The sequence below is a fragment of the Cryobacterium cryoconiti genome, assembly GCF_004403065.1.
In the GTDB taxonomy this organism is placed as follows: Bacteria; Actinomycetota; Actinomycetes; order Actinomycetales; family Microbacteriaceae; genus Cryobacterium; species Cryobacterium cryoconiti.
Genome location: NZ_SOHA01000021.1, coordinates 1 through 54,199 on the forward strand (window position 1 = coordinate 1; position 54,199 = coordinate 54,199).

General features: G+C 64.6%; 68 protein-coding genes and 2 pseudogenes. 68 read left to right on the forward strand and 2 right to left on the reverse strand.

Annotation, left to right across the window (positions count from 1 at the left end; translation table 11 throughout):
• Positions 1-279: 279 nt before the first annotated feature.
• The 55 genes and pseudogenes from E3T49_RS07815 to E3T49_RS08080 all read left to right on the forward strand — a co-directional run bounded on the left by E3T49_RS07815 (position 280) and on the right by E3T49_RS08080 (position 40,616).
• On the forward strand, positions 280-1,029 hold the full coding sequence (locus E3T49_RS07815; RefSeq protein WP_134424403.1) for a hypothetical protein: 750 nt from the start codon (positions 280-282) through the stop codon (positions 1,027-1,029).
• A 216-nt stretch (positions 1,030-1,245) separates the two neighbouring features.
• Entirely contained in the window at positions 1,246-2,916 is a 1,671-nt protein-coding gene (locus E3T49_RS07820) for a GspE/PulE family protein (protein ID WP_134424404.1), read from the forward strand.
• 32 nt (positions 2,917-2,948) lie between these two features.
• Positions 2,949-4,454, forward strand: a complete 1,506-nt coding sequence (locus E3T49_RS07825; protein WP_134424405.1) for a type IV pilus twitching motility protein PilT — start codon at positions 2,949-2,951, stop codon at positions 4,452-4,454.
• Complete coding sequence (locus E3T49_RS07830; protein ID WP_166785496.1) at positions 4,454-5,683, forward strand: type II secretion system F family protein; 1,230 nt, start codon at positions 4,454-4,456, stop codon at positions 5,681-5,683. Before E3T49_RS07825 ends, E3T49_RS07830 begins: the two co-directional genes overlap by 1 nt.
• 160 nt (positions 5,684-5,843) lie before the next feature.
• Positions 5,844-6,317, forward strand: a complete 474-nt coding sequence (locus E3T49_RS16530) for a type II secretion system protein (protein WP_241972707.1) — start codon at positions 5,844-5,846, stop codon at positions 6,315-6,317.
• A 167-nt stretch (positions 6,318-6,484) separates the two neighbouring features.
• Positions 6,485-7,783, forward strand: a complete 1,299-nt coding sequence (locus E3T49_RS07840; RefSeq protein ID WP_134424406.1) for a type IV pilus modification PilV family protein — start codon at positions 6,485-6,487, stop codon at positions 7,781-7,783.
• A 23-nt stretch (positions 7,784-7,806) separates the two neighbouring features.
• Positions 7,807-7,878: pseudogene (locus E3T49_RS16820) on the forward strand (prepilin-type N-terminal cleavage/methylation domain-containing protein); the annotation flags it as partial.
• A 27-nt stretch (positions 7,879-7,905) separates the two neighbouring features.
• The gene (locus E3T49_RS07845) at positions 7,906-8,472 is read left to right on the forward strand and encodes a hypothetical protein (RefSeq protein WP_241972708.1); all 567 of its coding nucleotides are present in this window, start codon (positions 7,906-7,908) and stop codon (positions 8,470-8,472) included.
• Positions 8,472-10,250: a hypothetical protein gene (locus E3T49_RS07850; protein WP_134424441.1), complete on the forward strand. Its 1,779-nt coding sequence runs from the start codon at positions 8,472-8,474 to the stop codon at positions 10,248-10,250. The genes E3T49_RS07845 and E3T49_RS07850 overlap by 1 nt, the downstream gene beginning before the upstream one ends.
• The gene (locus tag E3T49_RS07855) at positions 10,247-11,128 is read left to right on the forward strand and encodes a prepilin peptidase (RefSeq protein ID WP_241972709.1); all 882 of its coding nucleotides are present in this window, start codon (positions 10,247-10,249) and stop codon (positions 11,126-11,128) included. Before E3T49_RS07850 ends, E3T49_RS07855 begins: the two co-directional genes overlap by 4 nt.
• Positions 11,129-11,159: 31 nt before the next feature.
• Entirely contained in the window at positions 11,160-12,209 is a 1,050-nt protein-coding gene (pilM, locus tag E3T49_RS07860; RefSeq protein ID WP_134424408.1) for a type IV pilus assembly protein PilM, read from the forward strand.
• On the forward strand, positions 12,206-12,868 hold the full coding sequence (locus tag E3T49_RS07865) for a hypothetical protein (protein WP_134424409.1): 663 nt from the start codon (positions 12,206-12,208) through the stop codon (positions 12,866-12,868). The genes pilM and E3T49_RS07865 overlap by 4 nt, the downstream gene beginning before the upstream one ends.
• A 2-nt stretch (positions 12,869-12,870) precedes the next feature.
• On the forward strand, positions 12,871-13,593 hold the full coding sequence (locus E3T49_RS07870) for a hypothetical protein (RefSeq protein ID WP_134424410.1): 723 nt from the start codon (positions 12,871-12,873) through the stop codon (positions 13,591-13,593).
• 118 nt (positions 13,594-13,711) lie between these two features.
• Positions 13,712-14,698 (forward strand): tripartite tricarboxylate transporter TctB family protein, encoded by a 987-nt coding sequence (locus E3T49_RS07875; protein WP_134424411.1) that lies wholly within the window; start codon positions 13,712-13,714, stop codon positions 14,696-14,698.
• Between the two features lie 81 nt (positions 14,699-14,779).
• Entirely contained in the window at positions 14,780-15,268 is a 489-nt protein-coding gene (locus E3T49_RS07880; protein ID WP_134424412.1) for a DUF6121 family protein, read from the forward strand.
• Positions 15,269-15,329: 61 nt separating this feature from the next.
• Complete coding sequence (locus tag E3T49_RS07885; RefSeq protein ID WP_134424413.1) at positions 15,330-15,983, forward strand: spermidine/putrescine ABC transporter substrate-binding protein; 654 nt, start codon at positions 15,330-15,332, stop codon at positions 15,981-15,983.
• A gap of 321 nt (positions 15,984-16,304) precedes the next feature.
• Positions 16,305-16,679, forward strand: coding sequence for a 30S ribosomal protein S12 (gene rpsL, locus E3T49_RS07890; RefSeq protein ID WP_055811472.1), 375 nt, complete (start codon positions 16,305-16,307; stop codon positions 16,677-16,679).
• A complete protein-coding gene (rpsG, locus tag E3T49_RS07895; RefSeq protein ID WP_066597688.1) occupies positions 16,679-17,149 on the forward strand; it encodes a 30S ribosomal protein S7 in 471 nt (156 codons plus the stop codon). Before rpsL ends, rpsG begins: the two co-directional genes overlap by 1 nt.
• A 132-nt stretch (positions 17,150-17,281) precedes the next feature.
• Complete coding sequence (fusA, locus tag E3T49_RS07900; protein ID WP_134424414.1) at positions 17,282-19,396, forward strand: elongation factor G; 2,115 nt, start codon at positions 17,282-17,284, stop codon at positions 19,394-19,396.
• Positions 19,397-19,539: 143 nt separating this feature from the next.
• On the forward strand, positions 19,540-20,733 hold the full coding sequence (tuf, locus tag E3T49_RS07905) for an elongation factor Tu (RefSeq protein WP_104171753.1): 1,194 nt from the start codon (positions 19,540-19,542) through the stop codon (positions 20,731-20,733).
• A gap of 163 nt (positions 20,734-20,896) precedes the next feature.
• A complete protein-coding gene (locus E3T49_RS07910) occupies positions 20,897-21,106 on the forward strand; it encodes an antitoxin (RefSeq protein WP_134424415.1) in 210 nt (69 codons plus the stop codon).
• A 199-nt stretch (positions 21,107-21,305) separates the two neighbouring features.
• Entirely contained in the window at positions 21,306-21,575 is a 270-nt protein-coding gene (locus E3T49_RS07915; protein ID WP_134424416.1) for a hypothetical protein, read from the forward strand.
• A 309-nt stretch (positions 21,576-21,884) separates the two neighbouring features.
• A complete protein-coding gene (locus tag E3T49_RS16415) occupies positions 21,885-22,262 on the forward strand; it encodes a hypothetical protein (protein WP_134424417.1) in 378 nt (125 codons plus the stop codon).
• Positions 22,263-22,786: 524 nt separating this feature from the next.
• The gene (gene rpsJ, locus E3T49_RS07925; RefSeq protein ID WP_035834607.1) at positions 22,787-23,095 is read left to right on the forward strand and encodes a 30S ribosomal protein S10; all 309 of its coding nucleotides are present in this window, start codon (positions 22,787-22,789) and stop codon (positions 23,093-23,095) included.
• 8 nt (positions 23,096-23,103) lie between these two features.
• Positions 23,104-23,763 (forward strand): 50S ribosomal protein L3, encoded by a 660-nt coding sequence (gene rplC, locus E3T49_RS07930; protein ID WP_134363320.1) that lies wholly within the window; start codon positions 23,104-23,106, stop codon positions 23,761-23,763.
• A 4-nt stretch (positions 23,764-23,767) separates the two neighbouring features.
• The gene (rplD, locus tag E3T49_RS07935; RefSeq protein WP_104100969.1) at positions 23,768-24,418 is read left to right on the forward strand and encodes a 50S ribosomal protein L4; all 651 of its coding nucleotides are present in this window, start codon (positions 23,768-23,770) and stop codon (positions 24,416-24,418) included.
• Entirely contained in the window at positions 24,418-24,720 is a 303-nt protein-coding gene (rplW, locus tag E3T49_RS07940) for a 50S ribosomal protein L23 (RefSeq protein ID WP_104100968.1), read from the forward strand. The genes rplD and rplW overlap by 1 nt, the downstream gene beginning before the upstream one ends.
• Before the next feature lie 25 nt (positions 24,721-24,745).
• Positions 24,746-25,585: a 50S ribosomal protein L2 gene (gene rplB / locus E3T49_RS07945; protein ID WP_104100967.1), complete on the forward strand. Its 840-nt coding sequence runs from the start codon at positions 24,746-24,748 to the stop codon at positions 25,583-25,585.
• Between the two features lie 9 nt (positions 25,586-25,594).
• A complete protein-coding gene (gene rpsS / locus E3T49_RS07950) occupies positions 25,595-25,876 on the forward strand; it encodes a 30S ribosomal protein S19 (RefSeq protein ID WP_104100966.1) in 282 nt (93 codons plus the stop codon).
• A 26-nt stretch (positions 25,877-25,902) separates the two neighbouring features.
• Entirely contained in the window at positions 25,903-26,268 is a 366-nt protein-coding gene (gene rplV / locus E3T49_RS07955; RefSeq protein WP_134424418.1) for a 50S ribosomal protein L22, read from the forward strand.
• Complete coding sequence (rpsC, locus tag E3T49_RS07960; protein WP_134363322.1) at positions 26,268-27,029, forward strand: 30S ribosomal protein S3; 762 nt, start codon at positions 26,268-26,270, stop codon at positions 27,027-27,029. The genes rplV and rpsC overlap by 1 nt, the downstream gene beginning before the upstream one ends.
• Before the next feature lie 2 nt (positions 27,030-27,031).
• Positions 27,032-27,451: a 50S ribosomal protein L16 gene (gene rplP / locus E3T49_RS07965; RefSeq protein ID WP_104100963.1), complete on the forward strand. Its 420-nt coding sequence runs from the start codon at positions 27,032-27,034 to the stop codon at positions 27,449-27,451.
• Positions 27,451-27,768, forward strand: coding sequence for a 50S ribosomal protein L29 (gene rpmC / locus E3T49_RS16740; RefSeq protein ID WP_134363323.1), 318 nt, complete (start codon positions 27,451-27,453; stop codon positions 27,766-27,768). Before rplP ends, rpmC begins: the two co-directional genes overlap by 1 nt.
• A 2-nt stretch (positions 27,769-27,770) precedes the next feature.
• Positions 27,771-28,070, forward strand: coding sequence for a 30S ribosomal protein S17 (gene rpsQ / locus E3T49_RS07975; protein WP_134424419.1), 300 nt, complete (start codon positions 27,771-27,773; stop codon positions 28,068-28,070).
• 33 nt (positions 28,071-28,103) lie between these two features.
• A complete protein-coding gene (gene rplN / locus E3T49_RS07980; RefSeq protein ID WP_134365618.1) occupies positions 28,104-28,472 on the forward strand; it encodes a 50S ribosomal protein L14 in 369 nt (122 codons plus the stop codon).
• A gap of 3 nt (positions 28,473-28,475) precedes the next feature.
• The gene (rplX, locus tag E3T49_RS07985) at positions 28,476-28,835 is read left to right on the forward strand and encodes a 50S ribosomal protein L24 (RefSeq protein WP_134424420.1); all 360 of its coding nucleotides are present in this window, start codon (positions 28,476-28,478) and stop codon (positions 28,833-28,835) included.
• On the forward strand, positions 28,835-29,437 hold the full coding sequence (rplE, locus tag E3T49_RS07990; protein ID WP_134363326.1) for a 50S ribosomal protein L5: 603 nt from the start codon (positions 28,835-28,837) through the stop codon (positions 29,435-29,437). The genes rplX and rplE overlap by 1 nt, the downstream gene beginning before the upstream one ends.
• 118 nt (positions 29,438-29,555) lie before the next feature.
• Positions 29,556-29,954: a 30S ribosomal protein S8 gene (gene rpsH, locus E3T49_RS07995; protein ID WP_134363327.1), complete on the forward strand. Its 399-nt coding sequence runs from the start codon at positions 29,556-29,558 to the stop codon at positions 29,952-29,954.
• Positions 29,955-29,960: 6 nt separating this feature from the next.
• On the forward strand, positions 29,961-30,497 hold the full coding sequence (rplF, locus tag E3T49_RS08000; protein ID WP_134424421.1) for a 50S ribosomal protein L6: 537 nt from the start codon (positions 29,961-29,963) through the stop codon (positions 30,495-30,497).
• A gap of 2 nt (positions 30,498-30,499) precedes the next feature.
• Entirely contained in the window at positions 30,500-30,871 is a 372-nt protein-coding gene (rplR, locus tag E3T49_RS08005; RefSeq protein ID WP_134363329.1) for a 50S ribosomal protein L18, read from the forward strand.
• Positions 30,872-30,906: 35 nt separating this feature from the next.
• Positions 30,907-31,578, forward strand: a complete 672-nt coding sequence (gene rpsE, locus E3T49_RS08010) for a 30S ribosomal protein S5 (RefSeq protein ID WP_104101028.1) — start codon at positions 30,907-30,909, stop codon at positions 31,576-31,578.
• Positions 31,578-31,760, forward strand: coding sequence for a 50S ribosomal protein L30 (gene rpmD / locus E3T49_RS08015; protein ID WP_174235710.1), 183 nt, complete (start codon positions 31,578-31,580; stop codon positions 31,758-31,760). The genes rpsE and rpmD overlap by 1 nt, the downstream gene beginning before the upstream one ends.
• The gene (gene rplO, locus E3T49_RS08020; protein ID WP_134369270.1) at positions 31,760-32,317 is read left to right on the forward strand and encodes a 50S ribosomal protein L15; all 558 of its coding nucleotides are present in this window, start codon (positions 31,760-31,762) and stop codon (positions 32,315-32,317) included. Before rpmD ends, rplO begins: the two co-directional genes overlap by 1 nt.
• Positions 32,318-32,415: 98 nt before the next feature.
• Entirely contained in the window at positions 32,416-33,738 is a 1,323-nt protein-coding gene (gene secY / locus E3T49_RS08025) for a preprotein translocase subunit SecY (protein WP_134424422.1), read from the forward strand.
• Positions 33,735-34,349, forward strand: coding sequence for an adenylate kinase (locus tag E3T49_RS08030; protein WP_134424423.1), 615 nt, complete (start codon positions 33,735-33,737; stop codon positions 34,347-34,349). Before secY ends, E3T49_RS08030 begins: the two co-directional genes overlap by 4 nt.
• 57 nt (positions 34,350-34,406) lie before the next feature.
• The gene (map, locus tag E3T49_RS08035) at positions 34,407-35,237 is read left to right on the forward strand and encodes a type I methionyl aminopeptidase (protein WP_134424424.1); all 831 of its coding nucleotides are present in this window, start codon (positions 34,407-34,409) and stop codon (positions 35,235-35,237) included.
• A 124-nt stretch (positions 35,238-35,361) separates the two neighbouring features.
• Positions 35,362-35,691 carry a PTS sugar transporter subunit IIB gene (locus E3T49_RS08040; RefSeq protein WP_134424425.1) on the forward strand — a complete coding sequence of 110 codons (330 nt, stop codon included), beginning with the start codon at positions 35,362-35,364 and terminating at the stop codon, positions 35,689-35,691.
• Between the two features lie 4 nt (positions 35,692-35,695).
• Positions 35,696-36,151, forward strand: a complete 456-nt coding sequence (locus E3T49_RS08045; protein WP_134424426.1) for a PTS mannitol transporter subunit IIA — start codon at positions 35,696-35,698, stop codon at positions 36,149-36,151.
• Positions 36,152-36,280: 129 nt separating this feature from the next.
• Positions 36,281-36,502, forward strand: a complete 222-nt coding sequence (gene infA / locus E3T49_RS08050; RefSeq protein WP_022883252.1) for a translation initiation factor IF-1 — start codon at positions 36,281-36,283, stop codon at positions 36,500-36,502.
• A 66-nt stretch (positions 36,503-36,568) separates the two neighbouring features.
• Complete coding sequence (gene rpmJ, locus E3T49_RS08055; RefSeq protein WP_035834639.1) at positions 36,569-36,682, forward strand: 50S ribosomal protein L36; 114 nt, start codon at positions 36,569-36,571, stop codon at positions 36,680-36,682.
• A 220-nt stretch (positions 36,683-36,902) separates the two neighbouring features.
• The gene (rpsM, locus tag E3T49_RS08060) at positions 36,903-37,277 is read left to right on the forward strand and encodes a 30S ribosomal protein S13 (protein WP_104100946.1); all 375 of its coding nucleotides are present in this window, start codon (positions 36,903-36,905) and stop codon (positions 37,275-37,277) included.
• Positions 37,278-37,322: 45 nt separating this feature from the next.
• Complete coding sequence (gene rpsK / locus E3T49_RS08065) at positions 37,323-37,721, forward strand: 30S ribosomal protein S11 (RefSeq protein ID WP_055821293.1); 399 nt, start codon at positions 37,323-37,325, stop codon at positions 37,719-37,721.
• Positions 37,722-37,905: 184 nt separating this feature from the next.
• Positions 37,906-38,898, forward strand: coding sequence for a DNA-directed RNA polymerase subunit alpha (locus E3T49_RS08070; RefSeq protein WP_134363339.1), 993 nt, complete (start codon positions 37,906-37,908; stop codon positions 38,896-38,898).
• Positions 38,899-38,944: 46 nt separating this feature from the next.
• The gene (gene rplQ, locus E3T49_RS08075; protein WP_134424427.1) at positions 38,945-39,442 is read left to right on the forward strand and encodes a 50S ribosomal protein L17; all 498 of its coding nucleotides are present in this window, start codon (positions 38,945-38,947) and stop codon (positions 39,440-39,442) included.
• A 130-nt stretch (positions 39,443-39,572) separates the two neighbouring features.
• On the forward strand, positions 39,573-40,616 hold the full coding sequence (locus E3T49_RS08080; protein WP_134424428.1) for a GNAT family N-acetyltransferase: 1,044 nt from the start codon (positions 39,573-39,575) through the stop codon (positions 40,614-40,616).
• 42 nt (positions 40,617-40,658) lie between these two features.
• Here the strand turns inward: E3T49_RS08080 and E3T49_RS08085 are convergent, their stop codons facing one another.
• A complete protein-coding gene (locus E3T49_RS08085; protein WP_134424429.1) occupies positions 40,659-42,563 on the reverse strand; it encodes an acyltransferase family protein in 1,905 nt (634 codons plus the stop codon).
• 190 nt (positions 42,564-42,753) lie between these two features.
• Between E3T49_RS08085 and E3T49_RS08090 the strand changes: the two genes are divergently transcribed.
• The 4 genes from E3T49_RS08090 to glmM all read left to right on the forward strand — a co-directional run bounded on the left by E3T49_RS08090 (position 42,754) and on the right by glmM (position 46,127).
• Positions 42,754-43,587, forward strand: coding sequence for a tRNA pseudouridine synthase A (locus E3T49_RS08090; protein WP_134424443.1), 834 nt, complete (start codon positions 42,754-42,756; stop codon positions 43,585-43,587).
• Positions 43,588-43,762: 175 nt separating this feature from the next.
• Positions 43,763-44,209, forward strand: a complete 447-nt coding sequence (gene rplM, locus E3T49_RS08095) for a 50S ribosomal protein L13 (RefSeq protein ID WP_134363342.1) — start codon at positions 43,763-43,765, stop codon at positions 44,207-44,209.
• 49 nt (positions 44,210-44,258) lie between these two features.
• Entirely contained in the window at positions 44,259-44,744 is a 486-nt protein-coding gene (gene rpsI, locus E3T49_RS08100; RefSeq protein ID WP_134424430.1) for a 30S ribosomal protein S9, read from the forward strand.
• Between the two features lie 21 nt (positions 44,745-44,765).
• Positions 44,766-46,127: a phosphoglucosamine mutase gene (gene glmM, locus E3T49_RS08105; protein WP_134424431.1), complete on the forward strand. Its 1,362-nt coding sequence runs from the start codon at positions 44,766-44,768 to the stop codon at positions 46,125-46,127.
• 77 nt (positions 46,128-46,204) lie between these two features.
• Here the strand turns inward: glmM and coaA are convergent, their stop codons facing one another.
• Positions 46,205-47,161, reverse strand: a complete 957-nt coding sequence (coaA, locus tag E3T49_RS08110) for a type I pantothenate kinase (protein WP_134424432.1) — start codon at positions 47,159-47,161, stop codon at positions 46,205-46,207.
• Between the two features lie 33 nt (positions 47,162-47,194).
• On the opposite strand from coaA, the gene glmS reads away from it, so the two are divergent.
• From glmS to E3T49_RS08155, 9 genes and pseudogenes are all read left to right on the forward strand, one after another.
• On the forward strand, positions 47,195-49,045 hold the full coding sequence (glmS, locus tag E3T49_RS08115; protein ID WP_134424433.1) for a glutamine--fructose-6-phosphate transaminase (isomerizing): 1,851 nt from the start codon (positions 47,195-47,197) through the stop codon (positions 49,043-49,045).
• A 39-nt stretch (positions 49,046-49,084) separates the two neighbouring features.
• Positions 49,085-49,441, forward strand: a complete 357-nt coding sequence (locus tag E3T49_RS08120) for a holo-ACP synthase (RefSeq protein WP_134424434.1) — start codon at positions 49,085-49,087, stop codon at positions 49,439-49,441.
• Complete coding sequence (gene alr, locus E3T49_RS08125) at positions 49,438-50,592, forward strand: alanine racemase (protein WP_134424435.1); 1,155 nt, start codon at positions 49,438-49,440, stop codon at positions 50,590-50,592. The genes E3T49_RS08120 and alr overlap by 4 nt, the downstream gene beginning before the upstream one ends.
• The gene (tsaE, locus tag E3T49_RS08130) at positions 50,589-51,101 is read left to right on the forward strand and encodes a tRNA (adenosine(37)-N6)-threonylcarbamoyltransferase complex ATPase subunit type 1 TsaE (RefSeq protein WP_420898534.1); all 513 of its coding nucleotides are present in this window, start codon (positions 50,589-50,591) and stop codon (positions 51,099-51,101) included. Before alr ends, tsaE begins: the two co-directional genes overlap by 4 nt.
• A gap of 9 nt (positions 51,102-51,110) precedes the next feature.
• Positions 51,111-51,743, forward strand: coding sequence for a tRNA (adenosine(37)-N6)-threonylcarbamoyltransferase complex dimerization subunit type 1 TsaB (tsaB, locus tag E3T49_RS08135; RefSeq protein WP_134424436.1), 633 nt, complete (start codon positions 51,111-51,113; stop codon positions 51,741-51,743).
• Positions 51,743-52,255 carry a ribosomal protein S18-alanine N-acetyltransferase gene (rimI, locus tag E3T49_RS08140; RefSeq protein WP_134424437.1) on the forward strand — a complete coding sequence of 171 codons (513 nt, stop codon included), beginning with the start codon at positions 51,743-51,745 and terminating at the stop codon, positions 52,253-52,255. Before tsaB ends, rimI begins: the two co-directional genes overlap by 1 nt.
• Complete coding sequence (gene tsaD, locus E3T49_RS08145; protein ID WP_134424438.1) at positions 52,252-53,346, forward strand: tRNA (adenosine(37)-N6)-threonylcarbamoyltransferase complex transferase subunit TsaD; 1,095 nt, start codon at positions 52,252-52,254, stop codon at positions 53,344-53,346. Before rimI ends, tsaD begins: the two co-directional genes overlap by 4 nt.
• Positions 53,347-53,482: 136 nt before the next feature.
• The gene (locus E3T49_RS08150; protein WP_166785498.1) at positions 53,483-53,902 is read left to right on the forward strand and encodes a DUF4190 domain-containing protein; all 420 of its coding nucleotides are present in this window, start codon (positions 53,483-53,485) and stop codon (positions 53,900-53,902) included.
• Positions 53,903-53,995: 93 nt separating this feature from the next.
• Positions 53,996-54,199: pseudogene (locus tag E3T49_RS08155) on the forward strand (hypothetical protein); the annotation flags it as partial.

Genomic DNA, 54,199 nt, shown 5'->3' on the forward strand with positions numbered 1-54,199 from the left:
CAGAGATCGTACGCGCAGTCGAGAGTCTGTCATATATTTATAGACAGATACTCGAAGTCGTGTTCTAAGTAGTCACGGGTCGGCTCGCCGGGTCTCGACGGGCTCGACCACCGGGTTGTCTCGCCGGGTCTCGACGGGCTCGACCACCGAGGGTGACATGCCGGGTCTCGACAAGCTCGACCACCGTTGCGGGAATCAGCGCGTCAACCCTTCTGCCGTCACGGTTGTCTTGATCCACACCCCGGATATGGTGTGGTCACTACCGCGGAGGATGCGCCGATGAGTTCCGACACGAGCGAGAATCCAACCGGGTCACCTACGGCTCGGCGACGTCTCTACATCGGTCTTGCCGTCCTCGGTGCGGTGCTGTCCATCGTTCTCATCGTGGTGCTCGCCGTGCAAGTGGTCGGCGGGCCTCCGGTCGCAGGTCCGCCCACCAGCACGGCCAGTGCCAGCGCCCCGCCCGCAACGTCGGGACCCGCCACTCCGAAGCCTTCAAACCCTGCGACGCGCACTCCCGACACCCTCACCCCCACCTCGACGCCACCGGGCCAGAACGCGGCGCCGGGGGTGCCGCAGCCGTCCTCCTGCGACGAGCTCTACAGCCCGGCCATGGTCGAGGCGCTCAGCGGCCTCGCGCTCAATCCCGAATGGTCCCAGGACCCGGAGGCCGGCGTGTCCCACGGCACGGACGACACCGAACTGCGGGCAGTGATCGATTCAGCAGATCACCTGACCTGTGTGTGGGGGAGCCCCTACGGCGGCTCCGACACGGGAATCATCACCACTCTCGCGTGGGTGACTCCGGAGCAGAGCTCCGCGGTGGAGGAACGGCTCGTCGCCACCGGCCTCGAGTGCTTCGCGCAATCGGGCGGTGTGCGGTGCGTCATCCAGACGAACACGCTCGACGGTGCCTTCGGTGAATCCCATTTCCTGCGCGACGGCATCTGGCTCGCCACCGAGTACACGAATGCGGGTCCGCTGGGTTACACCCAGGACATGGTCAACAACTTGTGGGCCACGGTTTAGCGTCGGCCCAATCGTGGCGGCAGACGGATGTCGAGTGCCCGCGAGGAGGCTCCGGCGAGCGATTTCCGTGCCTCGGGTCTGCGTGCGGGGCCGCTAGGATCGAACTGAACAGGCTGCATCCGTACCACCCCCCCCTGATTGCGGGTCTGGCCGTACTTCCCGGCCAGAGTTACCGTTATCTGTCACCTCATATCTGAGCCTGTTCGAGAGGATCGCGTGGCCAGCCTCACCGAGATCCTGATTCTGCACGGGCTGTTGCCGATCGAGCAGCTGGACAAGCTCATGGCCGGTGACCCCGCTGACGAGAGTGCCGTTCGTGCCCTGGTCGACTCGGGCGTCATCACCGAGGTGCAGTTCGCCCGGGCTCGTGCTGAGCAGGCCGGTCTCCCCTTCCTCGAACTGATGGAATACCCGGTCGACCGCCTCGCCGTCGCCCTGGTCACGGCCGCGATGTGCCGTCGCCACCAGGTGCTCCCCATCACGATCGAGAGCGGCCGTCTCGTGCTCGCCATGGTCGATCCCGGCAACGTCTTCGCGATCGACGATGTGCGCGAAGCGGCACGGATGCGCGTCATCCCCGTCGTCGCCGAGCGCGCCGATCTGCTGGCCGCCATCGCCCGCTACCACCGTGCCGACGACGAGCTCACCAACCTCACCACCACCATGCAGGAGGAGCAGGCCCCGGTCGAGGCCTCCGCCTTCGGAGTGTCGGACTCGATCGAGGACGACGCCCCGATCGTGCGGTTCGTGAACCTGCTGGTGAGTCAGGCCATCCAGGACAAGGCCTCGGACATCCACATCGAGCCCGGGGAGCACAGCCTGCGGGTGCGCTACCGCATCGACGGAGTGCTGCACGAGATGCAGCGGGCGCCGAAGGGCATCCAGAACGGTGTGATCTCCCGGCTCAAGATCATGAGCGATATCGACATCGCCGAGCGGCGCAAACCGCAGGACGGCCGCATGTCGGTCAGTCACGGTGGCCGCCAGATCGACCTGCGCGTCGCCACGCTGCCCACGGTCTGGGGCGAGAAGATCGTCATGCGAATCCTCGACAACTCGAGCACGACCATGAGCCTGCACGATCTGAACCTGCTCGACTACAACTACGAGGCCTACAAGAAGTCGTACTCGAAGCCCTACGGCATGATCCTGGTCACCGGGCCCACGGGTTCGGGCAAGTCGACCACGCTCTACACGACCCTGCATTCCGTCGCCCGGCCCGAGATCAACGTGATCACCGTCGAAGACCCGGTCGAGTACCGCATGAAAGACATCAACCAGGTGCAGGTGAACGTCAAGGCCGGCCTCACTTTCGCGAGCGCGCTTCGCTCGATTCTGCGAAGCGACCCGGATGTCGTGCTGCTGGGTGAGATCCGCGACCATGAGACCGCGCAGATCGCCATTGAGGCCTCGTTGACCGGCCACCTCGTGCTGTCGACCCTGCACACCAACGACGCGCCGAGCGCGATCACCCGCCTCACGGAGATGGGCATCGAGCCCTTCCTGGTCGGCTCCGCGCTGGACTGCGTGGTGGCGCAGCGCCTCGCGCGTCGCCTCTGCGACCGCTGCAAGGCCCCGGCAGACCACACGGCCGAGCACCTGACGAGCCTGAAGTTCGGCTTCGACCCGCTGCTGCCGCTGCCCGTGCTCTACCAGCCGGTCGGCTGCCAGCACTGCTCGAAGACCGGGTACCGCGGGCGCATCGCCGTGCACGAGGTCATGTCCGTGACCGAGAACATCGAACGTCTCGCCGTTGCCCGCGCCTCGAGTGCGGACATCGGCCGGGCGGCGCGGGCCGAGGGAATGATCACCCTCCGGGAAGACGGCTGGGAGAAGGTCCGCATGGGCCTCACGTCGATCGAAGAGATTTTGCGAGTCGTTGCATAGCGTTCGCGTGTGCCAAAGGGGAAAGACTTCATATGGACAAGCCGATTTACGAAATTCCAGCGATCCAGCCGGGGGAGACGGTCTCCTGGTGGGACCCGACGCCCATCGGCGAGCCTGACGCCGGCGATGCGGCCACTCTGGCGGTGGCTGTAGCCGTCGCCGACCCGGTGGTCTCGAACGACACCGAGGCGCTGCATATTGTTGACGTGGCCACCACGGAGCTTCCGGTAGCCTCCATCGGCTCGGCCGAGCCATTCGACGATGAGCTGATCTACCGGCATGGAGCTCGCCAGGTCCCCTCCGGCCGACGTGCCGCTCTCGAGGCTGACCGTGCGGAGACCCCGGCGCCGGTCAAGGTGAAGGCCCCACCGCACATCGGCCCCGACGGCCGGCAGGCCGACCCTGACCTGATCGAGGCGCTCACCCTCGTGCTCGAGTTGGATGCCTCAGACCTGCACATCACGGTCGGTGCTCCGCCGACCATCCGAATGGATGGCAGCCTGCGCCCGATCGAGGGGCTGGAGAAGTGGATGCCCGAGAAGGTGCACGCTGCCCTCTTCAGCATCATTTCCCCGCTCGACCAGCAGCGCTTCGAGATCGACCGCGAGCTGGACTTCGCTTTCACGGCGGCCGGTGCCCGGTTCCGGGTGAACTTCTATCACCAGCGCAACTCGATCGGTGCGGCGTTCCGTCTCATCCCGCGCGAGATCAAGCCGCTGAAGGCTCTGGGTGTGCCCGAGTCGGTCGGTCGCTTCTCGCTGATGCCCCGCGGCCTCGTGCTTGTGACCGGCCCGACGGGTTCCGGCAAGTCCACGACTCTGGCGGCCATGGTCGACCTCGCCAACAGCACGCGTGCCGACCACATCGTCACCGTCGAGGACCCGATCGAATTCCTGCACAGGCACAAGAAGTCCCTCGTCAATCAGCGCGAAGTCGGCCATGACACCCTGAGCTTCGCCGCTGCCCTCAAGCACGTGCTGCGCCAGGACCCGGACATCATCCTGATCGGCGAGCTGCGCGACCTGGAGACGATCTCGGTGGCGTTGACCGCCGCCGAGACGGGCCATCTGGTCTTCGCCACCCTGCACACGCAGGATGCCGCTCAGACCATCGACCGCATGATCGACGTCTTCCCGCCGCACCAGCAGGGTCAGATCCGCACCCAGCTCGCGGCGACGCTGCGCGGCGTGGTCTGCCAGACCCTGGTCAAAAAGGCCAACGGCGGCGGGCGTGTCGTCGCCACCGAGATCCTGGTCACGACGCCCGCCATCGCGAACCTCATCCGCGAGGGCAAGACCCACCAGATCACGTCGATGATGCAGTCAGGTGCAGCAGAGGGCATGCACACCATGGACCAGCACCTTGCCGACCTCGTCGACAGCGGCCAGATCACCCGTCAGGCGGCCATCGATAAGGCCCATGACGCCGACAGCATCGGCCAGCTCATCAAGCGGGCGGACACCTCGGCCGATGTGGCAGCACGGAACATGGGTGGTGGCATCGACTACGGCGACACCTACTCCTCCCCTCAGCGCTGATGGCCACCGCACAGGCCTGGGCATACGTCGGCCGTGATAACAACGGCAAGACCGTCAAGGGCAAGCTGGATGCAGCGAGCGAGGGCGCAGTAGCGTCTCGCCTTGGCACCATGGGTATCTCCCCGATCTCGATCAAGGAATCCGCTGAGGGTACCGGCCTTAATCGTGAAATCTCGATCCCTGGGTTCAGCAAGGGAGTCGGCCTCAAGGACCTCGCCATCATGAGTCGGCAAATGGCGACCATGATCGGATCAGGGCTGTCCCTGCTGCGAACGCTGAACATCCTGGCCGAGCAGACCGAGAACAAGCCGCTGGCGAAGATCCTGAAGCAGGTTCGGGATGACGTCGAACGCGGTGTCTCCATCTCGGAATCGTTCGCCAAGCACAGCGAGTCCTTCCCGCCGATCATGATCAATATGGTTCGCGCGGGTGAGACCGGCGGATTCCTGGACGGCGCCCTTGAATCGATCGCGGCGAACTTCGAGAAAGAGGTTAAGCTGCGCGGCACCATCAAGTCGGCGATGACCTACCCCGTGATCGTTCTGCTGATGTCGCTCGTGTCGGTTTTGATCATGCTGATATTCATCGTTCCGATCTTCGAGGACATGTTCAAGGGTCTCGGCGGCGCACTGCCCGCCCCGACAATGTTCCTCGTGAACGTGTCGAATTCGATGATCTACGTTGTGCCCGTCCTGGCCGTGGGGGGCTTTGCATTCAGTGTCTGGTGGCGCAAGAACAAGAACACCGATCGGGTTCGGATGCGGGTCGACCCGTTGAAACTCAGGCTCCCCGTCTTCGGCAATCTGCTTAAGAAAATTGCCGTTGCGCGCTTCAGCCGCAATTTCGCCAACATGATCGGCGCTGGAGTGCCTATCCTCCAGGCACTGAAAATCGTCGGTGAAACCTCGGGCAACTGGGTGATCGAGAATGCGTTGACGAAGGTCGCCGAATCTGTACGGCAAGGGCAGTCGATTTCCGGTCCGCTCCTCTTGCAGCCGGTTTTCCCTCCCATGGTCACGCAAATGATCGCAGTGGGGGAGGACGCAGGCTCGCTTGAGACGATGCTCAACAAGATCGCCGACTTCTACGACCAGGAGGTCGAATCATCCACGGAGCAGCTGACTGCCGCCATCGAGCCGCTCCTGATCGCATTCCTCGGTGTCGTGATCGGAGGCATGGTGATTGCCCTGTACATGCCGATTTTCAGCATTGCGAGCGTCATCAAATAGCGCGCCACTGGCACCCGCCAGGCAGTGCCCCCACTACTGGGGGCAGCAGCAAAGCAAAATACCCCTCTTTCTTGGGTCGTAACTGGAAATAACCTGCAAATATTATGGGAGTCCGAGCGGGCCCGACCGCCTTCACTGACAACTATTGAATGGAAATAACGTGCTCTCTCGCAGCCTCGCAGCCCTCAACCGCCGCCGCAACAACCCGGACGCAAACGAAAAGGGCTTCACCCTGATCGAGCTCCTCGTCGTCGTCATCATCATCGGCATCCTCGCCGCGATCGCCATCCCGGTGTACCTGGGTGTGCAGGACAACGCCAAAGACAGCTCGGCTCAGTCCGATGTCGTGAACCTGAAGATCGCAGTTGTCAGCATGCAGACCAACACGGGCACGCTTCCGGCGGCTGCTGATGTGGTTGCTGCTAGCGTGCTCACTTCGGCGGCGACCACTGCTGGCGCATCGAAGGGCGCGAACACCGTCGGGCTGACCTACAAGCCTGGTACCGGAAGTGCCTTCTGCGTTGCCGCCAAGAGCAACAGCTCGGGTTCGTCTGTCTTCTATGCAACCGAGTCCGGTGGAGCAGTCAAGTCGACTTCGGCCGCAGCGGTTACTGCTGGCTGCACGGCTCCCTAGTACTGCACCGCGAACGTTCCCAAGGGTGGGGTGCCGCAAATGTGGCACCCCACAAACGTTCAGTCCTTCAGAAAGACCCTAGGCCCAGGGAGGTTGTTGTGCGGTGCATTGGTCGTCGGTCTCTTCGTCCCTGTGAACACGATTTCGGGCTCACGATCATCGAAATCATGGTCGCGATGATGGTCTTTGCCATGATCGCCGTCTCGGTGGCCTACGCGCTCACTCTGTCCCTGTCCATGGGAAGTGACAACCGGTCCCGTGAGGCGGCGGCCAACCTGGCTGCGCAGGAGATCGACCTCAACCGTGCAGTCGAAGATGTCTTCACTCTCGTTGACGCTGACAAGACCACCACGATGAACGGCACCACCTTTTACCTCCATCGCGAGACGAACTGGGTGACCAGCACCAGCGCTGACGCTACGTGTGGCTCGGGCGGGGGGCAGCTCAAGTTCAAGCGCGTCAACGTTTCAGTGACGTGGGACGGAATGAGGGCCTCGACGCTTCCGGTTCGTGCCGACACCGTCATCGCCCCGGGAACCCGAATCAACGACCCCATGTTAGGCACGATCCTCGTCTCGGTCCTCAGCGCCTCTGGAGCCGGCAACGCCGGTGTAACGGTCACAGCTACCCCGGCATCGCCCGCTGCGGGTGCTGTTGCTCTGACGGAGACCCCTGATCCTACGGATGCTCAGGGCTGCAGCTACATTCTCAAGGTTGCCCCGGGTAACTACAACGTGTCGGTGTCGCGGGCGAATTCTGCGGATGTGAACCAGAAGCCGACTCCCGTGACCTTCGTCGGTGTCGGAGCAGGATCGGCGGCATCCGTGGCCTTCCAGTACGACCTTTCCGGGGCATTCACCGTCAACTACGCTTCGAACGCTGCCGCCGGAACAACCCAGATCCCGACAAATCTGGATACGACCTTCAAGAGCACGTATCCGCTCTACACACCTGCGGCGTCGAACAACGCACTCTCCAAGGTGTTCCCGCTGCATCCCTTCACATCCGGCTATGAAATCTTCAGCGGCAAGTACGTGGCGCCCAGCGCCAGCTCACCAGGTTGTCTTTCCCCGAACCCCGCGGAGTGGACCCTCCCCGGTGTCGGCGGTGCGGTGGGACAGGCCGTACCTGCCGCTGCCACAGTCGCTGGCGGAACCGTAGCGACGGGCGTGCCAATGGGGGTCCTTACTGTCAGCGGACTGAACGGCCAGTACCTCAAGGCAGTGTCGCAAGCCCACGCTCCGGGAACTGGGCCAGCTGGCTGCGCAGGAACCATGACGTATACCTTCGGAAAACTGACGTCCAACGCTGCTTCAATCGCCCTGCCCTACGGAGCATGGCAGCTGTTCAGCGGCGGCTCGGCCACGCAGACGACCCCCGTCCTTGTCGGGCTCACAACTTCGGCGCCTTCATCGGCCGTTGCTGGCCTGGTCACCCTTGATCCCCGCGTTGTGGTGGCACCGTGATGGGCGTCATTCGACGGAGATTGATGTGCGATGATCGAGGCATAAGCCTCTCTGAGCTGCTTGTGGCGATGCTTCTCCTCGGAATCGTGGGTGTAATCGTCTCGGGGCTGTACGCGAGCACTATGCGCACCGTCACCCAGACGCGAATGCTGAGCACGAATGCCCGTGAGTCGTCCAACGGCATGAACGAGGTGTCGCGCGTCATTCGGGCGGCGACGGAGAACCCCGTTTCCGGGGCGGCGAACCAGCCGGCGCTCGAACAGGCTTTGAATGAGTCCGTGACTCTCTACGCCTATATCAACCTCACGTCATCGGCAGAGCTTCCGGTGAAGATTCGACTCTCTCTCGACTCGAGCCGCCGGTTGATCGAGACGCAGTGGCCGGCGGTTGAGTTTCCGGCTGGTTCCGGGTTCTTCACGTTCTCGCCCACGTCCAGTTCAACAAAGATCATGGCCGGGACGATAGCCCCACAAACAGGAACCAGGCCCTACCTGTTCACATACGTGCTGAAAGACGGCACGGAGCTAACGACACCCAGCACTGGATTGACCGCCGCTCAGCGGGAGACGGTTGCCGCGATCACGGTCACGATGACACTTCAGGGAAGCGCGACGGATACTCGCTCGGCAGTGACGCTTCGAAATACGGTCGGCATGCCCAACCTCCCCGTTTTCAGGACAGGACCGTGATGATCGAGTTCGGTGGATTGTTGCGCCGTCGTGCAAGGCCCAACTCCGAGGAGGGGGTTGCTCTCCCGATGGTGATCGGGACCGGGATGATTATGTTGCTCTTGGTGACGACTGCATTGTCGACGTCTGTGAGCGGTCTGGTCAAAGCGAGTGGCGACCAGAATTGGAATGCTGCAGGGTCTGCCGCGTATGCCGGGGTCGAAGAATATGAAAGTCGTCTTGCGAACGACAACGCATACATGATTTACGGGAATGGAGCTGCGCCGTTCAGCAGCACCAGCACTCTGAGCCTGCCGACAGGCACGCTCACCAACCCCGCTTTTGGAATCGGTCAGAGCGGCAGTTGGGCTAGTGTGCCGGGAAGCGATGGGCGCGCGTCGTACCGCTATGAGGTTGACACATCGAACTACTCAAGTTCGGGCATTCTACGCATCCGGTCTACGGGCCGGGTAGGCAATGCGACCCGGACAGTCGTCGCGAATTTAAAGCAGCAGGGCTTCATTGACTTCCTCTATTTCACGGACTACGAAATTGCAGATCCCGATCAAAACGGCGATGACGTCGCCACCTGCGAAAAGTACGCTTGGGAGGGGCGCCCTCTCCCCAACCCGCCCTACAGCCAGTGCAGCGATATTGCCTTCGGCAACGGTGACGTGATCAATGGGCCCATGCACTCGAACGACACTATTCGAGCCTGCGACGCCACCTTCAACGGGATCGTGACCACCTCGAACAATCCGGCATCTGGCCTTCGCTATCTCAAGCGAGACTCGAATGGTTATTCCTGTTCCGGGCAGGTATTCACGAAGGGCAACCCTACCTACAGCCCGAAGGTCGGCATGCCGCAGACCAACTCCGAAATGAAAAATGAAACACGGTCGGATCTCCCGATCAGCGTCGTCGCCGTTCCCGGATGCCTGTATACCGGACCGACCAGCATCACTCTTACAAACAACGGCAAGATGACCGTGAGGTCCCCGTGGTCTATCAAGACCAACGTGTCGGGCGACCCGGCCACGTCCGGAACGACACCGGCCGTTTGTGGAACGCCCGGAAACGTCACGAACGGGCTGGGCTCTTCCTCAGGCGCGACCATTCCGGTTCTGGACCGCAACCTGATCTTCGTGCAGAACGTACCGACGACTGCAGGCGACCCCAATCGGCGCCCTACCAGCGGTTCGGGCAGTTTGCCTGATGGGTATTCAAGTTCGACCTGTGGCGCCGGAAACGGAATCGGGTTCCCGACGACCAATGAATATGTCGCATCCATCGCTTCGTCCTATGGGTGCCGTAACGGCGATATTTTCGTGAAAGGTGCTCTCAGTGGTGCTATGACACTCGCTGCAGAGAATTACGTGTACGTGACGGGGGATATCACCTATACGACTCCCTTGGACGATGTGCTCGGCCTGGTCGGACAGAATGCGGTCTGGGTGTGGAACCCGGTGAGATACTCGTCCGGCTCTTACTCGTCTCTCCTTTCCAACAACCGCACGATCAACGCGGCAATCCTCTCCGTGGCACACACCTTCCAGGTACAGAACTACGACAGGGGTGGAGGACAGGGCACGTTGACGGTCAACGGAGCGATCTCGCAGAAGTTCCGAGGGATCGTTCGAAGCGGGAGCAACGGCTACACGAAGGCCTATTCCTACGATGCACGCTTCCGATACATCGCACCCCCGAAATTCCTCTCGCCCGTATCGACAACGTACGGTGTAAACGTAATTGTTGACGTAAAGCCGGCCTTCACCGCTGCCGGAGCGTCGATCCCGTGATCATTGCTTTGCCCGATGCACTCATCGTCCTCGTCTCCACGCTCAGCGGAGTCCTCGGTCTCCTCGTCGGTTCGTTCCTGAACGTCGTCATCTACCGAGTTCCGAACGGCCAGTCCATTGTGTCTCCGCCGAGTGCCTGCCCCCGCTGCGCTGCGCCGATTAAACCATTCGACAACGTGCCGGTTCTCTCCTGGATCATGCTGCGGGGTAAGTGCCGAAGCTGTAAGTCGGCGATCTCGGCACGTTATCCGCTCGTCGAACTAGGCACCGCACTTTTCTTTGGAGCCGTCGCATGGTGGACGTTCTCGGTGCGGGCCTCAATCGGTTCAACCCCCGGTGCGGACTCGACCTCGACGAAGTCCGTGATCGTCGGGGTTCTTGTCCTTATTGCGTTCTTATATCTGGCAGCGGTAACTGTTGCCCTGGCGCTGATCGACCTCGACACTCATCGGCTACCGAACGCGATCGTGCTGCCCGCATACGTAGTCGGGTTGGCACTCCTGGGGGCAGCCTGCCTGATTAGCGGCGACCTGGGTGTACTGATTCGGACAGTCGCAGGACTTGCCGCCCTTTGGGCTGCGTACTTCGCGATGGCGCTGGCATATCCGGGCGGCATGGGTCTTGGCGACGTCAAGCTGGCTGGTGTACTCGGACTCTTCCTGGGTTTTCTGGGGTGGGGTCATCTGGCCGTCGGGGCATTCGCTGCCTTCTTGCTCGGTGGAGCGTATGCCGTCGGCCTGATGATCGCTAAACGGGCCAGTCGAAAAACCGGCATCCCATTTGGCCCATGGATGTTGACCGGAGCGTGGGTCGGGATCTTCTTTGGAGCAATGGTGTGGGACGGTTACCTGACACTACTTGGGGTGGCGCAACAGTGATGCAGATCAAGAACAGCGAAGGAGCGGTTACGTGGCAACGAGCGTCGTAGGAGTCGACATGGGCAGCTCGATGTTGCGCGGAGTCGAGGTCGCGGATCCAGGCTCAGCGAAGCCAACACTGCTGCGATATCACCAGGTGCCACTTCCAGCCGGGGCGGTGAGCAGCGGGGAGGTTCTCGAACCCAACACCGTCGCCGCAGCGCTTAAGCAGCTATGGACGACCGGCGGATTCAAGTCTAAAAACGTCGTCCTTGGGATGGGAAACCAGCGCGTACTTGCTCGTGACCTCAGTGTGCCGAAGATGTCACTCGCCCGCATCCGGGAATCCCTTCCCTTCGAGGTCCAGGAGATGCTCCCCATTCCCGTAGCCGACGCGATCCTTGACTTCTACCCGATTACGGAGATCGAAGGAGACAACGGGCCGATGGTCCGCGGGCTGCTCATCGCGGCAGTCAAGGCAGCCGTGCTCGCCAACGTGAACACCACCCAGCTCGCTGGGCTGACCACCGTGGACGTCGATCTGATTCCCTTCGCCCTGAGTCGGGCTCTGCTCTCCCGGCCGGGGGTTGAAGGGACCGTAGCCGTCGTCGATATCGGAGGCAGCACCACGAGTGTGGTCATCGCCATCGACGGGGTCCCCCAATTCGTGCGCATCATCGCCACTGGCGGAGACGACATCACCCAGGCCCTCCGCGCTGATGTTCCTCCGGGCCTGGAGCAGCCGGAGGATCTCAAGCGCCGGCTCGGGCTGGCGACCGGCCCCGTTGCCGCCGCAGACAAACAGGCAGTGGAACTCATCTACAAGATTGCGAGCGAGCAGTTGACCAGCCTCCGCAACACCATTAGCTATTTCGTCAATACGCGGCCTATCGATTCGGTACACAGAATCGTGCTGAGCGGTGGCGGTGCTCAACTGCGTGGGCTGCGCGAGGCGCTGGCTGAGCTGACTCGGATCAATGTCGAGATCGGGGATCCCTTCACGACCCTCGCATTGGGTCGGGGCGTCACCGCCGATGATCTGCGCCGAGACGGGTCTGCATTCACGGTGGCGCTAGGGCTCGCCCTGGGGCGTGCGGCATGAGCCGCGCAGCAAAGCACGACGCGCTAGTCGTTGGTGGTAGCCCGTGGGTGGACCTCCTTCCGCCCGAGGTGCACCACCAGCGACGCGCGAAGGCTGTGCGTCGCCGTCTGGGGCTGGGCGTCGTAGGGGTGCTCGCAATCGTGATTGTGAGCACTGGCGCCTCGATCGTTCTTGGGATTCAGGCGCAGGCACTGCTGGCAAGCGAGCAGGCCTTGACCCCGGCGCTCCTGGCCGAGCAGACAAAATATGTCGAGGTCCGCACGGTCCAGAACGAGGTGGACCTGATTCAGGCAGCACAGCAAGTGGGCGTATCCACCGAGATTGACTGGAAGAAATACCTTGAGGGTGTGCAAGCAATCCTCCCGGCCAGTGTGACGATCGAAACGGTCGCCGTCGACTCGGCGACGCCGCTCGCCCTCTACGGGCAGCCGACGGCACCTCTGCAGGGGGCACGAGTAGCCACTGTGAGCTTCACCGCGAAAAGTTCCGTTCTTCCCGACGTGCCCGCCTGGCTAGAATCCCTGGCAACCCTGCCCGGATTCGCGGATGCCCTGCCCGGGTCCGTGGCGCGTGCCGACGACGGTGTTTACACAGTCGCAATCACTATGCATGTCAACGACGCTGCTTATGCTCAGCGCTTCGTCACGGAGGGAAAGTAGCCATGGACAAGAACAGAATGTGGATGATCGGCTCTGTGCTTGTCATGGTGCTTGTTCTGGTTCTTGGGGTGCTGCTCGGAATCATGCCGCAGCTGTCTGCCACTGCGGCGGCAGATGAGCAGCGAGCGAGCGTTGCTGAGTCGAATGCTGGTCAAGCATTGATTCTTGCTCAGCTCAAGAAGGACTTCGAGGGAATTGAGAGCCTCAAGAGCGAACTCATCCCACTGGATGCCTCCGTTCCAAGTGGAACGAATATGCCCGCATTCGTCACGCAGCTCGATGCGCTGGCCGCTGCGTCCCAGGTGACCCTGACTGGTATCACCGTCTCCGATGCGGTTCCCTATGCACCTGTTGTGGCTCCGATACCGGCTCCAGTTGCGGTTGCCGAGGGGGCTGACTCGACATCAACTCCGACTCCGACTCCGACCGTCGCCGCCATCGAGCCGGGTGCCGGCGTTCCTCCCGTCACAAACGATCAGATAAACGCCAGCAATTTCGCTTCCCTGGCCATCACGGTGTCGGTGACTGGAAGCTATGCAGATGCCCTCAATTTCGTCAGCGGGCTCCAAAGCGGAGAGCGACTCTTCCTCGTTTCCGGTTTGACCACGACGGTGAAAGAGGGGGACGAAGAGAACGCGACTCCTGGAGGGGTCACCGCCACCATCTCCGGCCTCGTCTACGTGCTCGTTCCGCCTGCCGCCGCGTCGGCAGCGGCAGCCGGGTAACGTCGGGCCCCGCCGCGCCGATTCCCGCCCTGCGCCGCGAGGCTCCCCGTCCGGGGGCCCGCGGATTGCTAAGGTTGCCCGAGAGAACTGCGGCCGCCAGGCCCGTAAGGAGTGCAGCATGAGCGACAACACGCCCAACGACGGCAACATCAACCCCGAAACGGATGCCGCGGCAACCACCCCCGGACGCCACGAGACCGGCCCGGTCGACTACGACTCCGCAGCCGAGCCCGACGCAGCCGAGACCCGCACGTACCAGGCCGCCCCGGTCGAGCCCGTCGGCGAGCCGATCTCCTATGACGCCCCCGAGGCATCCGCGCCCGCGCCGGTCACCCACGACCCCTCCCGTGCGTCCGCCACGCCCGCCTACGTCCCCGCCGCCTCGGTGAACAACACCGCCGAGACCCAGCGCCTCGAGCCGGTCGCGACCCCGGCCGCAGAGACCCACGCCACCGAGGCCCACGCCACCGAGGCCCGCGCCACGGAGAACCACGCCCCGGAGACCCCGGCCTACGCCCCCACGAACACCAGCGTGCAGCCCCCCATCTACATCCAGGCGCCCACCGCACCGCGTTACAAGAGCAACCGCGGCCCCGGTGTCGTGATCGCGCTGCTCTCCACCGTGATCTTCGCCGCCGTCTACGCCGTGGTCGCGTTCGTCCTGTCCGGCATCGGCAGCCTGTCCATCGCCGACACGGCCGCGAAGTTCACCGACTTCATCGTGCTGCCCATCTTCTACGTGCCGGTCATCTTCTTCTTCGTCGCCTTCGCCCTTCTGGTGCTGATCGTGAACCGCGGTGGCTGGTGGGCCTACGTGCTCTTCGGCTTCCTCGTTGCGGTGGCCGTCTACTTCTCCTACATCGGCGCGGCGCTCCTCAGCGTGCAGGCGTGGAACTTCACGCCCGACCAGGCCGCACGCTTCATCAGCCAGCAGTGGCTGAACCCGGGCGCCATCGCCGCCGCGGTCGTCGCCCGCGAGGTCCCGATCTGGGCCGGTGCCTGGATCGCCCGCAACGGCCGTGCCATCACCGCTCGCAACGAGACCGCCAAGGCCGAGTACGACCGCGTCCTCGCCGCAGGGCCGCAGGGCATCCGCAGCAACTAGCCGGTCGGGCCGGGCGCACACCGCGCCCGGCACAGCACGGCTCGAAGGCCGAGCAGGCATGCACGGCAGGCAGGGGGAGCGATGCGCGAATACCAGAAGTACGCGACGGTCGTCGCCGTCTTCGCGGTAGTGCTTTACGCCGCGCTCCTCGTCGCCGCCTTCGGAATGATCAGCCTGCTGGCCGACACGGATGTCATCAGCGACCCCGACGCCGGACCTCTCGTGGGTCCCGGCATGACCATCGCCGCCGCGGTGCTCGTCTTCATCCTGATGCTGCTGCTCGGGCTGCGCACCCGGCCGGAGAACCAGCGCGTCGCCGTGGGCTACGCCCTCGCCACCGGGTTCGGTGCGTTGGCCGCCTTCGTGCTCACCGGGGCCGTGCTCTACGCGCTCGGCGCGGGCCTCCCGGGCGACAGCGGGGGGTTCGCGGTCTCGATCCTGCTGGGCCCGTTCGCGGTAACCGTGGGCATCCTCGGCTTCATCATCACCCTGCTCTACTCTCTGGTCCTCGCCTCACGGATGCCCGAACGCGGCCGCCCGAAATGGCCGTGGGAACAGGGCGACGACTGAGCCATCGCCGCCGCGAAACTCACCGACCGCGGGGCACCCCGATCGGGTACCCTTAACTTCCATGGATGGTTCCATCGAGTCGCGGGTCAGCCAGCAGGTTGACGACTGGCTCGCGTGGCTGCCGCGTTGGCGCCCCGGCACGCATCGCGGCCGCACCCGCCTGTGCCGCATCTGCTTCGGCTCGCCGGTCATCGTCGCCGCCGGCCTGGCCACGGATGTCCCGCACGCAGTGCAGCACGCCCTCGCCATGCGCATGAAACATCTGATCGATGCCGAGGTCGACGCCTACACCGAGACGAATCTTCCGCTGCTCAGGCGGGAGATTCAGCTGAACGAGCAGCGTAAGGCCGCGGCGAGCTACCATCCGGCCGAGGGACTCGACCCGGCTTACACCGGCCTCGACCTCGATCCGCCGGCCACACCCGACGCCCCCTACCTGTTCACCTTCGCCGAACTCGCCCGGCCCGAGGCATCGGCGCCCCCGCCTGCCGCGCCGCCGCCGCTGACCGCCGACGAAAAAGCCGCCATCCGTGCCGAGGTGAAACTCGCCGACCGCCATGCCGCCCTGGTCGGCAACCGGGTCTGCCTGGAACTGTCACGCCACAGTGAACGGATGCGCGCCGCCGTCGCCGAATTCGTCGAGCCCTGGGTGCTGGCCCTCCTCGCCGACCTCGACACCGCGCTCGATTCCCCGCTCTGGCCTCGGGGCATCTGAACAACAGCTGAACGAAGCGCCGAGCCCTCGTCATCCATTTGACCCGGCGGTCACCCCCGGGATATCCTTTCGAGGTGTGCGCTTTGTCGTGCGCTTGAGTTATGCCATCGCGATCTTGTCGTGCCGCACCTTAGGCGCCCTGATGCGGCACTCACACAGGGTTTGCTCTCCGAGCAGCCCCCACGGCATACCTGCCTCAGCCCGCGGAATTCATTCCGTGTGTCGGTGGGTCCAGATGAACTCGATCGGGCCGGGAACGGAACGATTCGAATGCTAACCATCAATGAGCTGTCACCGTGCAGCAATAACAAGGAGTAATTAGTGCCCACCATTCAGCAGTTGGTACGAAAGGGCCGCAGCCCCAAGGTCACCAAGACCAAGGCGCCCGCCCTGAAGTCCAACCCCCAGCAGCGCGGCGTGTGCACTCGTGTTTACACGACCACGCCGAAGAAGCCGAACTCGGCCCTCCGCAAGGTTGCCCGCGTCAAGCTCTCGAACGGCACCGAGGTCACCGCCTACATCCCCGGCGAGGGTCACAACCTGCAGGAGCACTCGATGGTGCTTGTCCGCGGTGGTCGCGTGAAGGACCTCCCCGGTGTTCGATACAAGATCGTTCGCGGCGCACTGGACACCCAGGCCGTCAAGAACCGCAAGCAGGCTCGTAGCCGCTACGGCGCCAAGATGGAGAAGAAGTAATGCCTCGTAAAGGCCCAGCGCCCAAGCGTCCCGTTATCGCTGACCCGGTATACGGCGCCCCCATCGTCTCCCAGCTTGTCAACAAGATCCTCCTCGACGGCAAAAAGGGCCTCGCCGAGCGCATCGTTTACGATGCACTCGAAGGCGTCGTTGCCAAGAACGGTGCGGATGCCGTTGTCACGCTGAAGAAGGCACTCGACAACGTGCGCCCGACCCTCGAGGTGCGTTCGCGCCGCGTCGGTGGTTCCACCTACCAGGTGCCCGTCGAAGTCAAGCCGCACCGCGCCAACACTCTGGCGCTGCGCTGGTTGACCAGCTACGCCAAGGCTCGTCGCGAGAAGACGATGACCGAGCGTCTCACCAACGAAATCCTCGACGCATCCAACGGCCTCGGTGCCGCTGTGAAGCGCCGCGAGGACACGCACAAGATGGCCGAGGCGAACAAGGCCTTCGCACACTACCGCTGGTAGTCGCGTTCCGGAGTCCGGCTCCGGTGATCGAGCGTGTCGAGATCAAATCTCGACACGCACACTCACCGGGGCCCGGACACCGGATGCCCTGTTTCGCCCCAATCACCATAAGCAAACTTCCGGAGGACCCCTGTGGCACTTGACGTGCTCACCGACCTGAGTAAGGTCCGCAACATCGGCATCATGGCTCACATTGATGCTGGCAAGACCACCGTCACTGAGCGCATCCTGTACTACACGGGTGTCAATCACAAGATCGGCGAGACGCACGACGGCGCCTCGACCATGGACTGGATGGCGCAGGAGCAGGAACGTGGCATCACCATCACGTCTGCCGCGACGACCTGTTTCTGGGCCGAAAACCAGATCAACATCATCGACACCCCCGGTCACGTCGACTTCACCGTTGAGGTGGAGCGTTCGCTCCGCGTCCTCGACGGCGCTGTCGCAGTGTTCGACGGCAAGGAGGGCGTTGAGCCCCAGTCCGAGACCGTCTGGCGCCAGGCCGACAAGTACGACGTGCCCCGCATCTGCTTCGTCAACAAGATGGACAAGCTCGGCGCCGACTTCTTCTACACCGTCGACACCATCGTCAAGCGCCTCGGCGCGAAGCCGCTCGTCATCCAGCTGCCCATCGGCGCCGAGAACACCTTCGAAGGTGTTGTCGACCTCGTCGAAATGCGTGCACTGACCTGGCGCGGCGACTCCAAGGGTGACGTCGAGATGGGCTCCAAGTACGCCATCGAAGAGATCCCCGCCGACCTCGTCGAGCAGGCTGCGGAATACCGCAAGCTGCTTCTCGAGACCGTCGCAGAGACCGACGACGACCTCATGGAGAAGTACTTCTCCGGCGAAGAGCTCACCGTTTCCGAGATCAAGCACGCGATCCGCAAGCTCACGGTCTCCAGCGAGATCTACCCGGTCCTCTGCGGTTCCGCGTTCAAGAACCGCGGCGTCCAGCCGATGCTTGATGCAGTCGTCGACTACCTCCCCACCCCGCTCGACGTGCCGGCCATCGAGGCCCACGACGCTCGCGATGAGGAAAAGGTCATCATGCGTCACCCCGACGCGACGGAGCCGTTCACGGCCCTCGCGTTCAAGGTTGCCGTGCACCCGTTCTTCGGTCGTCTGACCTACGTTCGCGTGTACTCCGGTCACCTTGACTCCGGTGCTCAGGTCATCAACTCGACCAAGGGCAAGAAAGAGCGCATCGGCAAGATCTTCCAGATGCACGCCAACAAGGAGAACCCGGTGGCCTTCGTGACCGCCGGTCACATCTACGCGGTCATCGGCCTCAAGGACACCACCACAGGCGACACCCTGTGCGACCCGAACGCGCAGGTCGTGCTCGAGTCGATGACGTTCCCTGACCCGGTCATCGAGGTTGCGATCGAGCCGAAGACCAAGCAGGACCAGGAAAAGCTGGGTCTCGCGATCCAGAAGCTGGCCGAAGAAGACCCGACCTTCCGCACCGAGCAGAACCAGGAAACTGGTCAGACGGTCATCAAGGGAATGGGCGAACTGCACCTGGACATCCTGGTCGACCGGATGAGGCGTGAATTCAACGTCGAAGCCAACGTCGGCAAGCCCCAGGTCGCATACCGCGAGACCATCCGAAGGGCGGTCGAGCGTCACGACTACACGCACAAGAAGCAGACCGGTGGATCCGGGCAGTTCGCGAAGATTCAGATCGCGATCGAGCCGCTCGAGATCACTGCCGACAAGAGCTACGAGTTCGTCAACAAGGTCACGGGTGGCCGCATCCCCCGGGAGTACATCCCCTCGGTGGACGCAGGAATCCAGGATGCGCTGCACGTCGGCGTCCTGGCCGGCTACCCGATGGTGGGCGTCAAGGCAAGCCTGCTTGACGGCGCCGCGCACGACGTCGACTCCTCGGAGATGGCGTTCAAGATCGCCGGTTCGATGGGCTTCAAGGAAGCCGTTCGTAAGGCTGACCCCGTTCTGCTCGAGCCGCTGATGGCCGTCGAGGTTCGTACGCCCGAGGAATACATGGGCGACGTCATCGGCGACCTGAACTCGCGTCGTGGACAGATCCAGACCATGGAGGACGCTCAGGGCGTGAAGGTAATTCGCGCCAACGTGCCGCTGTCGGAGATGTTCGGATACATCGGTGACCTGAGGTCGAAGACCTCGGGCCGCGCGGTGTACTCGATGACCTTCGAGAGCTATGCGGAGGTCCCCCGGGCTGTGGCCGAAGAGATCATCCAGAAGAACAAGGGCGAGTAGCCTTAGTCTTTCCGGTCTCTCCGGGCCTTCGGGCCCAAATCGCTTCGGCCTCCCGGCCCTAGTAGCATAAGTACACAAATCCAGCAGTTCCACCGGCCGCAAACCAGCGGTCGATGGAGCCATGAGTCCTAGGAGGACCCACAGTGGCCAAGGCCAAGTTCGAGCGGACCAAGCCGCACGTAAACATCGGAACGATCGGTCACGTTGACCACGGAAAGACCACGCTGACTGCAGCGATCTCCAAGGTCCTTGCCGACACGTACCCGTCCAAGACGAACGTTCAGCGCGACTTCGCGTCGATCGACTCTGCTCCGGAAGAACGCCAGCGCGGTATCACGATCAACATCTCGCACGTTGAGTACGAGACCGAAAAGCGTCACTATGCGCACGTTGACGCACCGGGCCACGCTGACTACATCAAGAACATGATCACCGGTGCTGCTCAGATGGACGGCGCGATCCTCGTGGTTGCCGCCACTGACGGCCCGATGGCTCAGACCCGCGAGCACGTTCTGCTGGCGAAGCAGGTCGGCGTGCCGTCCCTGCTCGTCGCACTGAACAAGTCCGACATGGTTGACGACGAAGAGATCCTTGAGCTCGTTGAGCTCGAGGTTCGCGAACTCCTCTCCGCCCAGGGCTTCGACGGCGACAACGCTCCCGTCGTTCGCGTTTCCGCACTCAAGGCGCTTGAAGGCGACGAGAAGTGGGTCGGCAACATCCTTGAGCTCATGAAGGCTGTCGACGACTACTTCCCGGAGCCCGTCCGCGACAAGGACAAGCCCTTCCTGATGCCGATCGAGGACGTCTTCACGATCACCGGTCGTGGAACCGTCGTCACCGGCCGCGCCGAGCGTGGAACCCTCAAGATCAACTCCGAGGTCGAGGTTGTCGGCATCCGCCCGACCATCAAGACCACGGTCACTGGTATCGAGATGTTCCACAAGCAGCTCGACGAGGCATGGGCCGGCGAGAACTGTGGTCTTCTTCTTCGTGGCACCAAGCGCGAAGACGTCGAGCGCGGCCAGGTTGTCGTCAAGCCGGGTTCGGTCACGCCGCACACCGACTTCGAAGGCACCGCGTACATCCTGTCCAAGGATGAGGGTGGGCGTCACAACCCGTTCTACGCGAACTACCGCCCGCAGTTCTACTTCCGCACCACGGACGTCACCGGCGTCATCACGTTGCCTGAGGGCACCGAGATGGTCATGCCCGGCGACACCACCGACATGAACGTCGCGCTGATCCAGCCGATCGCCATGGAAGAGGGCCTCGGCTTCGCCATTCGTGAAGGTGGCCGCACCGTCGGCGCCGGAACGGTGACCAAGATCATCAAGTAGTTCCCTTCGCCCGCACAGTCACCACGGTGATCGAGCAGGTCGAGATCAAGGGGTCGGTCCTTCGGGACCGGCCCCTTTTTTCGTGCCTTCTTCGCACCCTCTTTCCACCACTACGCTGATGTGGAACGCGCTGCGCCACGCAGCCCGACAAGGAGGCAGAGCCATGGCACTGGACGACATCACGAAGAAGGCCCGGAATTTCCTGGATGACAACAAGGTCAAGGAAGCCCTGACCAGCCAGCAGGCCGAGGACATCAGCGACAAGCTGCTCGCCTCAGCCGCCGATGCGGCCAACAAGGTCACCGGCGGCAAGCACGAGGACAAGATCGAGGGTGCCCGCAAGGCCGCCGACGACAAGATCGGCAACGATTAGCGTCTGCCCCCACAGCGACCCGCGATAGTCACCTTTCCGGTCGAGAGTGCCTGCTCTTGCGGTCACTCTCGACCGGAACGGCAACAGTCGAGTGCGTTTATGTGGCCGGCTGCCCCCTCCCCGTGTTCTCGGTCGGGCCGCTGCCCACAGATTCGATCCTGCCGGGTGGGTTGGCGTCCCTCGTCGCAGCTCTGAGGGGATGAGACACAACGAGATCACCCACAAGTCGGGGCTCGTCCTGGTGCGGGACGTCGTAGCAATTGCTCAGGACGACAGGCCGCTGAGACGCGACGAGTCAGCGGGCGCCCGGGAGCGCATTCGCCGCGGCGCCTATGTGGACGAGGCGCTGTGGGCGGCCATGACTCCCGCCGAACGGTACCGCGCACGAATCATGGCCGTGGTGCGCACCCGGCGACGGATGCCGGTGGTTGCCTACGATTCGGCGGCCGCGCTGTGGGGCTATCCATGAGCCAGCGCCTGGCCGGGGGTGGTCCACCTGATCGTCGACCCGGCCTCGAGTGCGCGCAGCAAGAATGGAGTCAGGATTCACCGGGAAGGCCTCGAATCGGCGGATGTCGTCGAACTCGGGGGTTTGCTGGTCACGAGTCCCCAGCGCACCCTGGTTGATCTGGGCCGCGCCCTGCACCTTCGGGATAGTGTCTCTGCAATCGATTACGCCCTCAACCCTGTTCGGAGCACTGTCGAGAACCGTGTCACCAAGGATGAGCTGTTCGAGGTTCACGACCGCGTGGTGTCGCCGCGGGGTGGAAGGCAGGCCATGAAGGCGATCGAATTCGGGAATGGACTCGCTGCCAACGCGGGGGAGTCTGAAAGCCGCGTCGTGATCTTCGAGCTCGGATTTCCCGACCCGATTCTGCAGCGTCGGCATGTCAATCCCCGCGGTGGGTTCTACTACACCGACACCGAATGGCCGGACTACCGCACAATCGGGGAACTCGACGGCCGCGGCAAGTACCTCAAAGAGGAGTATCTCGGATCCATGACACCGGGGGAGGCTGTGTACGCAGAGAAGATCCGCGAGGATCATCTCCGCGCCGAAGGAAACAGCTTCGCTCGATGGGGGATCGACGACATTCGAGAACCTCGACGTCTGCAGCGGATCCTGACTCAGGCCGGCCTCCCTATCGTGCGCTGAGTGTTCCCGTTCCGGTCGAGAGTGACCGCAGCAGCGGGCACTCTCGACCGGAACGGGAACTGTGGGGGAGATTCCGAGCCGGCGACGCGCCCGGGGTGCAGAGCAGGGGGAGGCCCGGAACGACGCGGATGTGCCGACACGCCGCACGCGACACGCCCGGGTTGCACAATGACCCGCCCCTGTGGCAGACTCTTCTAGTTCAACACTTTCGACTGCCGCGCTGCACGCGGTGTCGGGATCACTGCCAGGCAGTGCATAGCTTGTGCCGTTCGCCGTAAAAAGCGCCAGGTGCACAGTTAGGCCGCGGGTAGCAGAACATAGCTCAAACCAACAGCCGGGAATGCTGGGTAAATCCATGCCTTCCCCCACGCGCGAGTGTGGAGAAGCGGGTTGGCTCGGAGAAGACCGCCTGGCGGTCGAACCGAAATTGACAGATGAACAGTGGTGCGACAGCAGCAGTGCTACTACGGCGTCCAATGCAGCCCTCGGGATGTACGAAGCCTTGACAAGAAAGCGAGTTCGACATGGCGGGACAGAAAATCCGCATTCGACTTAAGTCGTATGACCACGAGGTCATCGACATCTCGGCGCGCAAGATCGTCGACACAGTGACCCGCGCGGGTGCAACTGTCGTCGGTCCCGTGCCGCTTCCGACCGAGAAGAACGTGGTGTGTGTCATCCGTTCGCCTCACAAGTACAAGGACAGCCGGGAGCACTTTGAAATGCGCACCCACAAGCGTCTGATCGACATCATTGACCCGACCCCGAAGGCCGTCGACTCGCTTATGCGTCTCGACCTGCCGGCCGACGTCAACATCGAGATCAAGCTCTAGGGCCCGCGATGTCTTACGCAGATACCAAGACCACCAAGGGTCTCCTCGGCAAGAAGCTCGGCATGACGCAGGTTTGGGACGAGAACAACAAGCTCGTTCCCGTCACCGTCATCGAGATCTCGCCCAACGTTGTCACCCAGATCCGCAGCAAGGACATCGACGGCTACGCCGGCGTCCAGATCGCTGCTGGGGCCATCGACCCGCGCAAGGTCAACAAGCCTTCCGCCGGACACTTCGAAAAGGCAGGCGTCACGCCTCGCCGTCACCTCACCGAGCTCCGCACTGCGGATGCCGCTGACTACACCCTGGGCCAGGAACTCACCGTTGACGGTGTGTTCGCAGCCGGTACCAAGGTCGACGTCATGGGCACCAGCAAGGGTAAGGGTTTCGCCGGTGTTATGAAGCGTCACAACTTCAAGGGTGTTTCCTCCTCGCACGGTTCACACCGTAACCACCGCAAGCCCGGTTCCATCGGTGCTTCCTCGACCCCGAGCCGTGTCTTCAAGGGCATGCGCATGGCCGGTCGTATGGGTGGCGAGCGCGTCACCGTGCTGAACCTCAAGGTTCACGCCGTAGACGCCGAGAAGGGCCTCCTGCTGGTCAAGGGTGCCGTTCCCGGTGCCAAGGGCCGCCTCGTATTCGTCCGCAATGCAGTGAAGGGAGCCTAGTCCTATGACTACCTCACTCGATCTCATCGACGCCAAGGGTAAGAAGGCCGGCTCTGTTGAGCTTCCCGCCGAAATCTTTGACGTTCAGACCAACGTCCCGCTGATCCACCAGGTCGTCGTCGCGCAGCTCGCTGCCGCACGTCAGGGTACGCACAAGACCAAGCGTCGTGGCGAAGTTTCCGGCTCCGGCCGCAAGCCGTTCAAGCAGAAGGGAACCGGTCGCGCTCGTCAGGGCTCGATCCGCGCCCCTCAGATGACCGGTGGTGGCATCGTCCACGGACCGACCCCGCGTAACTACGAACAGCGCACCCCCAAGAAGATGATCGCGGCAGCACTGCGCGGATCGCTTTCCGACCGCGCCCGTGGTGACCGCCTTCACGTCGTGACCGCACTGTTCAGCGCCGAGACGCCCAGCACCAAGGGTGCCATCGAGCTGCTCAGCCAGATCGCCAGCAGCAAGCACGTGCTGGTCGTTCTGGAGCGCACCGACGAACTGACGCTGCGCAGCATCCGCAACCTGCCGACGGTGCACGTTCTGCCGTGGGACCAGCTGAATGCCTATGACGTGCTCGTCAGCGACGACATCGTCTTCACCAAGGGCGCGTTCGACGCGTTCGTGGCGAGCAAGACCAAGAAGGAAGAGGTGTCCGCATAATGGCTACCCCGATCAACAAGGATCCCCGCGACGTCATCATCGCTCCGGTCGTCTCTGAGAAGAGCTATGGCCTGATCGATGAAGGCAAGTACACCTTCATCGTGGACCCGCGCTCGAACAAGACCGAAATCAAGCTCGCGATCGAGAAGATCTTCAAGGTAGAGGTCGCTTCGATCAACACCATGAACCGCATCGGCAAGACGCGTCGCACGAAGTTCGGTCAGGGCAAGCGCAAGGACACCAAGCGTGCCATCGTCACGCTCAAGTCCGGTTCCATTGACATCTTCACGGCCGTCGGCTAAGCGGCGCGGACTAGAGGAATAAGAAATGGCTATTCGTAAGTTCAAGCCCACGACTCCCGGTCGTCGCGGTTCATCTGTTGCAGACTTCGCAGAGATCACCCGCTCCACGCCGGAGAAGTCCCTGCTTCGCCCCCTGTCCAAGACCGGTGGCCGCAACAACCAGGGTCGCATCACCACCCGTCACATCGGTGGTGGACACAAGCGTCAGTACCGTCTGATCGACTTCCGTCGTAACGACAAAGACGGCGTCAACGCCAAGGTCGCTCACATCGAGTACGACCCGAACCGTACGGCCCGCATCGCGCTCCTGCACTTCATGGACGGTTCCAAGCGTTACATCATCGCCCCGAACAAGCTGAACCAGGGCGACATCGTAGAGTCGGGCGCCGGTGCTGACATCAAGCCCGGCAACAACCTGCCGCTGAAGAACATCCCCACCGGTACCATCATTCACGCGGTCGAGCTGCGTCCGGGCGGTGGCGCCAAGATGGCCCGCTCCGCCGGATCGTCTGTTCGTCTCGTCGCGAAGGATGGCATCTACGCCCAGCTGCGCCTGCCGTCCGGAGAAATCCGTAACGTCGACGCCCGCTGCCGCGCCACGATCGGCGAGGTCGGCAACGCCGAGCAGTCGAACATCAACTGGGGCAAGGCCGGCCGTATGCGCTGGAAAGGCGTTCGCCCGACCGTTCGTGGTGTTGCCATGAACCCGGTCGACCACCCGCACGGTGGTGGTGAGGGTAAGACGTCCGGTGGACGTCACCCCGTCAGCCCCTGGGGCCAGAAGGAAGGGCGCACCCGCCACCCGAACAAGGAAAGCGACAAGCTCATCGTTCGTCGCCGTACCGTCGGCAAGAAGCGTAAGTAGGAGTAGACGATGCCACGCAGTCTCAAGAAAGGCCCGTTCGTTGACGACCACCTGCTTCGCAAGGTTGTCAAGGCGAACGAAGCCAGTAGCAAGAACGTAATCAAGACCTGGTCGCGCCGTTCGATGATCATCCCCGGCATGCTCGGGCACACCATCGCCGTGCACGACGGACGCAAGCACATCCCGGTGTTCGTCACCGAGAGCATGGTCGGGCACAAGCTCGGCGAGTTTGCGCCCACCCGCACCTTCCGTGGTCACGTGAAGGACGACAAGAAGGGCCGTCGCCGCTAACGCGGTGACGTGAAGGAGGATAAGAAATGGTGGAGTCGATCGCACGCGTGCGTCACATCCGCGTTACCCCCCAGAAGGCTCGTCGCGTTGTCAACCTGATCCGCGGCAAGCAGGCCTATGAGGCCCTGGGAATTCTGAAGTTCGCGCCGCAGGGCGCGAGCGACCCGGTGTACAAGCTGGTTGCCTCGGCAATGGCCAACGCCCGGGTCAAGGCTGATGCAGCCAACACCTTCCTGGACGAGCAGGACCTGTTCGTCAGCCAGGCATTCGTTGATGAGGGTACGACCCTCAAGCGTTTCCAGGCCCGCGCACAGGGTCGCGCATTCCAGATCAAGAAGCGCACGAGCCACATCACGGTTGTGCTCGCCACTCCTGAGGAGGGTACGAAGTAATGGGTCAGAAAGTAAACCCCTATGGCTTCCGTCTGGGAATCACGACCGACCACGTGTCGCGTTGGTTCTCTGACAGCACGAAGCCCGGCCAGCGTTACAGCGACTTCGTCGCTGAAGACGTCAAGATCCGCCGCCTGTTGAGCACCAGCCTCGACCGCGCCGGCGTGTCCCGCATCGAGATCGAGCGCACTCGTGACCGCGTTCGCGTCGACATTCACACCGCCCGTCCGGGCATTGTGATCGGTCGCCGCGGCGCGGAGGCCGAGCGCATCCGCTCCGACCTCGAGAAGCTCACCGCGAAGCAGATCCAGCTGAACATCCTCGAGGTGAAGAACCCCGAGGTCGACGCTCAGCTCGTCGCTCAGGGAATCGCCGAGCAGCTCTCCGCTCGTGTGGCATTCCGCCGCGCGATGCGTAAGGGCCTGCAGGGTGCCCAGCGCGCCGGCGCCAAGGGTGTTCGCATCCAGGTGTCCGGTCGCCTTGGTGGCGCCGAGATGAGCCGTTCGGAGTTCTACCGCGAAGGCCGTGTGCCCCTGCACACCCTGCGCGCGAACATCGACTACGGCTTCTACGAAGCCAAGACCACCTTCGGCCGTATCGGCGTGAAGGTCTGGATCTACAAGGGCGACATCACCAACAAGGAACTCGCTCGCGAGCAGGCCAACGCTAAGTCGTCCCGCCCCGAGCGTCGTGACGACCGACCGCGTCGTGCGCCCCGCGCAGAGGCAGCGGCTCCGGTTGCAGCAGGAGTTGAGGCATAACCATGTTGATTCCACGCAGAGTCAAGCACCGCAAGCAGCACCACCCGGGCCGTACCGGCCACGCAACCGGTGGTACCGAGCTGTCGTTCGGTGAATACGGCATCCAGGCCCTCACGCCCGCTTATGTGACCAACCGTCAGATCGAGTCCGCTCGTATCGCGATCACACGTCACATGAAGCGCGGCGGCAAGGTCTGGATCAACATCTACCCCGACCGTCCGCTCACCAAGAAGCCGGCCGAAACCCGAATGGGTTCCGGTAAGGGTTCCGTCGAGTGGTGGGTTGCCAACGTCAAGCCGGGTCGCGTGCTTTTCGAACTCAGCGGTGTCACCGACATCGTTGCCAAGGAAGCGCTGACCCGCGCTATTCACAAACTGCCCTTGAAGGCACGCATCATCAAGCGCGAGGAGGGCGACGCATAATGGCGATCGGATCCAAGGAGCTCGCCTCAGTCGAGCTCGACACTTTTGAAAACGAGCGGTTGTTCGATGAGCTGAAGAAGGCGAAGGAAGAACTTTTCAACCTTCGCTTCCAGTCGGCCACCGGCCAGCTCGAGAGCCACGGCCGCCTGCGTGCGGTCAAGCGCGACATCGCTCGCATCTACACGGTTCTCCGTGAGCGCGAGTTGGGTATTCGCCCGACTCCCGCGCCGGTCGAGGCTCCGGCCAAGGCTGAGAAGAAGACCAAGAAGGCCAAGCCTGCAGTTGAGGCTGACGCCGTCGAGACGAAGGAGGCCTAGTCATGGCGAAGACTGACGAAAAGGTCGTCGCTGTCGAGGCTGAAGCTCTCGTTCGCGGCTACCGCAAGACGCTGCGTGGTTACGTGACCAGCGACAAGATGGACAAGACCATCGTTGTCGAGGTCGAAGACCGCGTGAAGCACCCCCTGTACGGCAAGGTCATCCGCCGTACATCCAAGCTGAAGGTCCACGACGAGGCGAACATTGCCGGCATCGGTGACCTGGTCCTGATCAGTGAGACCCGTCCGCTGAGCGCCACCAAGCGCTTCCGCCTGGTCGAGATCCTCGAGAAGGCCAAGTAAGCCTCGCGCTTACTTGATAGAAGGGTATAAAAAGTGCTTCAGCAAGAATCACGACTCAAGGTTGCCGACAACACGGGTGCCAAGGAGCTGTTGACCATTCGCGTGCTCGGCGGCTCCGGCCGTCGCTACGCCGGACTGGGCGACACGATCGTCGCCACGGTCAAGGATGCGATCCCGGGCGGCAACGTCAAGAAGGGCGACGTCGTCAAGGCCGTCGTCGTTCGCGTCAAAAAGCAGACCCGTCGTCCAGACGGTTCGTACATCAAGTTCGATGAGAACGCCGCAGTGATTTTGAAGAACGAAGGTGACCCCCGCGGCACCCGTATCTTCGGACCGGTCGGTCGCGAGCTTCGCGACAAGAAGTTCATGAAGATCATCTCGCTGGCACCGGAGGTTATCTAAATCATGGCCAGACTCAAAAAGGGTGACCTCGTAGAGGTCATTACCGGCCGCACCCAGGCCCGCGGCGGAGACCGTGGCAAGCAGGGTAAGGTCATCGCCGTCCTGGTGGAGAAGAACCGCGTCCTCGTAGAGGGCATCAACTTCGTCACCAAGCACGTTCGCGTGGGCCAGACCCAGCGCGGCACCAAGACCGGTGGCATCGAGACCATGGAGGCGCCGATTCACGTGTCCAACGTGGCCCTCGTCGACCCGGAGACCAAGAAGCCGACTCGCGTCGGCTTCCGCCTCGAAGAAGTAACGAAGGACGGCGTCACCAAGACAGTCCGCGTTCGTTACGCCAAGAAGTCAGGGAAGGACCTCTGATGACCGACTCTTCAGTTGCAGCAGCAGAAGCGCCCGTCGAGGCAGCCCTGCCGCGTCTCAAGCAGAAGTACCGCGATGAGATCATGGCCCAGCTCACCAAGGACCTCGGCTTCACGAACGTTCACCAGGTTCCGAACCTGGTCAAGATCGTCGTGAACATGGGTGTCGGCGAGGCAGCTCGCGACGGAAAGATCATGGACGGGGCCGTCTCCGACCTCACCAAGATCACCGGTCAGAAGCCGCAGGTCACCAAGGCCCGCAAGTCGATCGCGCAGTTCAAACTGCGCGAAGGACAGCCCATCGGCACACACGTCACACTTCGTGGCGACCGCATGTGGGAGTTCCTCGACCGGCTTCTGAGCCTGGCGCTGCCGCGCATCCGCGACTTCCGCGGTTTGAGCGACAAGCAGTTCGATGGAAGCGGTAACTACACCTTCGGTCTCACCGAGCAGGTCATGTTCCACGAGATCGACCAGGACCGGATCGACCGTATCCGCGGTATGGATATCACGGTTGTGACGACGGCCAAGAACAACGACGAAGGACGCGCGCTGCTCAAGGCGCTGGGCTTCCCGTTCAAGACGGCCGAAAACACCAAGTAAAGTAGCTCTTTGGCTCTTGTAGTAAAAACCCGGGGCTGGACAACCGTCCAGCCCCACCACGACCAAGGTCGTCACCCGTGTAACGGATGAACGAAACCAGGCGAGAAAGGCACCACAAATGACAATGACAGATCCGGTCGCAGACATGCTGACCAGACTGCGCAACGCTAACTCGGCGTTCCACGACACCGTGTCCATGCCGCACAGCAAGCTCAAAGCGAACATCGCAGACATCCTCAAGGCCCAGGGTTACATCTCGGCTTGGGACGTCAAGGATGCAGAGGTCGGCAAGACCCTCACGCTCAACCTCAAGTTTGGTCCGAACCGCGAGCGTTCCATCGTCGGCATCAAGCGGGTTTCCAAGCCCGGCCTGCGCGTGTACGCGAAGTCGACCGAAATCCCCACCGTTCTCGGTGGCCTCGGCGTTGCCATCCTGTCCACCTCCAGCGGTCTGCTCACCGACCGCCAGGCCGAGAAGAAGGGCGTAGGCGGAGAAGTTCTCGCCTACGTGTGGTAGCCGACAATGTCACGTATTGGAAGACTCCCCATCCCGATCCCCGCGGATGTCACGGTCGCCACTGAAGGCCAGCGCGTCAGCGTCAAGGGCCCGAAGGGTGAGCTCGCGCTCACCGTCGCGAACCCCATCGAGGTCAAGATCGAGGACGGCCACGTTGTCGTCACCCGCCCGAACGACGAGCGCAACTCGCGTTCGCTGCACGGACTGACCCGAACGCTGATCGCAAACCAGATCATCGGGGTGACCGTGGGTTACACCAAGTCCCTCGAGATCGTCGGTACCGGTTACCGCGTCGCCCAGAAGGGCAGCTCGATCGAGTTCGCCCTCGGCTTCTCGCACCCGGTCCTCGTCGAGGCACCTGCCGGAATCACCCTCACCGTCGAGAGCGTCAACCGCCTCACGGTCGGTGGCATCGACAAGCAGGCTGTCGGCGAGGTCGCCGCCAACATCCGTAAGATTCGCAAGCCTGAGCCCTACAAGGGCAAGGGTGTGCGTTACGCCGGCGAGATTGTTCGCCGCAAGGCCGGAAAGAGTGGTAAGTAACCATGGGTCTCGGAACTAGAGGTAAGAGCAAGGCTGCTGCCCGCGGACGCAGGCACACACGTCTTCGCAAGAAGATCGAGGGGACCGCGCTTCGTCCGCGTCTCGTCGTGACCCGTTCGGCTCGCCACGTCTTCGTGCAGGTCGTCGACGACAGCAAGGGCTTCACCCTTGCGTCGGCGTCCACGCTCGAAGACGGTCTGCGCACCTTCGATGGTGACAAGACCGCCAAGGCCCGCAAGGTCGGCGAACTCGTCGCCGAGCGTGCGAAGGCCGCCGGCATCGAAGCCGTCGTATTTGACCGTGGCGGAAGCAAGTACGCAGGACGCGTCGCTGCGATCGCCGATGGAGCTCGAGAGGGTGGATTGAACCTGTGAGCACTGAAACCGCTAGCACAGCAACGAAGGAGACCGTGGTGGCTGCAGAGGCACCCGTCGAAACCGCTGCGTCAACGGCACCCGCCCAGAACGAGCCTCGCGAGGCTCGTCGTGGCGGCCGTGAGCGCAACCCGAACAAGGACCGCGGAAGCCGCGATGCCGACAAGAGCCAGTTCCTGGAGCGCGTCGTCACCATCAACCGCGTTTCCAAGGTGGTGAAGGGTGGTCGTCGCTTCAGCTTCACCGCTCTCGTCGTCGTCGGTGACGGAAACGGCCTCGTCGGCGTTGGATACGGCAAGGCCCGCGAGGTCCCGACCGCTATCTCCAAGGGCGTCGAGGAAGCGAAGAAGAACTTCTTCCGCGTTCCCCGCGTCGGCCTGACGATCCCGCACCCCGTCCAGGGTGAAGCCGCAGCCGGCGTTGTCCTGCTGCGTCCCGCCGCTGCCGGTACCGGCGTTATCGCCGGTGGCCCGGTGCGCGCCGTCCTCGAGTGCGCAGGCATCCACGATGTCCTGAGCAAGTCGCTCGGTTCGTCGAACACCATCAACATCGTTCACGCCACCGTCGAGGCCCTGCACCAGCTCGAAGAGCCGCGTGCGGTTGCAGCTCGCCGTGGCCTCGCGTACGAAGACGTCGCTCCGGCGCGCTTCCTGCGTGCCGACGCCGCCGCAGCAGCAGCTGCAGCAGCAGCAAAGGCAGGTGCCTGATGGCTCGCCTCAAAGTGACACAGATCAAGTCCAAAATTAGTGAGAAGCAGAACCAGCGCGACACGCTTCGCAGCCTGGGTCTCAAGCGCATTGGCGCAGTCACGATTCGCGAGGACAACTCGCAGAACCGCGGCTACGTCAACACCGTTGCTCACCTCGTAAAGGTCGAGGAGATTGACTAATGGCTGACGAGAAGGAAGCTGCCACCGCAGCCGCCAAGCCCGCCACTGCAAAGAAGGCTGCCCCCAAGAAGGCTGCCACCGCCAAGGTCGCTGTGAAGGCTGCTCCGACCGAAAAGCGCGAGCAGGTCCTGAAGGTCCACCACCTTCGCCCTGCCCCCGGAGCCAAGAAGTCGCGCATGCGCGTCGGTCGTGGTGAAGGATCCAAGGGTAAGACCGCCGGCCGTGGTACCAAGGGCACGAAGGCACGTTACAACGTGCGTATCGGGTTCGAGGGTGGGCAGATGCCGCTGCACATGCGTACTCCGAAGCTGCGCGGGTTCAAGAACCCGTTCCGCGTCGAGTACCAGGTTGTGAACCTGGAAAAGCTTGCCGAGCTCTACCCGAACGGCGGCGATGTAACCATCGCCGACCTGGTCGCCAAGGGCGCGGTCCGCGACAACGAGAAGGTCAAGGTGCTCGGCAACGGTGACATTGCCGTTAAGCTGAACATTGCAGTGGATAAGGTCTCCGGCTCAGCAGAGCAGAAGATCGTCGCTGCGGGTGGCTCAATCAAGTAAGTCCGTAGACGCTGAGCGAGCTTGTCGAGGCCACCAATCGAAATCTTTCGATGCTGGTCTCGACAAGCTCGTTTTTCTCGTTATTAACTGGAGGCATTGTGTTCAGCGCCATTGCGCGGATATTCCGCACGCCCGACCTGCGCAGGAAAATCGGGTTCAGCCTGGGTATCGTTGCCCTGTTCAGACTGGGGTCGTTCATTCCGGCCCCCTTCGTCGACTTCGGAAACGTGCAGTCGTGCCTGGCGGCGAATCAGGACGCCAGCGGCCTCTATGAGCTCGTGAACCTCTTCAGCGGTGGCGCTCTGCTGCAACTGTCGGTCTTCGCGCTGGGCATCATGCCGTACATCACCGCGTCGATCATCGTGCAGTTGCTGCGCGTGGTCATCCCACACTTCGAGACCCTGCACAAGGAGGGCGCGTCCGGACAGGGCACGCTCACCCAGTACACGCGGTACCTCACCATCGCCCTTGCGATCCTTCAGTCGACAACGCTGATCACCGTGGCCCGCAGCGGCGCGCTCTACGGCACGTCGGCCAGCGCCGAGTGTTCTCAGCTGCTCACCAACGACGCCTGGTACGCGATCATGCTCATGGTCATCACCATGACCGCTGGTACCGGCCTGATCATGTGGATGGGCGAGCTCATCACTGAGCGCGGCATCGGCAACGGCATGTCCCTCCTGATCTTCACGTCGATCGCAGCCCTGTTCCCCGGCTCGCTCGCCTCCATCGGCCAGCAGAAGGGCATCGAGGTGCTGCTGATCGTGCTCGCCATCGGCCTGGTCGTGGTCGCCGCGGTGGTCTTCGTCGAACAGTCCCAACGACGCATCCCGGTGCAATACGCCAAGCGGATGGTCGGACGCCGCACCTACGGCGGCAACAACACGTACATCCCGATCAAGGTCAACATGGCCGGCGTCGTGCCCGTCATCTTCGCGTCGTCGCTGCTCTACCTGCCGGCCCTGATCGCGCAGTTCAACCAGCCTGCCGCCGGACAGGCTCCGCCGGCGTGGGTCACCTGGGTCACCAACAACCTCACCCAGGGCAACGACCCGCTGTACATGGCGCTGTACTTCCTCCTCATCGTCGGATTCACCTACTTCTACGTCGCGATCACCTTCAACCCCGAAGAGGTCGCCGACAACATGAAGAAGTACGGCGGATTCATCCCGGGCATTCGTGCCGGTCGACCGACCGCCGAATACCTGGACTTCGTTCTCACCCGGGTGACGCTGCCCGGTGCCCTGTACCTCGGCCTGATCGCCCTGCTGCCTCTGATCGCGTTCTCCGCGATCGGCGCCGACCAGAACTTCCCGTTCGGCGGGGCCAGCATCCTGATCGTGGTCGGTGTGGGACTCGAGACGGTCAAGCAGATCGACGCACAACTCCAGCAGCGCCACTACGAAGGGCTCCTCCGATGACCCGTCTTCTCCTGATCGGCCCGCCCGGCGCGGGCAAGGGCACGCAAGCCGAACGCCTGTCCGAGGCGTTCGCCGTGCCGGCCGTCTCCACCGGGGACATCTTCCGCTACAACGTGAAGAACGACACCGAGCTGGGTCTCCAGGTCAAGGCGTTCATGGATGCCGGCGCGTACGTGCCCGACTCTCTCACCAACGCCATCGTGTCCGATCGGTTGCAGCAGGAGGACGCGGTCGACGGGTTCCTTCTCGACGGCTATCCGCGCACGCAGGACCAGGTTCACGAATTGGACCGTCTGCTCGAAGCTGACAACGGTGCGCTGGACGCAGTCGTGCTGATCGTGGCCGACACCGAAGAGGTCGTGGCCCGACTCCTCAAGCGCGCTGCGGAGCAGGGTCGCGCGGACGACACTGCCGACGTCATCCGTCACCGCCTTGCCGTCTACGAGGAGCAGACCGCTCCTCTGATCGACATTTACTCCTCCCGCGGTCTTGTGGTCACGGTCGACGGCCTCGGCGCCGTGGACGAGGTGACCGGTCGCATCCTCGACGCCCTGGCCGAGCGCGGACTTTCCGTGCCCGTGGCCAGCGGAGACGCAGCCAGCGCCTCCTAACCCGGACGCGCGGCCCTTCGGCGGGCGCGTCCTCAGCAGTCTGCAGAGAATTTCACAATGAGCCTTCGCCGTTCCATCTACAAGTCGCCGGCGCAGATGCGGTTGATGGTCGCCCCCGGGCTGGCCACGGCTGCATCATTGGACGCGGCGCGGGCGGCCATCAGGGTCGGCGCGACCACGCTGGAGCTCGATGCTGCGGCGGAAGCGGCCATCGTGGCCCGTGGCGGCCTGCCCAACTTCAAGCTGGAGCAGGGCTACCACCACACGGTGTGCGCGTCCGTCAACGACGATGTCGTGCACGGCATCCCCGGTGCACGAGTGCTCGGAGCCGGCGACATCGTGTCCATCGACAGCGGCGCCATCATCGAGGGCTGGAACGGCGACGCTGCGTTCTCGTTCGTGATCCCCGATCCGGACCGCCCGGAGATCGTCGCCGAGCGCCAGAAGTTGTCGCACGTCACCGAGCAGTCGTTGTGGCACGGAATCGCCCGCCTTGCGGTGGCCCGCCACCTCAACGAGGTCGGTGAGGCCATCGAGGACTACGTCGAATCCCAGGGCAGCTACGGAATCCTCACCGACTACGTCGGTCACGGCATCGGCCGGTCCATGCACGAGGCCCCGCCCGTGTTCAACTATCGCGTGCGTCAGAAGGGGCCGGATGTGAAGCCCGGACTCGTGGTCGCCATCGAGCCGATGGTCGTTCTGGGTTCCATCGACACGTACGTGCGTGAAGACGATTGGACCGTCGCCACCAGCGACGGTCTGGCGGCCGCGCACTGGGAGCACAGCGTCGCCGTGCACAAGGATGGAATCTGGGTGCTGACCGCTGCCGACGGCGGCGCTGCGGCGTTGGCGCCGTTCGGCATCACCCCCGTTCCGATCCAGTAGCCCGCGTTCGATCGGCAACAGCCAGGCCTGGGGGAGTGGTTGTGGTTTTTTCCCGTGCGCGGAAGCGGGAAGATTGAGGTAAGGACAAAATCGTCCGTCTCGGCAATCGGAAAAGAGCGATTCAATGAGGATTCTCGTCATCTGCGGTGCTGGAGCTTCCAGTGCCTTCGTTGCGCACCGGGTTCGGCACACCGCGGAGGCCCGCGGTCTGGACGTGCATGTTGCCGCGGGCAGCGAATCGGACCTGCCCGCCTCCCTCGGGCCGGTCGACGTGCTGCTGGTGGGTCCCCACCTGGCACCCCGCTTCGAAAAGATCCGCCTGCAGGCCGTTCACGTCGGCGTGGGAGTGGCCCTGATGGAGGCCACCGTCTTCGCCTCGCAGAACGGGGATGAAGCGCTGGACGCGGCCATCTACGCCTACAAGACGCGAGACTGGGCAGAAACGAAGAAGTAGCCTGATGACTCGGCGGATCCTGCCGCTGCTCGACGCGGTCGCTGCGGGCACGGCAACGACGAAGTCCGGCGCCATCCGGGAAGTCGGTGACCTGCTCGTCAGCGCGGGCGCTGTGCTCCCCGACTACGTCGAGTCGATGTTCGAGCGTGAGGCGAGCGTGTCGACCTACATGGGGAACTTCCTGGCCATCCCCCACGGCACCAACGAGGCCAGGGGGTCCATCGTGCGATCCGCCCTGTCGTTCGTGCGCTACGCCGACCCGATCGAGTGGGACGGACAGCAGGTTCGCTTCGTGATCGGGATCGCGGGCCTCGACAGCGAGCACCTTGAAATCCTGCAACAGATCGCGGCCGTCTTTTCCGACGTGAACCAGGTGCAGAAGCTGATCGACGCCGACACGCCCGCAGAGATCCTCAGGATCCTGTCGGGCGAAAGCTCAGAATTCTCGATCGGATTATAGGGAAGAATTGCCAAAAGGCAACTCTGTACCATAGAGTAAATCCTTGGTGTCTGATGCCCGCCTATGCGGCGTGTCATTTCACCACAATCCACGCACGACCAGCAATCAATACCCTAGCGATAGTGAGTTATGGCCAAAAAAGACGGTGTCATCGAAATCGAGGGCGCAGTAGTCGAAGCTCTTCCCAACGCGATGTTTCGCGTTGAGTTGACCAACGGCCACAAAGTTCTTGCCCACATTTCAGGCAAGATGCGTCAGCACTACATCCGTATCCTCCCTGAGGACCGCGTGATCGTTGAGCTGAGCCCGTACGACCTGACTCGCGGCCGGATCGTTTACCGCTACAAGTAGAGAGTGCTGTAAGTAACGGCCCGAGGCGTTCCTGGGGTACGAAGACAGCGAATACAAGGACACACCATGAAGGTCAAGCCCAGCGTCAAGAAGATCTGCGACAAGTGCAAGGTCATCCGCCGTAACGGCAACGTGATGGTCATCTGCGAGAACCCTCGTCACAAGCAGCGTCAGGGCTGATCTCGACAGGCTCGATCACCGCGACAGGCTCGATCACCGCGACAGGCTCGATCACCACGAGCTCGATTACGGCGACAGGCCCGATCAACGTCGAGTCCGTCGAGATGCAACTGAATACAGAAAATAGCAGTGCCGGGAACCCTTCGGGGGGACACCATCGGTTGGAGGCCGATGTACAGGCACTGTTACAGACCTCCACTCATATACAGGAGAAGCCACAATGGCACGTCTAGCCGGCGTTGATATTCCCCGCGATAAGCGCGTGGAAGTTGCACTGACTTACATCTTTGGTGTTGGCCGCACGAGGGCACTCAAGACCCTCGCCGACACTGAAATCGATGGAAACATCCGAGTCAAGGACCTGAGTGACGAGCAGCTCGTCGCCCTCCGTGACTACATCGAAGGAACCTTCAAGGTTGAGGGTGACCTCCGCCGCGAGGTTGCCGCTGACATCCGCCGCAAGGTCGAGATCGGCAGCTACGAGGGCATCCGCCACCGCAAGGGCCTGCCCGTTCGCGGCCAGCGCACCAAGACCAACGCTCGCACCCGCAAGGGCCCGAAGCGCACCGTAGCCGGCAAGAAGAAGGCGCGCTAGGCCTCGGCCCGGCCCGCCTAAGCCTTTAGGATTCAGGAGAAATTCATGGCAGCACCAAAGTCGGCCGTTCGGAAGCCGCGCAAGAAAGAAAAGAAGAACATCGCTGTGGGCCAGGCCCACATCAAGAGCACCTTCAACAACACCATCGTCTCGATCACTGACACCACCGGTGCGGTCATCAGCTGGGCGTCCTCAGGTGGAGTTGGCTTCAAGGGCTCGCGTAAGTCGACCCCGTTCGCCGCACAGCTGGCTGCCGAGTCGGCTGCCCGCCAGGCGCAGGAACACGGCATGAAGAAGGTTGACGTCTTCGTCAAGGGACCCGGATCGGGCCGCGAGACTGCGATCCGCTCGCTCCAGGCCGCTGGCCTCGAGGTCGGTTCGATCAACGACGTCACGCCTCAGGCGCACAACGGATGCCGTCCGCCCAAGCGTCGTCGCGTCTAACCAACCGGCATCTCGCCATCGGCCGGGCCCGTCGCAAGACGGGCCCGGCTGTGGCGGGTCGTGGGGCACCACCCCTTCCTCGTTCGACGATGTGCTCGATTGTCGGGCTTGTCGAGAGACACACAACTCAAAACCTCGCCACGCAAGTGTCATATAGCGGACACTTAGCCGAAAGGAATCAACAGTGCTTATTGCACAGCGCCCCACGCTCACCGAAGAGAACATCTCGGAGTTCCGATCCAGGTTCGTCATCGAACCTCTTGAGCCTGGTTTCGGTTACACCCTCGGCAACTCGATGCGCCGCACCCTGCTGTCCTCGATCCCCGGAGCCGCTGTCACCAGCATCCGGATCGACGGAGTGCTGCACGAGTTCAGCACCGTTCCCGGTGTCAAGGAAGACGTCACCGAGATCATCCTGAACATCAAGGGTCTCGTCATCTCCAGCGAGCACGACGAGCCCATCACCGCGTACCTGCGCAAGCAGGGTGCGGGCCAGGTCACGGCCGCCGACATCTCGGCTCCGGCCGGTGTCGAGGTTCACAACCCCGAGCTCGTCATCGCGACCCTGAACGACAAGGCCAAGTTCGAACTCGAACTGACCATCGAGCGTGGCCGCGGCTACGTGTCGGCCACCCAGAACCGCAACGAGTACTCCGAGGCCGGCCAGATTCCGGTCGACTCGATCTACTCGCCCGTGCTCAAGGTGACCTACCGTGTCGAGGCAACTCGTGCCGGTGAGCGTACCGACTTCGACCGCCTCGTCGTTGACGTGGAGACCAAGTCGGCGATTTCGCCTCGCGACGCCATCGCATCCGCCGGTCGTACGCTGACCGAGCTGTTCGGTCTGGCCCGTGAGCTGAACACCGCCGCTGAGGGCATCGAAATCGGCCCCGCGCCGGTCGATGCCGTGCTGTCGACCGAACTGTCGATTCCGATCGAAGACCTCGATCTGTCGGTTCGTTCGTACAACTGCCTCAAGCGTGAAGGCATCAACAACGTCAGCGAACTGGTCGCCCTCTCGGAGACCCAGCTGATGAACATCCGCAACTTCGGCCAGAAGTCGGTGGATGAGGTCAAGGACAAGCTCGTTGAGCTCGGCCTGTCCCTGAAGGACTCGGTGCCCGGATTCGACGGCGCCCACTTCTACAGCGGCTACGACGAAGAAACCACCATCTAAAGCGGTCTTTCAGACTGACTTTCGACTTTGATACTGGAGATAACCAATGCCTACGCCCACTAAGGGAGCCCGCCTCGGAGGCGGACCGGCCCACGAGCGCCTCATGCTCGCCAACCTGGCCGCATCCCTGTTCACCCACAAGTCCATCAAGACGACCGAGACGCGCGCAAAGCGCCTGCGTCCGGTCGCCGAGCGACTGATCACCTTCGCAAAGAAGGGTGACCTGCACGCTCGTCGCCGCGTTCTCGCCACCATTGGTGACAAGACCGTCGTGCACGAGCTCTTCACCGAGATCGCACCGCAGGTTGCTCTTCGCGAAGGCGGCTACACCCGCATCACGAAGCTCGGTTTCCGCAAGGGCGACAACGCTTCGATGGTTCAGATGGAACTCGTTCTCGAGCCCGTCACCCCGAAGGTCAAGCGCTCCTCCGTCAAGGCTGCGTCCAAGTCTGCCGCGGCAGCGCCCGTTGCCGAGGCTCCGGCCGAGGTCGTCGCCGAGGACGCAGCTGTTGAAGCTGACGTCGTTGACGAGGAAGCCAAGTAAGCATTCACGCGTGCTGAGCGCGGCCTGACGGCCGCGCGAAACACTGAGGGGCCCGACTTCGGTCGGGCCCCTCTTTCGAGCTTCCGCAACCGCCTATCGGGCGTATCGGGCCCCGGCTACCGTATGCGCCATGGAACGCTCGACGCGCACCCCGACCCGTCGCCCGGACACGGCGGCCGGCAGCCGTCTGCCCTCCCACCCGGAGATCGAGCACTGGCGACCGGCCACCCCCGACGACGTCGACGAGTTGTGGCAGTTCACCCGCGCTGTCGGAAAAGCGGACCATCCGCACCACCTGACCACGCGGGAGGGCATCGCGCGGGACTTCGGGCTGTCGTACTTCCATCCGGCGGAGGATTCACTGATCGGCTTCGCCGCCGACGGGACGCTGGCGGCGATGGGCATGGTCATCTCCCCGCCGCACCGCGAGACCCTGGCCCGGTCGATCCTGGTCGGCGGCGTGCGCCCCGGCTACCGTGGGCGGGGCCTCGGCCGGGAGCTGCTCGCCTGGCAGCTGGCCCGGGCCGAACAGCAACTGGCTGCGGTAGCCCCGACGGTGCCCCGCTGGATACTGGCCTACACCGACGAGACCGCGTACCGAAGCGCCCGCCTGTTCCGGCGGATGGGCATGGAGTGCGCCCGCTACTTCCAATCCCTCGAACGACGCCTCGATGAACCGATCCCCGAGGTCGACCTGCCGGGGGACATCCGTGTGGTGCGATTCAGCCCGGTCGTGTCCCGTGCGGCGCATGCGGCCCGCGACTCGTCGTTCCGGGACCACTGGGCGAGTCAGCCTATGAGCGACGAAGCGTGGGATTCGTTCGTGAACTCGCGCATTTTCCGGCCCGACCTCTCCTATGTGGCCGTTGTGGCCGGCCCCGGCAGCGCCGAGCAGGTCGTGGGCTTCACCATGGCCACCGTCAACGTCGACGACTGGGCGAACCAGGGCTACACCGGCAGCCACGTCGATCTCGTCGGTGTCATCGACGAATGGCGCGGCAAACACGTGGCGCGGGCCCTGCTGGCCCGGCACCTCACCTCGGCGCGAACCGAGGGATTGGCCCGGGCGACTCTGATCGTGGACTCTGAGAGCCCGACGGGTGCGCTGAGCCTGTACCTCGGGATGGGGTTCACCCCGACCACCCGCAGGCTCGCCTTCACGGTGGAGCTCTAGGGAGCCGCACGTTCGCTCGCGGTGCGTCAGCGCGTCAACCGGTCAGGGCATTCGGGGCGGCCGGTGTTCCAGCGGCCGCATCGGGTCGGGCGCACGGTACGCATCCAGTCCGCCGAACGCCGGCGGCGTGTGAGCAAGCCGGTCCAGGGCCGCCCGCACACTCTCGGTATAGATCCGGCCGCCGGTCGGTCCCGGATGGACGTTGTCCCCTGCCAGGAGGTCGGTGTGCGGGGCGATCGCGCCGTGCCAGTCTGCGAGTTCGACCGCGCGATAGCGGCCGGCGAAGGCGACCAGGGCGTCGTTGACGCCTGCCGTCCAGTCGCGCTCGGCGAAGGCCGTGACCAGGACCAGCTCCCGGTCGGGGCCGATCACGGCGCGGATGTCGTCGAGCTGGCTCGCCCGGATCGGCCCGTTCGTGCCGAGTCCGACGACGACCACCGGCCGGAGTGCGCCGGACTCGGCCTGCGCCTTGAGGATGTCGGGGGCGGCGGCCATTCCCCGCGACACCGCCGCGTCGATCGCGATGCCCGGGAACCCTGCCTGCAGCTCGGGCGCGGAAGCCAGCATGACCGAGTCGCCCACGGCCGTGATCCGCTCACCCGCTCCGGCGGACGCGGGCGCGGCGGCGGCCGACCGGGATGCGCGGCGTTCGGCCTGCAGAGCCTGGCGCTCCGCGGCATCCAGCGCCTTCTGCCCGCGTTCGATCTCGCTCTGCGCGCTCGTCTGTTGCGGGGCTGTCACGATCGCCGCAGTCGTACCCCCGGTCAGGAGGAGGCCCGTGACGACGGCCAGGGCCACCCAGCCGCGCCGGTACGAAGAGCGGGCGGCGCGCGTGCGCAGGCGACGGATGCTCCCGCGCACCCCGTTCGATCGCACCGGAACTTCGAGCCAGCGGTACGACGCGCCAGCCGCCAGCAGCGTCAGGGACAGCGCCGGCAGGCCGATGACAATGCTCGTCAGCACGGTCGGTGAGGTGAGGGCCGCCGGCCACAGGGACTGCAGCAGCACAAGCACCGGCCAGTGCCACAGGTAGATGCCGTAGGAACGTTCGCCGAGATAGCGCAGTGTGCCGGTGTCCAGCGCGGCACCGAAGCGCCGCCCCTGCACGGCCGCCCAGATGACGACGGCGGTCAGCAGGCTCACGGCCAGCAGCCCGCCGCGGTAGGTGGTGGCTCCCGTATCGGGCAGCAGGAACGCGGCGACCAGCACTCCGGCCAGAGCGGCCACGCCGAGCCCGGGGCGCCAGCGGCCGAGCAGGGCCGCGAGTCGGGAAACCGGCCGGGCGCCGCCCCCGGAGCGGTGCAGCAGCAGTGCGAGCGCGGCCCCGGTGAAGAGCCCGAAGCTGTGCGTGTCCGAGCCGTAATAGACCCGGGTGGGGTCTCCGGGCTGGTACAGCAGCCCCATCCACAGGGCCGACGCCAGGGCCAGTGCAGAGACCAGGCCGAGCCGCAGCGGGTCGTTCCGCACGAGCAGCAGGGCCAGCAGGGCGAAGGGCCAGATCAGGTAGAACTGTTCCTCCACCGCCAGCGACCACAGGTTGCGGAATAGTTCCGGCGCGGTGGCGCTGAAATAGCTCGCCGACCCGGCGATCGACACCCAGTTGTAGCCGAACGTCGCCGCCCCGATCAGCTGCCAGCCGAGCCCCACCAGCACGTCACCCCCGATCAGCCACGCGGCCGTTGCGGCGATCAGAATGAGCGGGATCAGCGGCGGCACCAGGCGCAGCGCCCGGCGCTGCCAGAACCGGCCGAGAGAGATGCGGCCGGTCCTGTCCCGTTCGGTCAGGAGCAGGCCGGTGATCAGGAATCCGCTGATCACGAAGAAGACGTCCACACCGATGAACCCGCCGGGCAGGGCCGCGGGGAAGAAGTGGAACACCACGACCAGGCCCACGGCGATGCCACGCAGGCCGTCGAGACCGGCCAGGCGTTTGGTGGGGACGCTCACGGAGTGCCGGCGAGCGTCAGAGGGCGGGGGCTACAGGTATTCATGACAGGTGGGGACCGAAGTCCGGGTTCTACGATAACCCGGCCCGGAACATACACTTACCTCCGTGATTCTTCCCCCGGCGCCCGACGAGACCCAAGCAGCGGGCACCACCCGGATCAGGCTCGACATCGCCTACGACGGAACCGGCATGAGCGGCTGGGCCACCCAGCCGGGCCTCCGCACTGTTCAGGGCCAGATCGAGGCCGGGCTCGCCGGCATCCTGCACAGCCATCCGCCCACACCGATTCTGACCGTGGCCGGGAGAACGGATGCCGGCGTGCACGCGACCGGGCAGGTCGCCCACTTCGATCTGAACCCCGACCAGGCCGACGGTCTCGTGCGCATCACCCGCGGAAAGGGCCGGCCGCCGACGCCGCTCGCGGTCATGGTGCAACGGCGTCTCGGCGGCATCCTCGTCACCCAGCCGGAAATCGTGATCAAGTCGTCGATTCTGGCCCCGCCCGGTTTCGACGCCCGGTTCTCCGCGCTCTACCGCCGCTATGAATACCGGATCGCCGACTCCGTGGTCGGGCACGACCCGCTGCAGCGCTTCCGCACCACCTGGCACGGGTTCGCCCTCGACGTGGACGCGATGGATGCGGCGGCCGCGACGCTGATCGGCCTGCACGACTTCGCCACCTACTGCAAGCCCCGCCCCGGGGCCACCACGATCCGCACCCTCCAAGAGTTCCGCTGGCGCCGTGACCCGGATGGCGTGCTCGTCGCATCCGTTCAGGCTGACGCCTTCTGCCACAGCATGGTGCGCGCGCTCGTCGGGGCGTGCGTCGCCGTGGGGGAGGGCCGTCTGGCCGGGGACCGCCTGGTCGACCTCCGGATCGAGCGGGCCCGGACCAGCGAGTTCAAGGTCATGCCGGCCCAGGGTCTCACCCTGCTCGAGGTCGGCTATCCGGCCGATGAGCTGCTGGCCCTGCGGGCGCGCGAGACCCGCGCACGCCGTGAGCTGATCGACGACACCGAGTAGCGCCGCCCCGAATTGCGCTCGGGAGTCGGTCGCGTTAGTGTTATTCCTTGGTGTCTGTGCGTTGCAGCCAGGCACACGAACGTGAGCCCTCCATCGATCGTGTTCCCCCTCTGGGAACACACCCGGAGCGGGATTCACGAACACCTCCGTTCGAAAACAAGAAAGCAGCACAATAGTGACGCGCACTTATACCCCCAAAGCAAGCGAAGTCCAGCACGACTGGGTCGTCATCGACGCCACCGACATCGTTCTTGGTCGTCTTGCCAGCCACGCCGCCATCCTCCTTCGCGGGAAGCACAAGGCAACGTTCTCTCCGCACATGGACATGGGTGACTTCGTCATCATCGTCAACGCTGAGAAGATCGCCCTCACCGGCAAGAAGCTCGACCTGAAGATGGCCTACCGCCACTCCGGTTACCCGGGCGGCCTCACGGCCACCAACTACTCGGAGATGCTGGAGAAGCACCCGACCCGTGCGGTTGAGAAGGCCATCCGCGGCATGCTGCCGAAGAACACCCTCGGTCGTGCCCAGCTCGCCAAGCTCAAGGTCTACGCCGGCCCGGAGCACCCGCACGCCGCGCAGCAGCCCAAGCCGTACACCCTCGCCCAGGTCGCTCAGTAGCGCCGGCCACCAGACTTTTCGATTCTAAGAAAAAAGGATTCACACCATCGTGGCGAAAATCGCAGATCAGATTGACCAGGCTCCGGAGAGCTACTCGACCGAGACTCCGACCGAGACTGTAACCAAGGCGCCCCGCGCCATCCTCAACGTTCCCGGCGCAGCCGTCGGCCGTCGCAAGCAGGCCATCGCCCGCGTGCGCATCGTCCCCGGCTCCGGCACCATCACGGTCAACGGCCGCGAATTCGGGGACTACTTCCCGAACAAGCTGCACCAGCAGCTCATCAACGACCCGTTCAAGGTGCTCGACCTCATCGGCAGCTACGACGTCATCGCACGCATCACCGGTGGTGGCCCCTCCGGCCAGGCCGGCGCCCTGCGTCTGGGCATCGCGCGTTCGCTGAACCAGATCGACGAAGAGAACAACCGCGCCATCCTCAAGAAGAACGGTTTCCTCAACCGTGACGCTCGTGTCAAGGAGCGTAAGAAGGCCGGACTCAAGAAGGCCCGTAAGGCTCCTCAGTTCTCCAAGCGTTAAGTCGATCGGCACTGTAGACACATGCCTCGACTATTTGGCACGGACGGCGTCCGGGGTCTGGCCAACCGTGACCTTACGGCTGGACTGGCCCTGGGCCTCGCCCAGGCCAGTGCGGCGGTCCTGACTCAGGGCCGCCGCGCGGAGTTGCGTCGCGCAGAGGGCCGTCGGCCCGTTGCGGTGCTCGCCCGGGATCCTCGGATCTCCGGTGAATTCATTTCGGCCGCGGTTGCGGCCGGATTGGCGAGCTCCGGCGTGGACGTGCTCGACGCAGGCGTCATCCCGACCCCTGCGGCCGCATTCCTGATCGCCGATATCGGCGCTGACTTCGGCGTGATGATTTCAGCCTCGCACAACCCTGCTCCCGACAACGGCATCAAGTTCTTCGCCTTCGGGGGCACCAAACTTCCCGACGACGTCGAAGACCGCATCGAAGAGCACCTCGAGCTCGACATGCTCACGCCTGTCGGCGGCAACGTCGGCCGGATCAGCCGCTTTGCCGATGCCGAGGACCGCTACGTCGTGCACCTCCTCGGCACCCTGCCGAACCGCCTGGACGGCATCCATGTCGTACTCGACTGCGCGCACGGCGCCGCCGCCGGCGTGTCCCCGCAGGTCTTCACGGATGCCGGAGCCACGCTCACGGTCATCGGCGCCGACCCCGACGGCAACAACATCAACGACGGCGTGGGTTCGACCCACCTCGACAACCTCGCCCGCGCCGTGATCGAAGCCGGCGCCGACGTCGGAATCGCCCACGACGGCGACGCGGACCGCTGCCTGGCCGTCGACCGCGACGGCAACATCGTCGACGGCGACCAGATCATGGCGATCCTCGCGGTGTCGATGGCCGAACGCGGCGTGCTGAAAGACCGCACCCTCGTGGCCACCGTGATGAGCAACCTCGGTCTGCGCAAGGCCATGGCCGCCAACGACATCCGCATGATCGAGACCAAGGTCGGCGACCGCTACGTTCTCGAAGAACTCAACATCGACGGGCTCTCGCTCGGCGGCGAACAGTCCGGCCATGTCATCATGACCAAATTCGCCACGACCGGTGACGGCATCCTGACCGGGTTGCACCTGGTCGCCGAAATGGCCCGCACCGGCAAGACCCTGGCCGAGCTGGCCTCGGTGATGACGGTCTTCCCGCAGATCCTGGTTAACGTTCGCGGTGTCAATCACCACGGGCTGAACGCCGACGAGGTCATCGCGGGGGCCGTGCGCGCCGCCGAAGCCGAACTGGGCGACACCGGGCGGGTACTCCTGCGCCCGTCGGGCACCGAGCCCATGGTTCGGGTCATGGTCGAAGCGGCCGATCAGGGCACAGCAGACCGGCTCGCCAACGAGCTGGCCGACATCGTGCGGCGGCAGCTCGCCCTCTAGCCACCGCGAGCGCGCCCGTTCCGGTCGAGAGTGACCGGCGGAGCGGTCACTCTCGACCGGAACGGGCACTGCGCAGGTCAGACCTTGCGGAGCAGCACCTTGGACACGGCGTGGTTGGCGTCCTTGCGCAGCACGAGAGTGGCGCGGGAGCGTGTCGGCCGGATATTGCGCAGCAGGTTGGGTTCGTTGATCTCAGTCCAGATCTCCCGCGCCCGGCTTCGCGCCTCGGGCTCGGTCATACTCGCATACCGGTGGAAGTACGACTTCGGGTTGCTGAACGCGCCGCGCTGCAGGTTCAGGAAGCGCTCCTCGTACCAGCGCGCGATGTCCTGGGTGCGGGCGTCCACGTAGACGGTGAAGTCGAACAGGTCGCTGACGGCCAGGCCGTGACCCGGCCCGGGAGGCTGCAGCACATTGAGGCCCTCGACGATCAGGATGTCCGGCTGGCGCACGACGATCTGGGCGTCCGGCACGATGTCGTAACTCAGGTGGGAGTAGAACGGCGACCGCACCTCGGCGGCGCCGCTCTTGACCGCGGCCACGAAGCGCAGGAGGGCACGGCGGTCATATGACTCGGGGAAGCCCTTGCGTTCCATCAGCCCCCGGCGGTTGAGTTCGGCGTTGGGCAGCAGGAAGCCGTCGGTGGTGACCAGTTCGACCCGTGGAGTGTCTTCCCAGCGGGCGAGCAGCTCGCGCAGCAGCCGGGCGATGGTGGACTTGCCGACCGCGACCGATCCGGCGACGCCGATGACGAAGGGCGTGCGCTGGGCCCGCTCGCCGAGGAAATCGCTCGTGGCCCGGTGCAGTTGCCGGGCGCCGGCGGCGTACAGGTTCAGCAGGCGACTGAGCGGCAGGTAGACATCCGTGACCTCATTCAGGTCGAGCGGCTCACCCAGCCCCCGCAGTTGCACGATCTCGGTCTCTCGCAGCGGGAGCCGGGTGGTCGGCGCGAGGGCGGCCCAGTCTGCCCGGTCCAGTTCGACGAAGGGAGTGCTGTGGCCGTTGTTCCAAGGACTCGCAACCGGATCGGACATTCCACCGAGCTTACTCGGACTAAAATCGAATCCATGTGTGGAATCGTGGGATACGTCGGAGACAACAAGAGTGTTCAGGTCTTGATGGGAGGACTTCGTCGGCTGGAATACCGGGGGTACGACTCGGCGGGCATCGCCGTCATCGACGGCGAGGGTACCCTCAACACCGCCAAGCGTGCCGGCAAGCTGGCCGTTCTGGCCGCAGAACTCGAGGCCCACCCGATCAATAACGGGAACACCGGCATCGGGCACACCCGGTGGGCGACCCACGGTGCGCCGAACAACCTGAACGCGCACCCGCACCTGGGTGACAACGGAAAGCTCGCGGTCATCCACAACGGCATCATCGAGAACTTCTCCACGCTGAAGGACGAACTCCTCGCCGAGGGGTTCAGCTTCGAGAGCGAGACCGACACCGAGGTCGCCGCCATCCTCCTCGGACGTGAATACCAGCGCACGGGTGACCTGGGCGAAGCGTTCCGCGCGGTCGTCTCCCGCCTCGACGGCGCATTCACCCTGCTGGCCGTACACCAGGACCAGCCCGGCGTCGTCGTCGGCGCCCGCCGCAATTCCCCGCTCGTGATCGGCCTGGGGGACGGGGAGAACTTCCTCGGCTCCGACGTCGCCGCTTTCGTCGAGTACACCCGCCGGGCCGTGGCCATCGGCCAGGACCAGATCGTCACAATCACGCCTGACCTCGTCACCGTCACAGATTTCTTCGGCAACCCGGTCGAAACCGAAGAGTTCGACATCGCCTGGGACGCCTCCGCGTCGGAAAAGGGCGGCTGGTCCAGCTTCATGGCCAAGGAAGTCTCCGAACAGCCGGACGCCGTCGCGAACACGCTCCGCGGCCGCATCGCGGGTGCAGCCGTGGTCGTGCCGGAATTGACGGCCTTCGGTGATGACGCGCTGCGGGACATCCGCCGCATCGTCATCGTCGCGTGCGGCACCGCGTCGTATGCCGGCCAGGTCGGCAAGTATGCCATCGAGAAGTGGACCCGCATCCCGGTCGACGTCGAGCTCAGCCACGAGTTCCGCTACCGCGACCCGGTGCTCACCGCAGACACCCTGGTCATCTCGATCAGCCAGTCCGGCGAGACGATGGACACCCTCATGGCCGTGAAGTACGCGCGGGACGCCGGCGCCAAGGCAATCTCGATCTGCAACACCCAGGGTGCCACCATCCCCCGCGAGTCCGACGCTGTGATCTACACGCACGCCGGACCCGAGGTGGCCGTCGCCTCGACGAAGGCGTTCGTCGCGCAGATCACGGCGCTCTACCTGTTCGCGCTGCACCTGGCGCGCGTGCGCGGAAGCCTGTCCGAGGCCGAGCAGGCGGAACAGGTCGTCGAGCTGCAGGGCATCCCGGCGAAGATCGCGACCACCCTGCTTCAGGAATCGACCGTTCACGAACTCGCCAACTGGATGAGCGACACCCGCGCCGTCCTCTTCCTCGGCCGCCACGTCGGCTTCCCGATCGCCCTGGAGGGTGCGCTCAAGCTCAAGGAGCTGGCCTACATCCACGCCGAGGGTTTCGCCGCCGGCGAGCTCAAGCACGGCCCGATCGCGCTGATCGAGCCCGGCCAGCCGGTCTTCGTCGTCGTGCCGAGCCCGCGCGGCTCCGCTCACCTGCACCCCAAGGTGGTCTCCAACATCCAGGAGATCCGCGCCCGCGGCGCGCGCATCATCGCGATCGCCGAAGAGGGGGATGTCGCGGTGCTGCCGTTCGCCGATACCGTCATCCGCATCCCGCTGGCATCGCCGCTGTTCGAGCCGCTGCTGGCCGTCGTGCCGCTGCAGATCTTCGCCATGGAACTCGCCACGGCGAAGGGACTCGACGTCGACCAGCCGCGCAACCTGGCGAAGTCGGTCACGGTCGAGTAGCCGAGGCGGAGCGGACGGGGAGCAGCGCAGGGTGAACGGATGATCCGGGGCATCGGGGTCGACATCGTCGACCTCGCCCGCTTCGAACGGCAGGTCCTGCGCACGCCGGGGCTGATCGCCCGGCTCTTCACGCCAGCCGAGCGCGGCCTGCCGGTGAACTCCCTGGCCGCGCGTTTCGCGGCCAAGGAGGCTCTGATCAAAGCCCTCGGCGACAGCGCCGGCGTCAGCTGGCAGGAGATGGACGTCGTCACCGACACGCACGGCAATCCCGGTTTCGTGCTGACCGGAGCCGCCGCCGCGGCCCTGGCCGTGCGGGGCATCGACACGGTGCACCTCACCATGACCCACGACGCCGGGGTGGCCTGCGCGTTCGTGGTCGCGGAAGGACACGCATGACCGGCTATCGCGAGGCCGTCGTCGATCTCGGTGCCGTGTCCGCCAACGTCGCCCACCTGAAGAGCGTGATCGGCACGCCGCACCTGATGGCCGTCGTCAAGGCGAACGCCTACGGTCACGGGGCCGTGCCGGTCGCCCGCGCCGCGCTCGCCGCCGGCGCCGACTGGCTCGGCGTGGCCGACATCGACGAGGCGCTCCAGCTGCGGAGCGCCGGCATCGACGCGCCCCTGCTGGCGTGGCTGCACGATCCGGATGCCGATTTCGCCGCCGCCCTCGCCCGGAACGTGTCCCTCGGGCTGTCGTCCGTGCGGCAGCTGCACCAGGTGGCGGAGGCCGCGGGCACGCTCGGCGTCGTGGCGGACGTGCACATCAAACTGGAGACCGGGCTCAACCGCAACGGCGTGCACGAACCGGACTGGGCCGAGGCGTTCGCGCTGGCGGCCGAGCTCGAGCAGGCCGGCCGGCTCATCGTGACGGGCGTTTTCAGCCACCTCGCGAACGCCTCCCCGGAGGATGACGCCGAGGCGATCGTCCGCTTCGAACGCGGGCTCGCCGTCGCCCGCGCCGCGGGCCTGACCCCGTCGCTGATCCATCTTGCCTCCACTGCCGCGGCCCTGCGGGTCCCGGCGGCGCGGTACACCATGGTGCGCGTCGGCATCGGCATCTACGGGTTGTCGCCATTCACGGACCAGAGCTCTCATGACCTGGGCCTCCGACCGGCCATGACTTTTCGGGGGCGGATTGCCGCGGTCCGTCTGGTGGCTGCCGGCGCCGGGGTCTCCTACGACTACCTGTGGCGGGCTCCCACTGACGGCTACCTCGCCCTGGTGCCCCTCGGCTACGCGGACGGGGTACCGCGTCAGGCATCCGGCACCGCGCTGGTCAGCCTGGCGGGGCGGCTCCATCCCCTCGTCGGGCGCATCGCGATGGACCAGTTCGTCGTCAGCGTCGGCCGGGAGGATGTCGCGGTCGGTGACGAGGTCGTGCTCTTCGGCGACCCGGCCACCGGCGTTCCGAGCGCCACCGACTGGGCCGACGCCGCCGGCACGATCAACTACGAGATCGTCACCCGGATCGGGAACCGGGTTCCCCGCAGCTATCGGGACGCCCCCGGTGACGCCGTCGGCACCGCCCGCGGCGGTGAGCGATGATGCGCACCGTCATCCCCGACGCCGCCGCAATGCACGAGTTCGGCCGTTCGGTGGCGGCACTGCTGCGGGCCGGTGACCTGATCGTGCTGACCGGGCCGCTCGGAGCAGGGAAGACCACCTTCACCCGCGGACTCGGGGAGGGGCTGCAGGTGCGGGGTGCGGTCACCAGCCCCACGTTCGTGCTCGCCCGCACCCACCCCAGCACGGTCGGTGGGCCCCCGCTCGTGCACGTCGACGCCTACCGGCTCGGAAGCGCCCTCGAACTGGACGACCTCGACATCGATTTCGCCCGGTCCATCGTCGTCGTCGAGTGGGGCCGCGGCATGCTGGACGGCCTCGCCGACGCCTGGCTGGACATCGAGATCGAACGGCCGGTCGGGGCCTCGCAGGCCGAGGCATCCGTCGTCACGGCCCACCCCGACGAGGTGCTCGACCTGGACGAGCCGCGCACGGTCACGGTGACCCCGCACGGCCCCCGCTGGGCTGACTCCGGCGCATTCAACGAATAGGCTGGTGAGGTGCTTCTCGCCATCGATACTTCCGCCGGGACGAGCGTCGCGGTCGTCGACCTCGCCCGAGGCGTGATCGCCGAACAGTCCACCAGCGACACCATGCGCCACGCCGAGGTGGTCGGCCGCCTGATCGCCGACTGCCTCCGCGACGCGGCCGTGCCGATCAGCGCCCTGTCCGCCGTGGTCGGCGGCATGGGCCCCGGGCCGTTCACCGGCCTGCGCGTGGGCATCGCCGCCGCGCGGGTCTTCGCCCTCGGCGCCGGTGTGCCGTTCGTACCGGTCGTCAGTCACGATGCGCTCGCCTTCGGTCACTACCAGGCGGGCCACACCGGCCCACTGGTCGTCGTCACCGACGCCCGGCGGCGCGAGGTGAACTGGTCCGTGTACAGCGGGACGGATGCCGTGGGCCTCCCGATCCGGGTCGACGGGCCGTGCGTGGCCAAGCCGGCCGTGCTGCTCGAGGCCGCGTGGGTCCACGCCGCAGTGCCCCGCTTCGACGCGGTCGGCGTATCGGCCGGGGACCTGGGGCAGGTCGCCGAGTTGATGTGGGCGCACCAGCGCCCGTTCGCCGTCGACGAGGCGCTGTACCTGCGCTCGCCCGACGTCACCCTGTCCAACGGCCCGAAGCGGGTGAGCTGATGACCTGGCAGCTGCGCCGTGCGAAAGCCGATGACGTGCAGGCGATCATGACCCTCGAGACCCGCATCTTCGTCAATGACGCCTGGTCCGCTGACGCGATGGCCCACGACGTGGTCAGCCCCGACTGCTACTACCTGGTGGCCTTCCCGCCGGGCCGGCCCGACCGGATCGAGGCGTACGCGGGCCTGCTGGCTCCGGCCGGGGCGCACGAAGGTGATATTCAGACCATCGCGGTCAGCGAGCAGGCCCGCGGCCACGGCCTCGGCCGAACGCTGATGCTCAGCCTGATCACCGAAGCCCGGAAGAGGGGCGTGCGGGAGGTGTTCCTCGAGGTTCGCGCCGACAATCCGCCGGCCCAGGAACTCTACCGCCGGCTCGGCTTCGAGGAGCTGGGCATCCGGCGCGGCTACTATCAGCCCGACAACGTCGACGCGATCGTGATGCGCCTGCACGTGCCTGACCCCGAGATGATGATGACGCCGGCCGAGTCCGCGCCGGAGGCCACCGAATGACCGGCGTGAACGACCCCCTGGCCCTGAACCGCACGAACCCGCTCGTGCTCGGCATCGAGACCTCGTGTGACGAGACGGGGATCGGCATCGTGCGCGGCACCGTGCTGCTCTCGAACACGATCGCGTCATCGATGGACGAACATGCCCGCTACGGGGGAGTGGTGCCGGAGGTGGCAGCGCGCGCTCATCTCGAGGAACTGGTGCCGGCGATCCGGGCGGCGACGCTCGAGGCCGGCATCCGCCTGGATGACATCGACGCGGTGGCCGTGACCTGCGGCCCCGGTCTGGCCGGCGCGCTCATGGTGGGGGTCGGCGCGGCCAAGGCGCTCGCCATCTCCCTCGGCAAACCGGTCTACGCGGTCAACCACCTCGTCGGCCACGTCGGCGCCGACGTGCTGCGCCTCGGCGCCGACGACACCACCGAGCCGCTCGAATACCCCACCATCGCACTGCTCGTCAGCGGCGGGCACACCTCGCTGCTGCTGGTGCGCGACCTGGTCTCCGACGTCGAACTGCTCGGCGAGACCATCGACGACGCGGCGGGCGAGGCCTTCGACAAGGTGGCCCGTCTGCTCGGCCTGCCGTACCCGGGCGGACCCCAGATCGACAAGGCGGCGCTGGAGGGCAACCCCACCGCCATCCGTTTCCCCCGCGGGCTCAGCCAGACCAAGGACATGGAGAAGCACCGCTACGACTTCTCCTTCTCCGGGCTGAAAACGTCGGTGGCCCGCTGGGTCGAGCAGAAACGCGACGCCGGCGAACCGGTGCCGATCCCCGATGTCGCAGCCAGTTTCCGCGAGTCGGTCGTGGACATCCTGCTGACCAAGGCCGTGGCGGCCTGCGTCGACCTGGGCGTGCCGCGGTTGCTGCTGGGTGGCGGCGTCATCGCCAACGCCCGGCTGCGCCAGGTGGCCCAGGAACGCACGGATGCCGCCGGCATCGCCCTGCGCATCCCGCCTCTATCGCTCTGCACCGACAACGGCGCGATGATCGCCGCCCTCGGGGCTCAGCTGATCATGGCCGGGCATGAGCCCTCGTCGCTGGAATTCGGCGCGGATTCGACCCTTCCGGTATCCGACATCCAGGTCTGAAGCCCCGATCACCGGCGCTTCGCCGTCGGGCGGGTATTCTGGGCTTCGGCAGGCCCCGCTCGCGGCACCTGTCCCGCTGTCCCGCCGGGAGCCACCCCGGCAGCCCAGATGCACCATTCTCAAAGGAGCACGCGACATGACCGATCCGAATCAGCCTCCGGTAACCCCGCCCCCGATGTTCCAGCCGCCGGCTGCCCCGGCGCCCGGAGCCGAGACTCCGGCCCCGCAGCAGCAGGGTGCACCCCAGGCTGCCCCGGCGTACGGGCAGCAGCCCTACCAGCAGCCCTACGCGCAGCAGTCCCCGACCGAGAAATACAACGTGCTGTCCATCGTGTCGCTGGTGACGAGCGTGCTGGGGATCTCCCTGGCCGGCATCATCTGCGGCCACATCGGCCTGAGCCAGATCGGCCGGACCGGCGAAAAGGGCCGCGGGCTCGCGATCGCCGGCCTCGTCCTCGGCTATCTCGGGATCGTCGCCGGCATCATCCTGATGGTCGTTCTCATCCCGGTGATGGTCGCGATCCTCAACGACCCGTCCATGGTCGACAGCTTCTGACACAGCGGCCGTTGGCCGCCACCTGGGCCGCTAGCCGGTGACCCCAGACAACCTGCGACGCATACTGCGCCGTTCGGAAAGGAATGAACTCGCATGAGCGATTCGAATACTCCCAGCAACCCCGAGGTCCCGCAGGTGCCCGACGTCCCGCAGGTGCCCGATGTGCCTCAGGTACCGGACATCCCGCGATCCGACGCAGGTACGGATGTCCCGACCGCGCCGCCCGCCTATGGCACGCCGGCCGCGCCGCCCGCCTATGGCACGCCGGCCGCGCCGCCCGCCTACGGCGCCCCGGCC

Coding starts and splice junctions, on each gene's coding strand:
- E3T49_RS07815 (WP_134424403.1), top strand. CDS start 280: ATGAGTTCCGACACGAGCGAGAATCCAACCGGGTCACCTACGGCTCGG.
- E3T49_RS07825 (WP_134424405.1), top strand. CDS start 2,949: ATGGACAAGCCGATTTACGAAATTCCAGCGATCCAGCCGGGGGAGACG.
- E3T49_RS07830 (WP_166785496.1), top strand. CDS start 4,454: ATGGCCACCGCACAGGCCTGGGCATACGTCGGCCGTGATAACAACGGC.
- E3T49_RS07840 (WP_134424406.1), top strand. CDS start 6,485: ATGGTCGCGATGATGGTCTTTGCCATGATCGCCGTCTCGGTGGCCTAC.
- E3T49_RS07845 (WP_241972708.1), top strand. CDS start 7,906: ATGCGCACCGTCACCCAGACGCGAATGCTGAGCACGAATGCCCGTGAG.
- E3T49_RS07850 (WP_134424441.1), top strand. CDS start 8,472: ATGATCGAGTTCGGTGGATTGTTGCGCCGTCGTGCAAGGCCCAACTCC.
- E3T49_RS07865 (WP_134424409.1), top strand. CDS start 12,206: ATGAGCCGCGCAGCAAAGCACGACGCGCTAGTCGTTGGTGGTAGCCCG.
- E3T49_RS07870 (WP_134424410.1), top strand. CDS start 12,871: ATGGACAAGAACAGAATGTGGATGATCGGCTCTGTGCTTGTCATGGTG.
- E3T49_RS07875 (WP_134424411.1), top strand. CDS start 13,712: ATGAGCGACAACACGCCCAACGACGGCAACATCAACCCCGAAACGGAT.
- E3T49_RS07880 (WP_134424412.1), top strand. CDS start 14,780: ATGCGCGAATACCAGAAGTACGCGACGGTCGTCGCCGTCTTCGCGGTA.
- E3T49_RS07885 (WP_134424413.1), top strand. CDS start 15,330: ATGGATGGTTCCATCGAGTCGCGGGTCAGCCAGCAGGTTGACGACTGG.
- rpsG (WP_066597688.1), top strand. CDS start 16,679: ATGCCTCGTAAAGGCCCAGCGCCCAAGCGTCCCGTTATCGCTGACCCG.
- E3T49_RS07910 (WP_134424415.1), top strand. CDS start 20,897: ATGGCACTGGACGACATCACGAAGAAGGCCCGGAATTTCCTGGATGAC.
- E3T49_RS07915 (WP_134424416.1), top strand. CDS start 21,306: ATGAGACACAACGAGATCACCCACAAGTCGGGGCTCGTCCTGGTGCGG.
- E3T49_RS16415 (WP_134424417.1), top strand. CDS start 21,885: ATGAAGGCGATCGAATTCGGGAATGGACTCGCTGCCAACGCGGGGGAG.
- rpsJ (WP_035834607.1), top strand. CDS start 22,787: ATGGCGGGACAGAAAATCCGCATTCGACTTAAGTCGTATGACCACGAG.
- rplC (WP_134363320.1), top strand. CDS start 23,104: ATGTCTTACGCAGATACCAAGACCACCAAGGGTCTCCTCGGCAAGAAG.
- rplD (WP_104100969.1), top strand. CDS start 23,768: ATGACTACCTCACTCGATCTCATCGACGCCAAGGGTAAGAAGGCCGGC.
- rplW (WP_104100968.1), top strand. CDS start 24,418: ATGGCTACCCCGATCAACAAGGATCCCCGCGACGTCATCATCGCTCCG.
- rplB (WP_104100967.1), top strand. CDS start 24,746: ATGGCTATTCGTAAGTTCAAGCCCACGACTCCCGGTCGTCGCGGTTCA.
- rpsS (WP_104100966.1), top strand. CDS start 25,595: ATGCCACGCAGTCTCAAGAAAGGCCCGTTCGTTGACGACCACCTGCTT.
- rplV (WP_134424418.1), top strand. CDS start 25,903: ATGGTGGAGTCGATCGCACGCGTGCGTCACATCCGCGTTACCCCCCAG.
- rpsC (WP_134363322.1), top strand. CDS start 26,268: ATGGGTCAGAAAGTAAACCCCTATGGCTTCCGTCTGGGAATCACGACC.
- rplP (WP_104100963.1), top strand. CDS start 27,032: ATGTTGATTCCACGCAGAGTCAAGCACCGCAAGCAGCACCACCCGGGC.
- rpmC (WP_134363323.1), top strand. CDS start 27,451: ATGGCGATCGGATCCAAGGAGCTCGCCTCAGTCGAGCTCGACACTTTT.
- rpsQ (WP_134424419.1), top strand. CDS start 27,771: ATGGCGAAGACTGACGAAAAGGTCGTCGCTGTCGAGGCTGAAGCTCTC.
- rplX (WP_134424420.1), top strand. CDS start 28,476: ATGGCCAGACTCAAAAAGGGTGACCTCGTAGAGGTCATTACCGGCCGC.
- rplE (WP_134363326.1), top strand. CDS start 28,835: ATGACCGACTCTTCAGTTGCAGCAGCAGAAGCGCCCGTCGAGGCAGCC.
- rpsH (WP_134363327.1), top strand. CDS start 29,556: ATGACAATGACAGATCCGGTCGCAGACATGCTGACCAGACTGCGCAAC.
- rplF (WP_134424421.1), top strand. CDS start 29,961: ATGTCACGTATTGGAAGACTCCCCATCCCGATCCCCGCGGATGTCACG.
- rplR (WP_134363329.1), top strand. CDS start 30,500: ATGGGTCTCGGAACTAGAGGTAAGAGCAAGGCTGCTGCCCGCGGACGC.
- rpmD (WP_174235710.1), top strand. CDS start 31,578: ATGGCTCGCCTCAAAGTGACACAGATCAAGTCCAAAATTAGTGAGAAG.
- rplO (WP_134369270.1), top strand. CDS start 31,760: ATGGCTGACGAGAAGGAAGCTGCCACCGCAGCCGCCAAGCCCGCCACT.
- E3T49_RS08030 (WP_134424423.1), top strand. CDS start 33,735: ATGACCCGTCTTCTCCTGATCGGCCCGCCCGGCGCGGGCAAGGGCACG.
- map (WP_134424424.1), top strand. CDS start 34,407: ATGAGCCTTCGCCGTTCCATCTACAAGTCGCCGGCGCAGATGCGGTTG.
- E3T49_RS08040 (WP_134424425.1), top strand. CDS start 35,362: ATGAGGATTCTCGTCATCTGCGGTGCTGGAGCTTCCAGTGCCTTCGTT.
- E3T49_RS08045 (WP_134424426.1), top strand. CDS start 35,696: ATGACTCGGCGGATCCTGCCGCTGCTCGACGCGGTCGCTGCGGGCACG.
- infA (WP_022883252.1), top strand. CDS start 36,281: ATGGCCAAAAAAGACGGTGTCATCGAAATCGAGGGCGCAGTAGTCGAA.
- rpmJ (WP_035834639.1), top strand. CDS start 36,569: ATGAAGGTCAAGCCCAGCGTCAAGAAGATCTGCGACAAGTGCAAGGTC.
- rpsM (WP_104100946.1), top strand. CDS start 36,903: ATGGCACGTCTAGCCGGCGTTGATATTCCCCGCGATAAGCGCGTGGAA.
- rpsK (WP_055821293.1), top strand. CDS start 37,323: ATGGCAGCACCAAAGTCGGCCGTTCGGAAGCCGCGCAAGAAAGAAAAG.
- rplQ (WP_134424427.1), top strand. CDS start 38,945: ATGCCTACGCCCACTAAGGGAGCCCGCCTCGGAGGCGGACCGGCCCAC.
- E3T49_RS08080 (WP_134424428.1), top strand. CDS start 39,573: ATGGAACGCTCGACGCGCACCCCGACCCGTCGCCCGGACACGGCGGCC.
- E3T49_RS08090 (WP_134424443.1), top strand. CDS start 42,754: ATGAGCGGCTGGGCCACCCAGCCGGGCCTCCGCACTGTTCAGGGCCAG.
- glmM (WP_134424431.1), top strand. CDS start 44,766: ATGCCTCGACTATTTGGCACGGACGGCGTCCGGGGTCTGGCCAACCGT.
- coaA (WP_134424432.1), bottom strand. CDS start 47,161: ATGTCCGATCCGGTTGCGAGTCCTTGGAACAACGGCCACAGCACTCCC.
- glmS (WP_134424433.1), top strand. CDS start 47,195: ATGTGTGGAATCGTGGGATACGTCGGAGACAACAAGAGTGTTCAGGTC.
- E3T49_RS08120 (WP_134424434.1), top strand. CDS start 49,085: ATGATCCGGGGCATCGGGGTCGACATCGTCGACCTCGCCCGCTTCGAA.
- alr (WP_134424435.1), top strand. CDS start 49,438: ATGACCGGCTATCGCGAGGCCGTCGTCGATCTCGGTGCCGTGTCCGCC.
- tsaE (WP_420898534.1), top strand. CDS start 50,589: ATGATGCGCACCGTCATCCCCGACGCCGCCGCAATGCACGAGTTCGGC.
- rimI (WP_134424437.1), top strand. CDS start 51,743: ATGACCTGGCAGCTGCGCCGTGCGAAAGCCGATGACGTGCAGGCGATC.
- tsaD (WP_134424438.1), top strand. CDS start 52,252: ATGACCGGCGTGAACGACCCCCTGGCCCTGAACCGCACGAACCCGCTC.
- E3T49_RS08150 (WP_166785498.1), top strand. CDS start 53,483: ATGACCGATCCGAATCAGCCTCCGGTAACCCCGCCCCCGATGTTCCAG.